We start from the raw sequence: 57,671 nt of genomic DNA, 5'->3' as shown, positions 1-57,671 counted from the left end.
AATTTCTCAGCCATTTGTTGCCAGGTGACATCCATATTTGCCAGACAATCGACTGCCTTTGCCGCCTGCTCCTGATAGTCGAAATTGATCATCGCATCAAAGCCGTGACGGTAATAGTCGCTTTGCATCACGCCGTGACCCCAGGCCTCGCCGGTCATCCAGAAAGGTTTGTCATCAAGCGCTTTATCCGGGTTCGCTTTCTTCCATTCAACCAGCGCCGCGCTGGCCTGTGTTTTTAACTGCTGCCAGGCGGGAAGTTCGACGTGTTTGGCGGTATCGACCCGAAACCCGTCAATCCCGTAATCACGCACCCACTGGCTGAGCCAGTGGGTCAGATAATCGCGGGGCGTATAACCAGCAATAGCTTTAGCGTGCGTATCCGGTTTGTGTTGATAAAAGTTTGGCAGCCCGGAAGGCGTGGTGGATTCGGTTTTCAGATCGGGCAGGAAAGCCAGCGACATGGTCAGGTCGTCAAAACCCGGATTGTCGTAATCGCCAATATCGGTGCGGATCCAGTTTTTCCCCCACCATTTTTCCCAGCCTGCTTTATCGCTGAAGTTGATGTAATCATTAAAGCTGTGCCAGCTTTGCCCGGCGGCTGGCTTCCAGTCCGTCCAGCGTTCACCGAGCGTGTTTTTCAGTTCATCGCCCGACAAGTACAGGGCCCCAAACTGATACTCCTGCATATCCGCCAGCGTGGCGTAGCCGGTATGATTCATGACGACATCAAACAGGATGCGAATGCCGCGCTGGTGCGCGCCGTCAACCAGCGCACGCAGGTCAGCTTCATTACCCATATTCGCATCGAGCGTGGTCCAGTCCTGAGTGTAATAGCCGTGGTAAGCATAATGGGGGAAATCGCCTTTGGTGCCACCGCCGACCCAGCCGTGGATTTGCTCAAACGGCGCGCTGATCCATAACGCATTGACGCCCAGTTGTTGCAGATAGTCGAGTTTGCTGGCAAGACCGCGTAAATCGCCCCCGTGGAAGGTGCCAATTTCCTGCATGCCATCGCTGCGCCGACCGTAGCTGTGGTCGTTGCTCGGGTCACCATTTACAAAGCGGTCTGTCAGGACGAAATACACCGTAGCGTTATGCCAGTCGAAAGCGGCCGGGGCATCGGTTTCCGCCCGTTCCAGCAGCAACAGTCCGTTACTGGCTGCGGCAGGCTGTAGGGTAATTGTCCCATTTTTTACCGTTGCCGTTTTCTGGCTGTAGAAATCGCGCACCACGGCACCTTCCGGAAAGGTCTGGCTCACATCCAGTGTTAACGGCGAACCATCCCATTTCGGGCACTGGCGAATCTGGGTCGTGACAGGGTCTGCGGCGCTTTTTACCGAGAGCATCAACGTTGGCGTTCCGGAGCGGGTATCCACTTCCAGTGTGTAATCGCCGTCTTTGAATAAGCGCCACTGCGGCGGGGCGCCTTCACACGGTTTTAGCGACAGCATCTGGTTGAGTTTTATCGCATCAGCAGGCTGCCAGCACTGTTGGTCAAAATTTAGGATTAAAGGACGCGTACCCTTCGTCAACGCTGCATGGCTGACGAATTTACCCGTACCTTCCGCTTCGAAGGTGGGGAGTCCCTGAGAAGTCCATGATGAGGCGATGGCAATGCCGGGCATGAGCGCCAGCGCAACGGCGGCAAGTTTCATAATGCTGTCCTTGGTGCTGCGATTTTCGCCAGTTTGCCAGTGAAATCAGGCCGGAAACTCCTCCTTTGAGTCGATTCCGCCAGGAGGAGAAGTGAGGGTGAGCGATCGCGCGCAAAAAATGAACTTATTTTGCGATAACCTCCACATTTTCTTCGAATTAATAGCACCCTGAACCGTTAATGCGTGACATGGTTTCAGAATTGGACTATTCCTTTGGGTGCTCTTGACGGCTATTTTTGATATGATTTGAGATTCATCTCTCATTTTTGTGAAAAATATAAGGTGTTGGAATGTATAAATCCGACCAGGAGACCTAATGATATTGACTCCCATTCGACGATATGGGGCAATGATTCTTATGTTACTCACCGTTGCATTTTCGGGTGAGGTGCTGGCAAAGACACACACGGCGACAACGAGTCACAAGCCCCAGGTAATCAAGACAAGTAATACACAGGTAAGCAGTAAACAAGAGTATTCTCGCAATAGTGCAAAGAGTAGTTCACTTCCTGATTTGCGAAAATACCCTTCCGGAACACCAAGGAAAAAAGCGTTTCTCCGGACGGTTATGCCTTATATTACCAGTCAAAATGCTGCCATTACGGCGGACCGTAACTGGCTGATTTCAAAACAGTACCAGAACCGCTGGTCACCGACTGAGCGTACGCGTATGAAAGACATCGCGAAGCGCTACAAGGTGAGCTGGTCTGGCAACACGCGTAAAATCCCATGGAATACGCTGCTTGAGCGCGTAGACATTATCCCGACCAGTATGGTGGCAACCATGGCTGCGGCTGAAAGTGGCTGGGGTACGTCGAAGCTGGCGCGTAGCAACAACAACCTGTTTGGCATGAAATGTGGCAAAGGTCGTTGTAATAATGCCCCGGGTAAGGTGAAAGGCTACTCACAGTTTGAATCGGTGAAAGAGTCGGTGAATGCTTACGTCATCAACCTGAACACGCATCCGGCTTACTCTTCATTCCGTAAGTCACGTGCGCAACTGCGTAAAGCCGATCAGGAAGTCACCGCTACCGCGATGATTCATAAGCTGAAGGGTTATTCCACTAAAGGACAGAGCTACAACAACTATCTGTTCGCAATGTATCAGGATAACCAGCGTTTAATCGCCGCGCATATGTAATTCTGTGTGCCGGATGGCGGCTTCGCCGCATCCGGCAATAATCCTCATATCAACACTTCGCTGTTCACATCGCGATACTCTTTGGGCGTTGTGTCATACTCTTTCTTAAAGACCGAATAAAAGTATTGCAGAGACGGATAGCCGCACATCTGTGAAATTTCGTTGATTGAAAGCGTGGTAGATATCAACAGGCTGCGCGCTTTTTCCAGCTTTTCGGCATGAATCACGGCGTGGATAGTCTCTCCGACCTCTTCTTTAAAACGCTTCTCCAGATTCGAACGAGAAATCCCCACTGAATCCAGCACTTGTTCAACCTTAATACCTTTACAGGCATGGTTGCGGATAAAGTGCATCGCCTGAATCACCGCCGGATCGGTTAATGAACGGTAGTCAGTTGAGCGGCGTTCAATGACGCGCACCGGAGGAACCAGTGTACGTTGCAGCGGCAGCTCTTCATTTGCCAGTAAACGATGTAAGAGCTTAGCGGCCTGATACCCCATCTGCCTGGCTCCCTGGGCCACGGATGACAGCGCCACCCGCGACAGATAGCGGGTCAGTTCTTCGTTGTCGATACCAATCACACACAGCTTTTCCGGTACTGGAATATGCAGGTGCTCGCAGACTTGCAGGACGTGTCGTGCCCGCGCGTCGGTAACGGCGATAATACCGGTTTGCGGCGGTAGTGTTTGTAGCCAGTCCGCCAGACGATTTTGCGCGTGCTGCCAGTTTTCCGGTGCGGTTTCCAGCCCCTGATAGACAACGCCGCGGTACTTCTCTTTGGCAACCAACTGGCAAAACGCATACTCACGTTCCTCGGCCCAGCGTTTTCCGCTTGACGATGGCAGACCATAGAACGCAAAGCGGTTAATCCCTTTTTCTTTCAGGTGCAGGAAAGCGCTTTCTACCAACGCGTGGTTGTCGGTGGCGATGTAATGTACCGGTGGATAATCTTGCTCCAGATGGTAGGAGCCTCCAACGCCGATGATGGGAACTTCAACATCGGCAAGTAATTGCGCAATATCATCATCGTCATAATCAGCAATAACGCCGTCGCCTAACCAGTCTTTAATATTATCGATACGGGCTCGGAAATCTTCCTCAATGAATATATCCCACTCGGATTGCGATGCCTGTAAATATTCACCCACACCTTCTACCACCTGGCGGTCGTAGGCTTTATTGGCATTAAATAGCAGAGTGATGCGGTGACGTTTATCAAACATAAGAACCTGTCCTGGAAAGGTTAACGTGGGCCTGTCGATACTAGCAAAACCGCAGGTACGACTGCTTGATGAAGCGTGACAAAATTCCTGATTGCCTGAGGCTACGCAAAATTTACATACTGGTCGCGGGATGACAATTGTCATTTTTTATCTGCGCATTACGGTTTTTTGTTTAATGACTAACCTTCGATCGCGATCGCTTTTTTATTTCTTTATTTAGCGCGTTTTTTTGGGAGCCAGCGCACGTTTGGGTATTCTCTTAATGGCGGTGTGAAATAACGTAATTGAGCAATAAATCAGGAAATTCCAGTATAGCCATATCGCAGTTTACTTGCCGTATTACCTGATTATGGAGCTTATTATGCCGGCTTATTTTGACCAACTCGATCGTGTTCGTTTCGAAGGCACTCAATCCACCAACCCGCTCGCATTTCGCCATTACAACCCTGACGAAATCGTATTGGGCAAGCGCATGGAAGATCATCTGCGTTTTGCGGCCTGCTACTGGCATACCTTCTGCTGGAACGGGGCGGATATGTTCGGTATGGGCGCTTTCGATCGTCCATGGCAGCAGCCTGGTGAAGCTCTGGCGCTGGCGAAACGCAAAGCGGATGTGGCATTTGAGTTTTTCCACAAGCTGAACGTGCCTTACTACTGCTTCCATGACGTGGATGTTTCGCCGGAAGGCGCGTCTTTGAAAGAGTACAAAAACAACTTTGCGCAGATGGTTGATGTACTGGCGGCAAAACAGGAACAGAGCGGCGTGAAGCTGCTGTGGGGTACAGCAAACTGCTTCACTAACCCACGCTACGGTGCGGGTGCGGCCACAAACCCAGATCCAGAAGTGTTCAGCTGGGCCGCCACGCAGGTGGTTACGGCCATGGATGCCACGCACAAGTTAGGTGGTGAAAACTACGTTCTGTGGGGCGGCCGTGAAGGTTATGAAACACTGCTGAATACCGATCTGCGTCAGGAACGTGAGCAGATTGGTCGTTTCATGCAATTAGTCGTGGAACACAAACACAAAATCGGTTTCCAGGGCACTTTGCTTATCGAGCCGAAACCGCAGGAACCGACCAAGCACCAGTACGACTACGATGCGGCGACCGTGTACGGATTCCTCAAGCAGTTCGGTCTGGAAAAAGAGATCAAACTGAATATCGAAGCCAACCACGCTACGCTTGCAGGCCATTCGTTCCATCACGAAATCGCCACTGCTATCGCGCTGGGTCTGTTTGGCTCTGTCGATGCCAACCGCGGCGACGCACAGCTGGGCTGGGATACAGACCAGTTCCCGAACAGCGTAGAAGAGAATGCGCTGGTGATGTACGAAATCCTGAAAGCGGGCGGCTTCACTACCGGCGGCCTGAACTTTGATGCCAAAGTACGTCGTCAGAGCACCGATAAATACGATCTGTTCTATGGTCATATTGGCGCGATGGATACCATGGCGCTGTCGCTGAAAATTGCGGCCCGTATGATTGAAGACGGTGGCCTGGATCAGCGTGTGGCTAAACGTTATGCCGGTTGGAATGGTGAGCTGGGCCAGCAAATTCTGAAAGGCCAGATGACGCTGACAGAAATTGCGCAGTACGCTGAACAACACAACCTGGCGCCAGTGCACCAGAGCGGTCATCAGGAATTGCTGGAAAATCTGGTAAACCATTATTTGTTCGACAAATAACGGGTCTCTGAGAACGTCCGTAAGCCCGGTCAGCTAGCGCTACCGGGCCTTTCTTTAAGGAACGATGCCTTATGTATATCGGGATAGATCTTGGCACATCAGGCGTAAAGGCCATTCTGCTCAATGAGCAGGGCGATGTGGTGGCTTCAAAAACGGAGAAACTCACCGTCTCGCGCCCGCACCCGTTATGGTCAGAACAAGACCCTGAGCAGTGGTGGCTGGCAACGGATCGCGCGGTAAAAGCACTGGGTCAGCAGCATTCACTCCGCGAGGTGAAAGCGTTGGGGATTGCCGGGCAGATGCACGGCGCGACGCTACTGGATGAACAACAGAAGGTATTGCGTCCGGCTATCTTATGGAACGACGGTCGCTGTGCTGAAGAGTGCGAGATGCTGGAGAATCATGTTCCGCAGTCTCGTGCCATCACTGGCAACCTGATGATGCCTGGCTTTACCGCGCCAAAACTGCTGTGGGTGCAACGCCACGAGCCGGAGATTTTCAACCAGATTGATAAAGTCCTGCTGCCGAAAGATTACCTGCGTTTGCGCATGACCGGTGATTTTGCCAGCGATATGTCTGATGCGGCAGGGACAATGTGGCTGGATGTCGCGAAGCGTGACTGGAGCGATGTCATGCTGGCTGCCTGTAAACTGACTCGCGCGCATATGCCTGCGCTCTATGAAGGCAGCGAGATTACCGGAACCTTATTGCCAGACGTCGCCAAAGCCTGGGGAATGCAGGAGGTTGCGGTTGTTGCCGGAGGCGGTGATAACGCGGCGGGCGCGGTTGGCGTAGGTATGATGAATGCCGGTCAGGCGATGCTTTCGCTGGGGACATCCGGCGTCTATTTTGCGGTGAGTGATGGTTTCCTTAGCAAACCGGAAAGTGCGGTTCACAGTTTTTGCCATGCTTTGCCTGAGCGATGGCATCTGATGTCTGTAATGTTAAGTGCAGCATCGTGTCTGGACTGGGCGGCAAAATTAACTGGACTGGCGAGCGTTCCTGCGTTGATTGACGCTGCGCAACAGGCGGATGAACACGCGGAGCCGGTCTGGTTTTTACCTTATTTGTCCGGCGAGCGTACGCCGCATAACAATCCGCAGGCTAAGGGCGTATTTTTCGGTCTGACGCATCAGCATGGTCCGGCAGAACTGGCGCAGGCGGTGCTGGAAGGTGTGGGGTTTGCGCTGGCTGACGGTATGGACGTGGTACATGCCTGTGGCGTTCAGCCCGCCAGCATTACGCTGATCGGCGGTGGGGCACGCAGTGAATACTGGCGTCAGATGCTATCTGACATCAGCGGATTGCAGTTGGATTACCGTACCGGCGGTGACGTTGGCCCTGCACTCGGCGCGGCGCGCCTGGCGCAAGTTGCCATGAATCCGCAAACGTCGTTATCAGAGTTACTGCCTCAGCTTACGCTGGAGCAGGCGCATTATCCTGACGCGGAGCGTCATGCTCGTTATCAACAGCGTCGAGAAACCTTCCGTCGTATCTATCAGCAATTACAACCGCTGATGTCCTGACCACTTTCCCCTCTGGCTAGCAGAGGGGAATTTGCCGCATACATATATCCACAAAAATAATAAGTTACACGTATGGATGTATTCTGAAAGTCCTGTGTAGTCGCTTTTTTCTGTGTTGTCTTTAGCGGGTTATTCATATTGTATCCATGATGGATAAGGAGATCCCAATGAAGACAACCAGGCTGTTGCCATGGATATTATTCCTCTCAGGCATACTGACTTACAGTATCGGTTTATGGCGCGCATGCCCGTTATTGAGCGGCAAGGGGTATTTTTTGGGGGCGCTGATGACGGGGATGTTCGTAACGTATGCCTATCAGCGCGCAGTAAATCTCAATCAAAACGATGAACGCTTCGCTTCCGTATGTCAGATGGTGGCGCTCATCACGGCAGGGCTGTTGCTGGTGGGGGTGTGGAATGCCCCGTTGGCGCCCTTCGAAATAGGGTTATACCCGGCAGCATTCTTCGTCTGTTTAATGGGGCAATTTTTACTGCAGCGTTCGTGTAATCGGGCGCTGCCTGGAGACACCTAACTCACCAGCCTACGTGTATCAATACGCTGCAACAGAATAGACAACAGTAAACTTCCTGCCAGCGTGGCGCTGAAAATCCACAGCATATCCAGCGGTGGCCAGTTTTTGAGTTCAATTCCGTTGGTACGTAGTGCGTGAATGATCAGCGCATGAAAACCATAAATGCCCAATGAATGGCGAGAAATAAGGCCCAGTAGCGGCAGGGTACGTGTGCTGAGCGTATTTTTGACCAGCGTCAGGAGCGAGGCGGCGCAAATAAATACCGCTGGGCCGCAGTAGAGGTACCAGGTGTCGGCAAAATTGCCTCGCCAGCGCAGTTCATGCAATGTGCCACGAGAAATAATAAATACTGCGGTAATAAATACCGCCGCACAGAGCCAGCTGAGCGCACGCTTTTGCGTATCCATCATGCCAATCGCCCGGCCCAGCATGCCGTACAGGATGTAATAGAAAGTATCGCCACTGATGTACAGGTTGACTGGGAGCCACTCAAAGCCGCCGATTTTTTGCGAGACGGTGTTGGGATTGGCAATCACCCCAATCACAACCATGAGCGCCAGTAGCTTCTTGCCGCTGATATTTTTCACCTGTATCAGCGGAGAAACCAGGTAGATGACGGCGATCGCGAAGAAAAACCACAGGTGATAGAACACCGGCTTTTGCAGCAGGTTCTTCAGCGACAGCTCCGCGTTGATTGAGGTAAACAGCAGGATATAGGCCAGCGCCACGCTGCTGTAGAACAGAATGCAAAGTGCGATGCGCAGGAAATGGCGCGGTTTGGCGCTACGCTCACCAAAGAACAGATAGCCCGAAATCATAAAGAACAGCGGAACGCTGACGCGAGAGGCTGAATTGAGCACGTTAGCCAGATCCCAATTCAACGGGCTGACGCTTTGCGCATTGGTGATGTACCAGGTTGTGGTGTGGATCATCACGACCATTAAACAGGCTATCCCGCGCAGGTTATCAATCCAGAAAATTTTGGGCTGCATCAGTTCCTCTGTGTCCATTAAAAAAAGTCTGACCGATATTTTGCGAACGTAGCTCACTGGAATAATCCGAGTTCTTACGCTAAAGCTTGAGATGGTCTGATGAGATTCTCAAAATAGGATCTGTTTCCAGACACTAATAATAAGACTGACCAGCAAACCAGGCGGTAATAAAATGATGATGAAGTATTTCTTTCCCGCGATCGCTGCCCTTTTGCTGGTAGCGTGCGCTGACACACAATCGTCTGCACCTGCGCAGAAAGCGCAAAAGGTTAAGGTCAGTGCCACACGTTCGCTGGATATGGAGTCATTGTGCAAAAATGAGGCGGCGCAACGCTACAACACTGGCGCGCAGAAAATTGATATCTCTGGACTGGAACAATTCCAGGGCAGCTATGAGATGCGTGGTTCTACCTTCCGTAAAGAGAGTTTTGTCTGTTCTTTTGATGCAGACGGGCAGTTTTTGCACCTTTCCATGCGCTAAGTTCCCCCTTTTTCCCGTTTCGTACTGTATATCTTGCAGCCAGCGGGTATACTGATCGCTTCCTTTAAATCCACACGTATCCAGCACGAAATAATATGCAAAAGTTTGATACCAGGACCTTCCAGGGCTTGATCCTGACCTTACAGGATTACTGGGCTCGCCAGGGCTGCACCATCGTTCAACCATTGGACATGGAAGTCGGCGCGGGAACATCTCACCCAATGACCTGCCTGCGTGCGCTGGGGCCGGAGCCGATGGCGACTGCTTATGTGCAGCCTTCTCGTCGTCCGACCGATGGCCGCTATGGCGAAAACCCGAACCGCTTACAGCACTACTATCAGTTCCAGGTAGTGATTAAGCCGTCTCCGGACAACATTCAGGAGCTGTACCTGGGTTCTCTGAAAGAACTGGGTATGGACCCGACCATTCACGATATCCGTTTCGTGGAAGATAACTGGGAAAACCCGACGCTGGGTGCCTGGGGTCTGGGTTGGGAAGTGTGGCTGAACGGCATGGAAGTGACACAGTTCACCTACTTCCAGCAGGTTGGTGGCCTGGAATGTAAACCAGTAACCGGGGAAATTACTTACGGTCTGGAACGTCTGGCCATGTACATTCAGGGCGTAGACAGCGTTTACGACCTGGTCTGGAGCGACGGCCCGCTGGGTAAAACCACTTACGGCGACGTGTTCCATCAGAACGAAGTGGAGCAATCCACCTACAACTTCGAATACGCCGACGTGGACTTCCTGTTCACCTGCTTCGAGCAGTACGAGAAGGAAGCGCAGCAGCTGCTGGCGCTGGAAAATCCGCTGCCGCTGCCTGCGTATGAACGTATTCTGAAAGCCGCCCATAGCTTCAACCTGCTGGATGCGCGTAAAGCCATCTCCGTCACCGAGCGTCAGCGCTATATCCTGCGCATTCGCACCCTGACCAAAGCAGTGGCAGAAGCTTATTACGCTTCCCGTGAAGCCCTTGGCTTCCCGATGTGCAACAAAGACAAATAAGAGGCGGCCATGTCTGAGAAAACTTTTCTGGTGGAAATCGGCACTGAAGAGCTGCCACCAAAAGCACTGCGCAGCCTGGCTGAGTCCTTTGCTGCAAACTTTACCGCGGAGCTGGATAACGCTGGCATCGCGCACGGCAACGTTGAGTGGTTCGCCGCGCCGCGTCGTCTGGCGCTGAAAGTCGCGAATCTGGCGGAATCTCAACCCGATCGCGAAGTTGAAAAACGCGGTCCGGCCATTGCTCAGGCGTTTGACGCTGAAGGCAAACCGAGCAAAGCGGCAGAAGGTTGGGCACGTGGCTGCGGTATCACGGTTGATCAGGCTGAGCGTCTGACTACCGACAAAGGCGAATGGCTGCTGTACCGTGCGCATGTAAAAGGCGAAAGCGCAGAAACGCTGCTGCCAAACATGATCGCCACGTCACTGGCGAAGCTGCCTATCCCGAAACTGATGCGCTGGGGCGCGTCTGATGTCCACTTCGTGCGTCCGGTTCACACCGTGACCCTGCTGTTGGGCGACAAAGTGATTCAGGCAACGATTCTGGGCATTCAGTCCGATCGCGTGATCCGTGGACACCGCTTTATGGGCGAGCCGGAATTCACCATCGATTCTGCCGATCAGTACCCGGAAATCCTGCGTGAGCGCGGCAAAGTAATTGCGGATTACGCTGAGCGTAAAGCGAAAATCAAAGCCGATGCTGAAGAAGCGGCGCGTAAGATTGGCGGTAACGCTGACCTGAGCGAAAGCCTGCTGGAAGAAGTCACCTCGCTGGTGGAATGGCCGGTAGTGCTGACCGCGAAATTCGAAGAGAAATTCCTCGCAGTTCCGTCTGAAGCGCTGGTTCACACCATGAAAGGTGACCAGAAGTACTTCCCGGTTTACGCGAACGACGGCAAACTGCTGCCGAACTTTATCTTCGTTGCCAACATCGAATCGAAAGATCCGATCCAGATTATCTCCGGTAACGAGAAAGTCGTTCGTCCGCGCCTGGCGGATGCCGAGTTCTTCTTCAATACCGACCGTAAAAAACGTCTGGAAGACCATCTGCCGCGTCTGCAAACCGTGCTGTTCCAACAGCAACTGGGTACGCTGCGCGACAAGACTGACCGTATCCAGGCGCTGGCGGGCTGGATTGCTGGTCAGATTGGCGCTGATGTTAACCACGCAACGCGTGCTGGCCTGCTGTCCAAGTGTGACCTGATGACCAACATGGTCTTCGAGTTCACCGACACCCAGGGTGTGATGGGCATGCACTACGCGCGTCACGATGGCGAAGCGGAAGATGTAGCTGTGGCGCTGAACGAGCAGTATCAGCCGCGTTTTGCTGGTGATGACCTGCCGTCGAACCCGGTAGCTTGTGCCGTGGCGATTGCTGACAAGATGGACACCCTGGCGGGTATCTTCGGTATCGGTCAGCATCCGAAAGGCGACAAAGACCCGTTTGCGCTGCGTCGTGCTGCGCTGGGTGTGCTGCGTATTATCGTTGAGAAGAACCTGAATCTGGATCTGCAAACGCTGACCGAAGAAGCGGTTCGTCTGTATGGTGACAAGCTGACCAACGCCAACGTGGTGGATGACGTTATCGACTTTATGCTCGGTCGCTTCCGCGCCTGGTATCAGGACGAAGGTTATACCGTCGACACTATTCAGGCCGTACTGGCACGTCGTCCGACTCGTCCGGCTGATTTTGACGCACGTATGAAGGCGGTTTCGCACTTCCGTACGCTGGAAGCCGCGTCCGCGCTGGCTGCCGCGAACAAGCGTGTATCGAACATCCTGGCGAAGTCTGAAGAGACGCTGAATGACCGCGTGAATGCGGCAACGCTGAAAGAGCCGGAAGAAATTGCGCTGGCGATGCAGGTGGTTGTGCTGCGCGATAAGCTGGAGCCTGTCTTCGCTGCCGGTCGTTACCAGGAAGCGCTGGTTGAGTTGGCGGAACTGCGTGAACCGGTTGATGCGTTCTTCGAGAAAGTGATGGTCAACGTAGAAGATAAAGATCTGCGTATTAACCGTCTGTCTATGCTCGAAAAACTGCGCGAGCTGTTCCTGCGCGTGGCTGATATTTCTCTGCTGCAGTAACGGCCCTGCGCTGACTTAGAAAATGCCGGATGGTGGCTTCGCCTTATCCGGCATTTTTTTATGTTGTTAGCGCAACTGCAATTTTGTCAGACAGGTCTGGCTGTCTTCCATCGTCTTAGTAGGATACTCCGCCGTTTTACCGTTGTAGCTCACTGCGATGGTGCCTTCCATATTGCGCGGTAGCCATACCCCGACAAAGCCATTACGGCCGCTCTTCATCGCTTTTTGTACCACCACATCACCCTTGTTATCCGTCACTTTGACATTGAATGTCTTCTCCGGCATTTCGCCCTGGCAGCCAGAAAGACTGTGGTTGAAGCAAGGATGTGTTTGCCATTCATACGGGGCAAATGACAGATAGAATTTTTCACCGAGCGGCAGGGTATAAACCTGATCGCCCGAAGAGAGCTTCAACGCGGTGCTGGTGATGGATGCAGAGTACGGCAGCGGGCGACTCTGCGGTGACTGATCAATCGTCTCTACGATTTGTTCGACGGATTTCCCGCTAAGCCCGTGTTCGGCCAGAAAAGTAGCTTCCGGCGTTGCCGCGAACGCAGTACCAGTGGTGAGCAAACCTAAAATCAGCAGCAGTGAGGATTTCGACATAGCTTCAATTCCTTGTGAAAATTGTGGAATATAGACTGGCTCACTATAAAGCTTGCCCTTAGGGAAAGGTCAAAGGGGCGACGGGTAAAGTAATGCAAAGAAGCGTTTAGGTGGGATGTACTGCGAAGTACAGATAAAAAAAATCCCCGCCGTTTGGCAGGGATTCAGAATTTTGAGCTTTTTAAGCTTACAGGCTGGTTACGTTGCCAGCTGCCGGGCCTTTAGCGCCGCTTTCGATGGTGAAGGAAACTTTCTGACCTTCGTCCAGAGATTTGTAGCCATCGTTCTGGATAGCAGAGAAGTGTACGAATACGTCTTTAGAGCCATCGTCAGGAGTGATGAAGCCGAAACCTTTGTCAGCGTTGAACCATTTTACGATACCAGTCATTTTACCGGACATAGTGTATTACCTTTTAAAAAATAAGTGTGCCTTTCGGCGATATGGCGTGCTTTACAGATTTTTTAACAGTAAAGGAAATGCTCACTACGAAGGGTATCAACGATAACTCTTGAAGGGACTTGCCTTACTAACTGCTGTAATGGTCTGTACGTCAAACCGTTGAGGGCATTAACTCATTTTACGCATGTGGATGCAACTACTATTTTCTTTTTTGTGGATAACCTTCGTAAGAGAACGGCCCTGAAACAGGACCGTTCTTAAGCAAAATTGAAAAATAGTTCAATCCATCAGTTGCTTACTTAACCTAGGGTCTGCCTGAATCAGGCGCATTAACTTCAATTCGGTAGTGGAAGGCTTTACGCGTTTAGACTCCCATTCATGAACCATCGCGACCGTCACGCCCATCACTCGGGCAAAATCATCTGTTTTTAAACCTGTCCCTCGTCGTAGCTGTTCAAATTCGGTGAAAGGGTTGGTTTTTTGCGGCAGAGTGACCGTCTGCGATACATCTTTAAAAACAATCTGCTCCAGACTGCTTAGCAGTTCAAACATAGGATCTTTGTATTCCATTGAGAACTCCTACAAATCACACAGCGGGATCGTGAATTTCTTCGAAGCTCATTAAGAGTAGTCGGAAAAAATGAAGCCGGATTTAAGGTTTGCGTGATGGATTCGTTTCAGCGGATCGCAGGTGACAATCTATTGCTGGCTAACGAACTGATAAAGGTCAGGATCTCCGAACGATCGATTCCGATTGTAAAGATGACTAAAATATGACGCCGAGTGGTAAATGCAGCATTGTTTAGCAAAACGAACGGTGGCGGGAACGGTTATTTTCCCCCACAAGATTACGCGGAAAGGGTATCTTGCGGGGCTGACCTGGACTATCCTTGTCAACGTCAGGCACGCGGGTGTCGTTGTGCGCATTTTTGGGTGAAAGGAGTATTAAAATGGCGACAGGTAAGTCCTGCTCTCGCTGGTTTGCGCCTGTTTTGGCGCTCTTAATGGTAGTTGGCCTGAGTGGGTGTTTTGATAAAGAAGGCGATCAACGCAAAGCGTTTATCGATTTTCTGCAGAATACTGCAATGCGTAGCGGAGAGCGTTTACCAACGCTGACCGCCGATCAGAAAAAACAGTTTGGCCCGTTTGTGTCCGATTACGCGATTCTGTATGGCTATTCGCAGCAGGTTAATCAGGCGATGGACTCCGGTCTGCGCCCGGTGGTTGATAGCGTAAATGCGATTCGTGTTCCTCAGGATTATGTGACTCAGCGTGAGCCGCTGCGTCAGGCAAATGGTGCGCTAGGTGTATTAGGGCAACAGTTGCAGAATGCGAAACTACAGGCAGATGCTGCGCATGGCGCGCTGAAGCAGGGCGAAGATCTGAAGCCGGTCTTTGATCAGGTGTACAACAAAGTTGTTACTGCACCAGCAGAGGCCTTACAGCCGCTGATCCCTGCCGCGCAAATTTTCACGCAGCAGTTGGTGCAGGTTGGTGATTTTGTGGCGCAGCAGGATACGCAGGTGAGCTTTGTCGCCAACGGTATCCAGTTCCCAACGTCACAGCAGGCAAGTCAGTACAATACGCTGATTGGCCCGTTGGCTGCTCAGCATCAGGCATTTAATCAGGCCTGGACTGCTGCGGTGAATGCCGCTCAGTAATTAAGATACGGTAATACATGAAAGGCCGGGTGAGCGTAAGCGCTACCCGGCCTTTTGTTTATGATGCGACCTGCGGGTTTACGCAGTTCTTCTCAACGTGTCCTTGCAGCGCATCGATTAAGTTATCCACCGCACAGGCCGCCATGTTGTAGCGCGTTTCGTGCGTGGCTGAACCAATGTGCGGTACGGCCACCACGTTGGGCAGTGACAGCAGCGGTGAGTCTACCGATAATGGCTCTTGCTCAAATACATCCAGGCCAGCGGCATGAATTTCGCCTTTTTGCAGGGCAGCAATCAACGCTTTTTCATCGACCACCGGGCCACGTCCGGCGTTAATGAAAATGGCGGAAGACTTCATTTTGGCAAACTGCTCGGTGCTGAACAGATGATGCGTTTCGTCGGTCAACGGCAGGATCAGGCAGACAAAATCAGACTCCTGCAACAGCGTATCGAGGTCGCAGTAACGTGCATTGAAGCGCTCTTCTGCTTCCTGATGATGACGGCGCGCATTATAGAGAATCGGCATGCTAAAGCCGAAATGCGCACGTTGTGCCAGCGCCAGCCCAATGCGGCCCATACCGACAATCCCCAGCGTTTTGTGGTGTACATCGGTACCAAACCAGTCCGGTCCGATACTTTTGGTCCATTCGCCGACCTTTACCCGTTCGGCAACTTCCACTACCCGGCGAGCGGTGCTTAACACCAGCGCCATTACCGTATCGGCGACGGTTTCCGTCAGCACGGTTGGCGTGTGCATCAACAGCACCTTACGCGCGTTGAGGGCATCGACGTCGAAGTTGTCATAGCCTACGGAAATCGTGGATGTCGCACGCAGCCTGGGCATTTTCTCCAGCAGAGCGGTATTGACGGCTTCACTGGAGCCCAGCAGACCTTCTGCATTGGCAAAAGCGTCGGCGTGCTGTGCGACCGTTTCCGGGCGCAGGTTAGGCACCTGAGTCACAGTAAAATGCTCTTCCAGGCGATGCAATAAATCGTCAGGTAACGCTTTATAGAGAATAATGGACGGCTTCATGCGAATCTCCGTAAGTTAAAATTTAAGCGTGGCGTGCGCCAATAGGTAGCTGTTGATTATTAGCAGGCTTAACAATGAGAGTTAGCCACACTGAGACAAAAAGCGCTACCCCCATAAAAATGTACGAGGCGGACGGGCTGCCGGTAGCGCCATTGAGGTAGCCGACAAACCATGAACCAAAGAATGAACCTAGCGCGCCCATGCTGTTAATCAACGCCATTGCCCCACCGGCGACGTTGCGCGGCAGCATTTCCGGGATGATGGCGAAGAAGGGACCATAGGGGGCATACATTGCCGCGCCTGCAATAACCAGCAGCGTGTAAGAAATCCAGAAGTGGTCTGCGCCTACGGCCCAGGAGCCGATAAACGCGAACGCCGCGATCAGTAACAGTGGCCAGACAAACAGCTTACGGTTTTGCAGCTTATCGGACGCCCAGGAGACGAGGATCATCGCCGCCGTTGCCGCCAGATACGGTACGGATGACAGCCAACCAACTTCCACCATCCCCAGATTTGCGCCGCCGTTGCGGATAATCGACGGCAGCCACAGGACAAAACCATAGACGCCAATACTCCAGGCGAAATACTGCATACACAGCAGGATGACGTTACGTGAGCGGAAAGCCTCGCTATAGTTACGTACGGCTTTGATGCCTTGCTGCTCTTTTTCCAGTTGTGCCTGAAGAGCGGCTTTTTCAGATTCTGACAGCCAACCGACCTGAGACGGTTTGTCTTTTACCAGCACCCACCAGCAGAACGCCCAGATGATGGCCGGGAAGCCCTCAATGATGAACATTTCCCGCCAGCCCAGCGCCTGAATCAGGTAACCGGAAACCACGGACATCCACAGGACGGTGACCGGATTACCGAGGATCAGGAAAGTGTTTGCGCGCGAGCGTTCAGATTTCGTAAACCAGTTGCTGATGTAAATCAGCATTGCCGGCATCACGGCGGCTTCAACGACGCCAAGAATAAAGCGGATGGCGGCAAGCATTGGAATATTGCTGACCATGCCGGTTAACGACGCGCATGCGCCCCAGAGGATCAGACAGACAAAAATCAGTTTTCGTACGCTGCGGCGTTCAGCGTAAATTGCGCCCGGGATCTGAAAGAAGAAATAGCCGAGGAAAAACAGCGCGCCCAGCAGGGAAGAGATCCCCTTGGTAATGCCAAGGTCCTCGTTGATACCGGCGGCGGAGGCGAAGCTGAAGTTCGCGCGGTCAAGGTACGCCAGGCTATACGTGATAAACACGATTGGCATGATGTACCACCAGCGTTTTGCTGCATTAGTTGAGCTATTCATAGACTGCCCTCTGGTTATGCTGATACGCCGCCTCTGTATGTAGGGTACAGAGTTGGCCGGGAGTTTATTCCCCTAATTGTTCACGTGTGGGTAATCCTTCGCTGTCGCCCTGAACCTGAATGGCCAGTGCGCCAATTTTATTGCCGCGTGTCACCGCCTGATGCAACGAGTGGCCTTCCAGCAGGGCGCTAATAACGCCCACGGCAAAGCCATCGCCTGCGCCGACCGTATCGACCACATTGTCGACTTTTACCGGTACCACGCAGCCTTGTTCGCCGCTGGCGGTTTTGTACCAGGCGCCATCAGCCCCGGTTTTGACGATCACGGCCTTAACGCCATGGCGCAGATAAAAGTCGGCGATGGCTTCAGGCGTCTGCTGACCGGTTAAAATCATGCCCTCTTTTAACCCGGGTAAAACCCAGTCAGCCTGGAATGCCAGCCGGTTCAGTTTTTCCACCATCTCGGCTTCGCTTTTCCACAATACCGGGCGCAAATTCGGGTCGAACGAGATGGTCTTCCCCTGGGCCTTCATGGTGCGGGCGGTATGCGCCAGTAGTTCATAAGAGCTGGCAGAAAGCGCTGCCGCTACGCCACTCAGGTGCAGGTGGCGCGCGCTGGCGAAATAGTCCTCGTGATAATCTTCAATGCTGAGGTGGCTGGCAGCGGAACCTTTACGGAAATATTCCACAATGGGATCGGTTCCATTTTCAACCTTAGATTTAAGCTGAAAGCCAGTAGCGTAACGCCCGTCCTGGGTGACTCCCTGCGCATCAATCCCTTCTTTTTCCAGCGACTTAACGATAAAACGGCCAAAGCTGTCGTTGCCAACGCGGCTCACCCAACCGACCTTCAGGCCCAGACGGGCAAGACCGGTCGCTACGTTAAGCTCCGCGCCTGCAACGCGCTTGATAAATTGCTCCACATCCGCCAGTTCGCCGGTTTGCGTGGCGACAAACATCGCCATCGCTTCACCAATAGTGACCACATCCAGTGAATTTTTCATGCGTTACTCCTCGCGTAACAGCTCGACGTAGCGGCGGGTAACCGCCACCAAATCCTGCCCTTCCAGGGGGAACTCAATGCCGCGTGGGACATCGTTGGGCAGCGTTTTTAGCAGCGCCAGCCAGCGCGGATCGGCTTCATCAGGCGGTACGGCGCGGTAGCTGTCGTGATATGCAACTGCGGCTTTGACATGGATATAGCCAACGGTTGACGCCAGGTTCTGCGCCGCCTGTTCCGGGGAGTCGCCCACCCACAGCCAGTTGCCCATATCGAAGGTTAGAGATATCGGCAGGTTTTGCGCCTGACAGGCTTCGTTAAAGCGCTGCATTGGCTGCAGGCGTCCGCAGTCGGTCTGATCGTTCTCGACAACCAGCTCCATTCCGCTGTTGTCCAGCCATTGGCGTAGAACGTCGAACTGTTCGGTATAGGAAAAATGGCCGAGGGAGACTTTTAACCACAGTGCCTGCAAGGCCTGCGCTTCCTCAAGTAGTTCTGGAAGACGGGGGTTGAGGTTACCGTCCTCAAGGAACAACGGTTCAGGCGCTGAGTAACAGGCCAGCAGGCCGAAGATTTCGATAGCAGAGGCCATCGTAGAGAGCGTTTTCAGCTCGGCGTCAGTTAATAGCTCGCGGCGGATTTCGACGCCGTCAGCACCGGCTTCAGCGATGATGGGCAGCATTGCCGTTTGCCCGCCTGCGGCCCGTACCTGGTCGTGGCCGTAAGCGGCGGTGACCACCATAATTTTTCTTTTCATGGAAACTCCAGACTAGCGTTCTTGTTATAACGCTAGATGGAACCGGTTCCAAAGAAAAGCCCATGATGTCGAATTTATGATCACCATCACGAAGGTAATTTAACGGGCGGTAGAGCCGCGCACGATCAGCTCGCCGGAGAAGACCTGTTCCTGAATGGCAGCGGAGCCGCCATCAATCCGGCGCACAACCTGCTCAACGGCGGTGTAACCAATCTGCCAGGTGGGTTGTTTCAACGTGGTAATACCGACGCCCGCCAGCTCAGCCCATTCCAGTTCGTCAAAGCCGAGTAAGCCAATGTCGCTCCCCCAGTTGAGGCCAATGCGTTTCAGGGCGCGGGCTACTTGTAGCGTGAGGGCACCGTTGGCAGAGATAACGGCTTTGCGCATTCCACGATGCTGCTGGTGAAACTGGCGCAGGGTGTCGTCCAGTTGCGTATTGTCCGTGAGCGGGACTTCGGCATTTTGCGCGATAACGCCGGGGTATTGCGCGAGCGTGGCGCGAAAAGCGCTCAGGCGTTCGCGGCGGGTATTCACCATGCCGAGTGGTTCGCTGAGGAACAGGATGGCTTCAAAACCTTGTTCGACCAGATGCTCGGTGGCAACCGTTGCCGCCTGGGTGTTATCCAGCCCGACCATATCACAGGCGAAATCGGGAATCTTACGGTCAATCAGCACCATCGGCAGCGCAGACTGTTGCAGGCGGTTCAGCCCCTCTTCGCGCATCCCGACGGCGTTGACCACTATCCCTTCGACCTGGTAGCTGCGCAGCAGGTCGAGATAATGCAGCTCCTGATCCACTTCGTTGTTGGTGTTACACACCAGCGGGGTAAAGCCTTTATCGCGACAGGCGGCTTCAATACCACTTAACACGTTGACGGAGTAGGGATTAGTAATATCGGCGATGATCAGGCCAATCAGGCGGGTACGACCATGTTTCAGGCCTCTTGCCATCAGGCTGGGACGATAGTCGAGATCGGCAATGGCTTGTTCAATGCGGGCCAGCAGCGCGTCGGAAAGCAGGTGCTTTTCACCGTTGAGATAACGTGAAATGCTGGTCTTGCCGGTTTTTGCAGCTTTCGCCACATCGCTGATGGTTGCCCGTGTTGATTTGCTCATCGCTGATTTCCCTGAATTTGGTGACAACACCTTAACGCGAAAATCAACGATGGCAAGTGCTTCATGCCGGATGGATACGGTCTGCTTCCATCCGGCACAAAACGTTACTGGATCGGGCTTAAGGTAATTTCTACGCGGCGGTTTTGCGCTTTACCTTCCGCTGTGCTGTTGCTGGCGATCGGATTTGCCGGGCCCATACCCTGAGTGCGGATGCGGTTAGCTGCGACCCCTTGAGTGATCAAGGCGCTGGCTACGGAGTCTGCGCGCTGCTGTGACAGACGCATATTCAGATCCTGGCTGCCGGTGCTGTCGGTGAAGCCCAGCACATTGACGGCGGTTTTATTGTACTCTTTCAGTACCATCGCCACGCCGGTCAGGGTGTTAGCACCCGCAGGCTTCAGGTTGGCGCTGCTGCTGTCGAAGGTGACGTTGTTTGGCATGTTCAGAATGATGTTATCGCCACTGCGTGTCACGCTGACGCCCGTTCCCTGCATTTTTTCGCGCAGTTTCGCTTCCTGCACGTCCATGTAATAGCCGATACCACCGCCAACGGCCGCGCCAGCCGCTGCGCCAATCAGTGCGCCTTTGCCGCGATCTTTCTTCGAAGAAGAGAGTGCGCCAATGCCCGCGCCGACCAGAGAGCCAATACCTGCGCCAATGCCGGATTTACCCGCTTCGCGTTCGCCGGTGTAAGGGTTTGTTGTGCAGCCAGAAACCGCCAGGGCGCCACTCACGATGGCAGCAATAACAAATACACGTTTCTTCATCTTAATTCCTTAATGACTTTTTCTTCTTTGCCACAGCGACCGTGGCGGTTGATTATGACGTGTGAACATGAAGAAAATTCCAGGGAAGACTCTGAAATTTGTAAGTAACATTGAACGGCATAATAAATAAGCCGTCACATCGCATTCAGGAGCGCCATCTTGGCTAATTCACCCGCACATTACTCGGTGTTAACCGCCGCCCACTGGGGACCAATCCTCGTCGACACTGATGGGGAGACAGTTTTCTCCTCGCGTGGCGCGCTGCCCACCACTCATCCCAACTCTTTGCAAACCGTGGTGCGCGACCAGGTTCACAGTAAAACGCGGGTACGTTTTCCGATGGTGCGTAAAGGGTTTCTCGCCTCGCCGGAGAACCCACAGGGCATACGTGGGCAGGATGAGTTTATTCGCGTCAGTTGGGACGACGCGCTGAATCTTATCCATACGCAGCATAAACGCATCCGTGACAGCTACGGCCCGGCCTCAATTTTTGCCGGTTCGTACGGCTGGCGTTCCAACGGCGTGTTACACAAAGCGGCGACCCTGTTACAGCGTTATATGGCGTTGGCGGGCGGTTATACCGGGCATCTGGGGGATTACTCGACGGGGGCTGCGCAGGCGATCATGCCGTACGTGGTGGGCGGGAACGAAGTTTACCAGCAGCAAACCAGCTGGCCGGTGGTGCTGGAGAACAGCGAGGTGGTGGTGTTGTGGAGCGCCAATCCGCTGAATACCCTGAAGATTGCCTGGAACGCGTCCGATGAGCAGGGCCTCGCGTACTTTGAGGCATTGCGCGACAGCGGTAAACGGTTGATCTGTATCGATCCGATGCGATCGGAAAGCGTCGATTTCTTTGGCGATAAGATGGAATGGATTGCCCCGCATATGGGGACCGACGTAGCGCTGATGCTGGGCATCGCGCATACGCTGGTGGAAAACGGCTGGCATGACGAGGACTTTCTCGCCCGGTGTACTACCGGATATGACCGTTTTGCCGACTATCTGCTGGGTAAATCTGATGATGTTGCAAAAACGGCAGAATGGGCGGCAGAGATTTGTGGCATTCCGACGGCGAAGATACGCGAACTTGCGGCGATATTTCACCAAAATACCACCATGCTGATGGCCGGATGGGGCATGCAGCGCCAACAGTATGGCGAGCAGAAACACTGGATGATTGTCACCCTGGCCGCCATGCTCGGACAAATCGGGACGCCAGGCGGCGGTTTTGGGCTGTCGTACCATTTTGCCAATGGCGGCAACCCAACGCGCCGGGCTGCGGTGCTGGCTTCAATGCAGGGCAGCGTTAAAGGCGGCACCGACGCGGTAGATAAAATCCCGGTGGCGCGAATTGTCGAAGCGCTGGAAAATCCCGGCGGTTTTTATCAGCACAACGGCATGGACCGCCATTTCCCGGACATCCGTATGCTGTGGTGGGCGGGCGGGGCTAACTTCACCCATCATCAGGACACTAACCGTTTAATTCGCGCCTGGCAAAAACCGGAGCTGGTGGTCATCTCGGAGTGTTTCTGGACCGCCGCAGCAAAGCATGCCGATATCGTGCTGCCAGCAACCACCTCCTTTGAGCGTAATGATTTGACCATGACTGGCGATTACAGCAACCAGCACCTGGTGCCGATGAAGCAGGTCGTACCGCCGCAGGACGAAGCGCGAAATGATTTTGATGTCTTTGCCGAGCTGAGTGAGCGCTGGGAAAAGGGCGGATATGAACGGTTCACCGAAGGTAAAAGCGAACTGGCGTGGTTGGAGACTTTTTACAATATTGCCGGGCAACGTGGGGCCAGTCAGCAGGTGACATTGCCGCCTTTCGCCGAGTTTTGGCAGCGCAACGCCCTGATCGAAATGCCGGAAAACGCCGCCAGCGCACAGTTTATCCGTTTTGCGGATTTTCGCTGCGACCCGCAGGCGCATCCGCTGAAAACGGACAGCGGCAAAATTGAAATCTACTCCGCGAGGATTGCCGGTTACGGCTACGCGGACTGCGGGGGACACCCGATGTGGCTGGAGCCGGATGAGTGGTTCGGTAACGCCGAACCGGACCAGCTACAGCTGCTTTCCGCCCATCCGGCGCACCGTTTGCATAGTCAGCTTAACTACAGTGCGCTACGTGAGCAGTACGCGGTAGCGGATCGTGAGCCGATAACGATTCATCCGCAGGACGCCCACGCGCGCGGCATTGCGGATGGCGATACGGTCAGGGTGTGGAACCAGCGCGGGCAAGTTCTGGCGGGCGCGGTGGTGACGGCGGGTATTAAACCCGGCGTCATCTGTATTCATGAAGGCGCCTGGCCTGATTTGGATCTCGCAGCGAACGGTATTTGTAAAAATGGCGCCGTCAACGTGCTGACCAAAGATCTCCCCAGCTCGAAGCTGGGGAATGGCTGCGCGGGCAATACTGCGCTGGCGTGGCTTGAAAAATATAGCGGACCAACGTTGGCGCTTACGGCGTTTGATCCGCCTGCCAGCCCATAATCCACGTGGGGTGGTGAGTCTCTTCCTGCCATGCGCCGTCTTCAATGCGAAAACCCAGCGCATGGTAGAAGTTCACCGCTGATTGATTCTTCTGGTAGACCTCAAGGCTGAGTATCGAAAAGCGCTGCTGGACATGCTGCACCAGCGCTTTGCCGATCCCGCTTCTGATGGCGGCAGGTGCGACAAATAGCGCGCCGAGAAAGCGGTCGTCAATCACGCTGGCAAAGCCTTTGAGCTCGCCTTCTTCTTCCCAAACCCAGGTTTGCGCGGCTGGCAGATAAACATCCCGCACCACGGATTCACTTTCGCGCCAGTAGCGCTCTTCGATAAATGGATGGGCATGGATTGTGCTTTCCATCCACAGCGCCAAAATTGACGGCAGATCGTCAGCCTTGGATTCACGAATCATGTTGTTCTCCCGGATAACAGATGCAGCTGGTGACATGGTCGTTGACCAGGCCGCACGCCTGCATAAAGGAGTAACAAATGGTGGTGCCGACAAACTTAAATCCGCGTTTTTTTAACGCTTTAGACAGCGCGTCTGACGCAGGCGTGGAGGTGGGAATATCGCTCAGGTTGGCGGCGCGAGTCACTTGCGGTTGGTTATCAACAAATGACCAGACGAATTCGCTAAACGACTCTCCGTTTTGCGCCATCGTCAGAAAAGCACGAGCGTTGCCGATAATGGCCTGAATTTTTCCGCGATGACGAATAATGCCGGCATCCAGTACCAGCCTTTCCACATCCTCTTCGGTCATGGCCGCCACTTTTTCCGGGTCAAAATGGTGGAAGGCGTGGCGATAGTTTTCCCGTTTCTTGAGCACGGTAATCCACGATAACCCGGCCTGCTGGCCCTCAAGGCAGATCATTTCGAACAGCTTTTTACCATCGGTTTCGGGGACGCCCCATTCCTTGTCGTGGTAGGCAATGTAAAGTGGGTCCTGGCTGACCCATCCGCAACGCTGCATATTCTTCCTCGCTGTTTTTACTGGCGTAAAAATTTCATTCGGCCCGCCTTGACGCGCCAGCTAAAAAGACAATATTTAATACAGGGCCTGATGGGCCCAATATCCTTCACACAATGACAATAATATCGCCGAATTCGGCTCTTTTCTGGAGTCGCGTTGATGATTATAAGAAACAGTAGTGGTCGCCAAAGGTTAACTCTGGCGAGCGTCGTAGTTTGTGCGCTGTCCATCAATACAGCATATGGCTGGCAACAAGAATATATCGTTGATGCGATGTCAGGGCATACGGCTGAACGTTATACATGGGACAGCGATCACCAACCACGTTATAACGACATTCTGGAAGAACGTATTCGTTCCACTCAGAACGTGGCGGGTCCCGTGGTGAATCTGGCGGATGAGACGCCTATGGATGCGACCAGCGGCATGAGTATGGGCTGGAACTTCCCGCTTTCAAGGCAGGTGACAACTGGTCCGGTTGCCGCACTGCATTATGACGGTTCAACCACATCTACTTACAACGAATTTGGCGATAGCGCGACTTCGGTAACGCAGAACGATCCGCTGTGGCATGCCAGCGTGAGCTCGTTGGGCTGGCGAGTCAATTCGCAGTTCGGTGATGTGCGACCGTGGGCGCAAATCAGCTATAACCAGCAGTTTGGCGAGAATATCTGGAAGGCGCAGTCGGGTCTCAGCCGCATGTCAGCAGCGGGTCAGGATGGTAACTGGGTGGATGTCACCGTCGGTGCGGATATGCTGTTGAACCCGCACATGGCGGCTTACGCAGCGCTTTCGCAGGCGGAAAACAGTACCAACAACAGCGACTATATGTACACCATGGGGGTGAGCGCCAAATTTTAACGTAAGTAATCAACATATAAACATCTTGATTACATGTTGAGATCAACAATCACACGCACTCCAGCGATAGCGTGTACTAACTCATGCGATAAAATTCAGTAACCCGACTTTTTGTCTCGTCATTCATTCCGCATTCCAGGCATTTCATTCCGTCCTGGCGGCATTTCATGCCGTTTTCTCCTGCTCATAAAAGCGCTTCGGTATGGTTGTTGGCAGAGAATTTCCCATTTTGTTTATGCAGGAAGACTGCCATGAAAACTTCTGATTATCAGCGTACCCGCTGGCTGACACTGATCGGCACCATCATTACCCAATTTGCTTTAGGTTCTGTTTATACCTGGAGCCTGTTTAACGGTGCGCTCTCTTCTAAGCTTGATGCGCCGGTGAGCCAGGTTGCCTTTTCCTTTGGCCTGCTGAGCCTCGGGCTGGCAATTTCTTCTTCCGTCGCCGGGAAACTGCAGGAACGTTTTGGCGTGAAACGCGTCACCATGGCCTCCGGTATTTTACTGGGTGTCGGCTTCTTCTTAACCGCCCACTCTGACAGCCTGATTATGCTGTGGCTGAGCGCCGGTGTATTGGTCGGTCTGGCGGATGGCGCAGGCTACCTGTTAACACTTTCCAACTGTGTAAAATGGTTCCCTGAGCGTAAAGGGCTGATTTCCGCCTTTGCCATCGGTTCTTACGGTCTTGGCAGCCTCGGTTTTAAATTCATCGACAGCCAACTGTTGAGCACTGTGGGTCTGGAAAAAACCTTCATGATTTGGGGCGCGATTGTGCTGGTGATGATCGTCTTTGGCTCCACGCTGATGAAAGACGCGCCGAATCAGGAAGTGAAAACGAAAAATGGCGTGGTTGAGAATGACTACACCCTGGCGCAGTCCATGCGTAAACCGCAGTACTGGATGCTGGCAGTGATGTTCCTGACGGCGTGTATGAGTGGGCTGTATGTGATTGGCGTGGCGAAAGATATTGCACAAAGCCTGGCGCATATGGATGTGGCAACGGCGGCAAATGCGGTTACCGTCATTTCTATCGCTAACCTGTCAGGTCGTCTGGTTCTGGGGATTCTGTCCGACAAAATCTCTCGTATTCGCGTTATCACCATTGGGCAGGTCGTTTCGCTGGTCGGTATGGCGGCACTGCTGTTCGCCCCGCTGAATGATGCGACCTTCTTCGCGGCGATTGCCTGTGTAGCATTTAACTTTGGCGGTACCATCACCGTGTTCCCGTCACTGGTGAGCGAGTTCTTCGGTTTGAATAACCTGGCTAAAAACTACGGCGTCATTTACTTAGGTTTCGGTATCGGCAGCATTTGTGGTTCCATTATCGCCTCGCTGTTCGGCGGTTTCTATGTGACCTTCTGCGTTATCTTTGCGCTGTTAATTATCTCGCTGGCACTCTCCACCACCATCCGCCAGCCACAGCGTAGCGTATATACCGAGGCGCACGCCTAAACCTATTAGTAGTCTGATTAATACCTGGCGCATATATTTACAAAAATATATGCGCCATTTGCATTCTCCATAAGCACTTTTTCACCCTCCTGTGGTCTACTTACCCGCGCCCGTAGACATTTCACCTCTGCTGTTGTCGCATTTTCCCCTGCCTGGTCTGTTTGACTACTGCACAGGGTGTTTTTATCCCGATTCCCAGGGTTTGTTTGCATGAGATACATTAAGTCGATGACGCAGCAGAAACTCAGTTTCTTGCTGGCAATCTATATCGGTTTGTTTATGAACTGTGCTGTATTTTTCCGTCGCTTTAGCGGATATGCGCACGAGTTTACCGTCTGGAAAGGACTCTCCGCGGTTGTTGAATTGGCCGGTACTGTGCTGGTGACCTTCTTTTTACTCCGACTTCTCTCGTTATTTGGCCGACGCGCCTGGCGTGTCCTGACAACCTTAGTGGTGCTGTGTTCTGCCGGTGCCAGCTATTACATGACCTTCCTGAACGTGGTAATTGGTTACGGTATTATTGCCTCCGTAATGACCACGGATATTGATTTATCGAAAGAAGTGGTTGGCTGGCATTTTGTCGTGTGGCTGGTTTCGGTCAGCATTTTACCGTTGGTTCTGATTTGGAGTAATCGCTGCCGCTATACCCTGATGAAACAGATCCGTACGCCTGGTATGAGATGGCGCAGCGTGGCGGTAGTTTTACTGGCTGGTCTGATGGTATGGGTCCCGATTCGCCTGCTGAGCATGCAACAGAGAAGCGTTGAGCGAGCAACGGGAATCGATTTACCCAGCTATGGCGGGGTAGTGGCGAATTCCTATCTGCCGTCAAACTGGCTCTCCGCGCTGGGTCTGTACGCCTGGGCACAGGTGGATGAATCCTCAGACAACAAATCGTTGATGAACCCGGCGAAGAAGTTTACCTATGTTGCCCCCAAAAACCTCGACGACACCTATGTGGTCTTTATTATCGGCGAAACGACCCGCTGGGATCATATGGGAATTTTTGGCTATGAGCGCAATACCACGCCAAGGCTCGCCCAGGAGAAAAATCTGGCCGCCTTCCGTGGATATTCCTGTGATACGGCAACCAAACTTTCGCTGCGTTGCATGTTTGTGCGTGAGGGTGGGGCAGAAGAAAACCCGCAGCGTACTCTGAAAGAACAAAACGTCTTCTCCGTGCTCGGCCAGTTAGGGTTCAAGACCGATCTTTACGCAATGCAAAGCGAGATGTGGTTCTACAGTAACACCATGGCGGAGAACATCGCCTATCGTGAGCAGATTGGCGCAGAGCCGCGCAACCGTGGCAAGAACGTTGACGATATGCTGTTGATTACCGAGATGCAGCAGTCTCTGCAAAATAATGAAGATGGTGGCAAGCATCTAATTATTCTGCATACCAAGGGCTCGCATTTTAACTACACCCAGCGCTATACCCGTGATTATGCGCAGTGGAAGCCGGAATGTGTCAATGTTGATAGCGGTTGCTCGAAAGCTGAGATGATCAACTCATTCGATAACTCGGTAACCTATGTTGATCACTTTATTACCAAAGTGTTTGATCAGCTACGCGATAAGAAAGCGATCGTGTTTTACGCCGCCGATCACGGTGAGTCGATTAACGAGCGCGAGCACCTGCACGGTACGCCGCGTAAAATGGCGCCACCTGAGCAGTTCCGCGTTCCTATGATGGTGTGGATGTCTGACAAATATCTGGAAGACCCCGACCATGCGAAGGCGTTTGCACATCTGAAGCAAGAAGCTGATATGAAGGTGCCGCGTCGTCATGTGGAACTGTACGACACCATTTTGGGTTGCCTCGGTTATACCTCGCCAAATGGCGGTATTAACGAGAATAACAACTGGTGCCGTATCCCGGACGCGAATAAGGCTACAGCCCAGTAACTGAGCTGCTGACTTTCTCGCCGATCAAATGGCATTTTGATACTAAGGGATTGACGGGCGTGCAGCTGAGCAGTAAGATGCGCCCCGCATTCGGTGATTGGCGCAGCCTGGTAGCGCACTTCGTTCGGGACGAAGGGGTCGGAGGTTCGAATCCTCTATCACCGACCAAATTAGAAAAGCCCGCTCTCTGAGCGGGCTTTTTGCATTCCGGAATCCACGAGGATGAGAACCTCCGGGGGCAAGAGGTTCGACTCGAGCGTAGCGAGAGAACGTTGCGTCAGCAACGGCCCGCAGGGCGAGCCACGCAGTGGCGAGTAATCCTCTATCACCGACCAAATTAGAAAAGCCCGCTCTCTGAGCGGGCTTTTTGCATTTGTGGCTTTTGTAGGCCTGATAAGCGAAGCGCCATCAGGCAAAACATCACGCTATAACAGACACTGCCGGATGCGGCGCAGGCGCCTTATCCGGCCTACAGGCGAAGCGCTGGCAGGGCGTATTTTTTGTTTTTCCGACCCCACGTTTGACCTTCATTTTATCTGCAAAAATTGTGCACCACTTCCCACTGACTGTTAACGATTCTGTGACATATTCCATTGCCTTTTTTTATATTTGCTTGAAACTTTTTTTGCGCTACTTATGGCTGAAGCTGGCATTTTCCGCTGTGCGTTTTAACGTTCATGGTATTAATCGCTCAGATATGCAGCATTAATTTAGAAAGTTTGAATAAATTGCATAAATGTTAATCACCAAATGTTGCGAAATATGAAGATGTTTATTCTGGCATAGTGCGCGTAGCACAAATTTCCCTGCTGAAAATGTCCTTCCGCACTTTTTTTAATCTTTGTTTGTGAATTCTCACCGTTGGCGTAAATCACGGTGACCTGTATTGACGTTTTCACATTCTGTTGACAGATTGTAGGGTATGAGGGGCATTTCATGGAGAATCCGCACTGCAACTCAGTCGCTTATGTGAACGGAATCCCCATCCTCTTAACGCCGACCCGGCCGGGTAAAAAACAAAAAAGGCCAGGCGGTGCAAACCCACTGCAAAGGGTAAAACAACAAACATCACATTGGAGCAGAAGAATGAGTATTTCCTTGAAGAAGTCAGGGATGCTGAAGCTTGGTCTGAGCCTGGTGGCTATGACCGTCGCAGCAAGCGTACAGGCTAAAACTCTGGTTTATTGTTCAGAAGGATCTCCTGAAGGCTTTAACCCGCAGCTTTTCACCTCTGGCACCACCTATGATGCCAGCTCCGTACCGATCTATAACCGCCTGGTCGAGTTCAAAACCGGTACGACTGAAGTGATCCCGGGCCTTGCTGAGAAGTGGGAAATCAGCGAAGACGGCAAAACCTACACCTTCCACCTGCGTCAGGGCGTGAAGTGGCAGGACAACAAAGAATTTAAACCGACGCGCGATTTTAACGCCGATGACGTGGTGTTCTCTTTCGATCGTCAGAAGAATGCCCAGAACCCGTACCATAAAGTCTCTGGCGGCAGCTATGAATACTTCGAAGGGATGGGTCTGCCGGATCTGATCTCCGAAGTGAAAAAAGTGGACGATAAAACCGTTCAGTTCGTGCTGACTCGCCCGGAAGCGCCGTTCCTGGCTGACCTGGCGATGGACTTCGCTTCTATTCTTTCCAAAGAATATGCTGACAACATGCTGAAAGCCGGTTCTCCGGAGAAAGTGGATCTGAACCCAATTGGTACCGGTCCGTTCCAGCTGCAGCAGTACCAGAAAGACTCCCGTATTCTGTATAAAGCATTCGAAGGTTACTGGGGCACCAAGCCGCAGATCGACCGTCTGGTCTTCTCCATTACGCCTGACGCTTCCGTGCGTTACGCCAAACTGCAGAAGAACGAGTGCCAGGTGATGCCGTACCCGAACCCGGCAGACATCGCGCGCATGAAGCAGGATAAAAACATCAACCTGATGGAGCAGGCGGGTCTGAACGTGGGCTACCTCTCTTTCAATACCGAGAAGAAACCGTTTGATGACGTGAAAGTCCGTCAGGCGCTGACCTACGCGGTAAACAAAGAAGCGATCATCAAAGCGGTTTATCAGGGCGCTGGCGTTGCCGCGAAAAACCTGATCCCGCCGACCATGTGGGGCTATAACGACGACGTTAAAGACTACACCTACGATCCTGAGAAGGCCAAAGCGCTGCTGAAGGAAGCTGGTCAGGACAAAGGCTTTACCGTTGAGCTGTGGGCTATGCCGGTACAGCGTCCATATAACCCGAACGCACGTCGTATGGCAGAAATGGTTCAGGCTGACTGGGCGAAAATTGGCGTTCAGGCCAAGATTGTGACCTACGAGTGGGGCGAGTATCTGAAACGCGCCAAAGCGGGTGAGCATCAGGCGGTGATGATGGGTTGGACCGGTGACAACGGGGATCCGGACAACTTCTTCGCGACCTTGTTCAGCTGTGCGGCAGCGAAAGACGGTTCTAACTACTCTCGCTGGTGCTACAAGCCGTTTGAAGACCTGATCCAGCCGGCGCGTGCGACCGACGATCACAACAAACGTATTGAACTGTACAAGCAAGCTCAGGTTGTTATGCACGACCAGGCTCCGGCTCTGATTGTTGCTCACTCCACCGTGTACGAACCAGTGCGTAAAGAAGTGAAAGGCTATGTGGTTGATCCATTAGGCAAACACCACTTCGAAAACGTCTCTGTCGAATAATTAAAAGCAATTAAGGAAGCGCTGCGCCCCGGTGTTGTGTAGGCCGGATAAGCGCAGCGCCCTCCGGCGTAATGCTTTACCCGCGATGCAGTTTGCGTGGGATAAGATTTGTGAGCAATACAGACTCACGGTTCCAGGCCGTGCGTCATTAGAGAGAATCCGGGTTATGTTGCAGTTCATTCTCCGACGTTTGGGACTCGTCATCCCCACGTTTATCGGTATCACTCTTCTCACCTTTGCCTTCGTCCATATGATCCCCGGCGATCCGGTTATGATCATGGCGGGTGAACGTGGGATCTCCCCTGAGCGTCATGCTCAACTGTTGGCTGAACTCGGTCTGGATAAGCCGATGTGGCAGCAGTACCTCCACTATATCTGGGGGGTTATGCATGGTGATTTAGGTATCTCACTGAAAAGCCGCTTACCGGTGTGGGAAGAGTTCGTACCTCGCTTCAAAGCAACGCTGGAACTCGGCGTCTGCGCGATGATTTTCGCCGTCGCAGTGGGTATCCCAGTGGGTGTACTTGCTGCCGTTAAGCGCGGCTCCATTTTCGATCACACGGCAGTTGGCCTGGCGCTGACCGGTTACTCTATGCCGATTTTCTGGTGGGGCATGATGCTGATCATGCTGGTTTCCGTGCAGTTGAACCTGACGCCAGTTTCTGGGCGGGTGAGCGACATGGTGTTCCTTGATGATTCCAATCCGCTAACCGGCTTTATGCTGATCGACACCGCCATCTGGGGTGAAGAGGGCAACTTTATTGATGCGTTGGCGCATATGATCTTGCCTGCGATGGTGCTGGGTACCATTCCCCTGGCGGTCATTGTGCGTATGACCCGTTCATCGATGCTGGAAGTGCTGGGTGAAGATTACATCCGTACCGCGCGCGCCAAAGGCCTGACCCGTATGCGCGTCATCATTATTCACGCTCTGCGTAACGCGATGCTGCCCGTGGTGACCGTTATCGGCCTGCAGGTTGGTACGCTGCTGGCCGGGGCGATTCTGACCGAGACCATCTTCTCGTGGCCGGGACTGGGGCGCTGGCTGATCGATGCGCTGCAACGCCGCGATTATCCGGTGGTGCAGGGCGGGGTACTGCTGGTCGCGACGATGATTATCCTCGTCAACCTGCTGGTAGACCTGCTGTACGGCGTGGTGAACCCGCGTATTCGGCATAAGAAGTAAGGGGCCATCATGTCACAGGTTACTGAAAATAAAGTTATTGCTGCACCGGTGCCGATGACTCCGCTGCAGGAGTTCTGGCACTATTTTAAACGCAACAAAGGTGCGGTTGTTGGGCTGGTGTACGTTGTGGTGATGATCCTGATTGCGGTCTTTGCCAACGTCCTCGCACCCTACAACCCGGCAGACCAGTTCCGCGATACGCTGCTGGCTCCTCCCGCGTGGCAGGAAGGCGGAACCATGGCCCATCTGTTTGGTACTGATGATGTGGGCCGCGACGTGTTGTCCCGCCTGATGTACGGTGCGCGTCTGTCGCTGTTGGTCGGCTGTCTGGTGGTAGTACTCTCCCTGCTGATGGGCGTGGTTCTTGGGCTGATCGCCGGTTACTTTGGCGGGATTGTCGATAACGTCATCATGCGTGTGGTCGATATCATGCTGGCATTGCCGAGCCTGTTGCTGGCACTGGTGCTGGTGGCTGTATTTGGCCCCTCGATTGGCAACGCCGCGCTGGCGCTGACGTTCGTGGCATTGCCGCACTATGTGCGTCTGACGCGCGCCGCCGTGCTGGTGGAGGTTAACCGCGACTACGTCACTGCATCTCGCGTGGCGGGAGCCGGCGCGATGCGCCAGATGTTCGTCAACATTCTTCCTAACTGTCTTGCGCCGCTGATTGTTCAGGCGTCGCTTGGCTTCTCTAACGCCATTCTCGATATGGCTGCCCTCGGCTTCCTGGGGATGGGCGCACAGCCGCCTACGCCGGAATGGGGCACCATGCTCTCTGACGTTCTGCAGTTTGCCCAAAGCGCCTGGTGGGTTGTGACCTTCCCGGGGCTGGCGATCCTGTTGACGGTGCTGGCATTTAACCTGATGGGTGACGGTCTGCGTGACGCGCTCGATCCCAAACTGAAGCAGTAAGAGGTTCGAGATGGCGTTATTAAATGTAGATAAATTATCGGTGCATTTCGGCGACGTAGGTTCCGAATTCCGCGCCGTAGACCGCATTAGCTACAGTGTGAATCAGGGTGAAGTGGTTGGCATTGTAGGAGAGTCCGGCTCTGGTAAGTCCGTCAGTTCGCTGGCGATTATGGGACTGATTGACTACCCAGGCCGCGTTATGGCCGAAAATCTGGAGTTTAATGGTCGCGACCTGAAGCGCATCTCTGAGAAAGAGCGTCGCCAGTTAGTGGGTGCGGAAGTGGCGATGATCTTCCAGGACCCGATGACCAGCCTTAACCCCTGCTACACCGTCGGCTACCAGATTATGGAAGCCATTAAAGTGCACCAGGGCGGCAACAAAAAAACGCGTGTTCAGCGGGCAATAGACCTGCTGACGCTGGTGGGGATCCCCGATCCGGCCTCGCGTCTGGATGTATATCCGCACCAGTTGTCCGGTGGGATGAGTCAGCGCGTGATGATCGCGATGGCGATAGCCTGTCGTCCGAAACTGCTGATTGCCGACGAACCGACAACGGCGCTGGATGTGACTATTCAGGCGCAGATCATCGAGCTACTGCTGGAATTGCAGCAAAAAGAGAACATGGCGCTGGTCTTAATCACGCACGATCTGGCGCTGGTGGCTGAAGCGGCACACAAAATCATCGTGATGTACGCCGGCCAGGTGGTAGAAACCGGAGCCGCGCAGGATATTTTCCGCGCGCCGCGTCATCCTTACACCCAGGCGCTGCTGCGTGCGCTGCCTGAGTTTGCTCAGGATAAAGCACGTCTGGCCTCGCTGCCGGGCGTGGTTCCCGGGAAATATGACCGCCCGAGCGGCTGTTTGCTGAACCCACGCTGCCCCTATGCGACCGACAAATGCCGCGCTGAAGAACCTGAACTGAACCTGCTGGAAGGCGGTCGTCAGTCGAAATGCCACTACCCACTTGATGATGCCGGGAGGCCTGGGCTATGAGTACGCAAAAGGCCGCTTTGTCACAGCCGCTGTTGCAGGCTATTGATCTGAAAAAACACTACCCGGTGAAAAAGGGCATGTTCGCCCCGGAGCGCCTGGTGAAAGCGCTGGACGGCGTCTCCTTTACCTTAGAGCGTGGTAAAACGCTGGCGGTAGTAGGCGAGTCGGGCTGTGGGAAATCCACCCTTGGCCGCCTGCTGACGATGATTGAAGTCCCGACCGGCGGTGAGCTGTATTACCAGGGACAGGATCTGCTTAAGCACGACCCGCAGGCGCAAAAGCTGCGTCGGCAGAAAATCCAGATTGTATTCCAGAACCCGTACGGTTCCCTGAACCCGCGTAAGAAAGTGGGGCAGATTCTGGAAGAGCCGCTGCTGATCAACTCCACGCTCAGCAAAGAGGAGCGTCGTGAAAAAGCGCTGGCGATGATGGCGAAAGTGGGGCTGAAAACCGAACACTACGACCGCTATCCGCATATGTTCTCCGGCGGTCAGCGTCAGCGTATTGCCATCGCTCGCGGTCTGATGCTTGACCCGGACGTGGTGATTGCCGATGAACCGGTCTCAGCGCTGGACGTTTCGGTGCGTGCGCAGGTGCTGAACCTGATGATGGATTTGCAGCAGGAACTGGGGCTGTCATACGTCTTTATCTCGCACGACCTGTCGGTGGTTGAGCACATTGCCGATGAAGTGATGGTGATGTATTTAGGCCGCTGCGTGGAGAAAGGGACGAAGGACCAAATCTTCAATAATCCGCGTCATCCGTACACGCAAGCGCTGCTCTCCGCAACGCCGCGTCTGAACCCGGACGATCGCCGTGAGCGTATCAAGCTGACCGGTGAACTGCCAAGCCCGCTGAATCCGCCGCCGGGCTGCGCGTTTAACGCCCGCTGCCGTCGTCGCTTTGGTCCGTGTACCCAGCTTCAGCCGCAGTTGAAAGATTACGGCGGTCAACTGGTGGCTTGTTTTGCCGTTGACCAGGATGAAAACCCACAGCAATAAACCTGGGTTATGACCCGATAACCGGAGCCTTGTGCTCCGGTTTTTTTTATATTTTCTCTTTACGTCCACAATGTGAGTCCTTTGGCAGAACATTATTCCACAGCGTCTAGAATGTAGTCAGATTCCCTCTAGTCACAAAAATATCTATTTCGCAGTTGCTAACTACCAGGAGCAAATGTGGTCACGATACGCTGGGATATTAAAACAATTGATCGTCTGTCGATGGTTGAGGATGTCCTGAAGGAATTTTCCTGCTGTGATATCAATATCATCTCCATGAAAGTCACGCCTGGGCGGATCCTGATTAAATCCTGGTGCCGCCAGCTACAGGATATTTCCTGTGTGCAATCCTGTTTAAGCCAGCGCGCCGATATTATTCATGTCGCTTACCTCTGTGAGGAGATAAGCGAACTGTCAACGCCGGAGCCGGAACGCCCGCGCTATTTCTCTGACATTATTTGCAGCAGCCAGAGCATGCACGCGCTTATCGAAAAGGCGATAAAAATTGCCGACAGCAAATATACCGTTCTGATCCGTGGCGATACGGGGACCGGTAAAGAGCTGCTGGCCCGGGCTATCCATAATTCCGGGCAGCGACGTTTTTATCCGTTTATTCCGGTCAACTGCTCTGCGCTACCTGAGTCGCTAATGGAGAGTGAATTCTTTGGCTATGAGAAAGGGGCTTTCAGCGGCGCGGATTGTAAAGGCAAAAAAGGGCTGTTTGAAATGGCCGATAAAGGCACCCTTTTTCTCGATGAGTTTGGCGAAATGTCGCTGAGCTTACAGGCTAAACTCCTGCGCGTGCTTCAGGATGGCGGGATTCGGCGCGTTGGCGGAGCGCATATTATTCCGGTCAATGTGCGCATTATTGTGGCAACCAATGCCAATCTGGAAGAGATGGTAGAACAACGTCTGCTGCGCGCCGATCTCTATTACCGCATCAACGTGCTTTCACTGACCATTCCACCTTTGCGCGAGCGTCCACAGGATATCAGCCTGCTGATTCGCCACTTTGTGCAGAAATACGCAAAGGAATTCCAGCGGCGGATCATTCTGGATAAAGCCTGTTTTGATGCCCTGCACCATCACACCTGGCCGGGAAACGTGCGCGAACTGGAAAATACCATTATTCGCCTGATGCTGATGGCTGAATCCGATGTTATTACGCGGGAAGAATTAGGGATGGTGAATTTGCCTGCCGTTGAGCGGGGCCCGACAGAACGTCCTTTTAAAGAGCAGGTTCTGTGTGCTGAACGCCAGCTCATTGAACAGATGGTGGAAGATAATGTGTCGTCACGGCATATCGCCAAAGCGCTGGGCGTGTCGCACACCACGGTGCTGAATAAAATTCGCGGTTATCAGCTGGAGAGTGTGGGTTAAGCGCCGCCAGCGTCTGACGGCGCGATATACATGGGTTATTCAATCAGCTTCAATAAGGGCGACAGGCACAGCAGAATTCCGTACAGCAGGATCAACCAGGTTTTCAGTCCGCGCAGTTTTTCCAGTTGCGTTACTTTATAGATCAGGAAGAACGGAATAATACACGACACAATCCCGTAAAGCGGACTACCTAGCTGGAAGAACACCAGTACCGATACGCGAAATGACACCCAAATGACCAGGGTGATAACAATAAAGGTGCAAATACCCAGCGTAAGCACCAACGGATTAATTTTCTCAATGTCAATGACGCGGCTCAGAACGTTGAGAATAATACCTTTGATCGCTTCGTGGAATCCCAGATAAATACCAAAGAACGCGGTTAATACGGCGAAGATATTTAATACCGTTGAGGTGATATGAATAATCTGCCCAGGAATGACCTGAGCCGCCAGCGCCAGTGCTGAAATATTTTGTTCGAAAGCCGAAACGGCCTCTTCATGGCTAATGGAAAAGGTAAAAGAGAAGGAGAAAAACAGAATGACAGCAATCAGAGTAATGTAACTGATGCGATGCGTACGGATTGCCATACGCGTAGCCAGCACCCGGTCCGCCACCCGTTTGCGGTAGGCGATGTTCATTGGGTTCAACACCTGAATAAACACCGCTGAGAAGAAGCAGAACGGGATAGTTAGCAGTACATCACGAAAGAAGACCGATGCTTCAGGGAAGGCGCTGATATTAGCGAAGTTCCAGTGCGGAACCATCGCAAAACCAAATACGATGATGATACCCACTTTGACCACCACCATCGGGCCGGAGATTTTGAACAGCAGTTTTTCTCCCCCGGAAGCAATGGCGACCAGCACGGCAAAAATGGCCACTTTATAGATTATCGATTGTGAAAGATCGGCCTCGGTCAAGCCGAAGGTTTTAATATATGAGGCGCTGTCAAAAACCACGGATAAGGAATAAATAAATATGCCGTGAATAATCATCAGAAAATAGATGACGCCAAGAAATACGCCCCAGTTTTTTCCCAGGTAATGACTTATAATATCAGTGTAGTCATTGCAGGTTTCGCTTTCTGATAATGTTTTTAAATAAATATCCTGCACAATATAAGTTGCCGGATAAGCAATAATAAAGGCAACGATAAATACCCAAATGCCTGTTAAGCCAATTTGTACCGGCATCAGTACCGTTCCGGCACCAATGGCCATGCCGATGCACAGTAATACCCAGCCAAAATCGTATTTCGTAAACGGTATTTTTTTTGAGAATGGTACGGCGGTTGCTGTATTGTTGCTTAATTGTAATGTGTTGTCCTGCATAGAACCCCCTGCCCAAAATACACGTTCTCCCCGAAAGAGGATCGCGTGTATTGCCAGACTGTTGTGCCTTGATTCTCAACAACCTGAACCGAACGGCGTCGGTTCAGGCCATATTGGTCAGAATGTTGCCTTTCTGATGGCGTGTTCAAGGTCGTTAATAATATCTTCTGGATCTTCAAGACCCACAGAAAGACGGATAAGCCCGTCGGTAATACCTGCTTTGAGCCGTTCCTCAGGTGCAACGGGCGAATGTGTCATAGACGCTGGGTGCTGAATGAGGGTTTCGGTATCACCGAGACTGACCGCGAGGAGGCACAATTCTACAGAATTGATCATCCGCCTACCAGCCTCGAGGCCGCCGGCGATTTCGAAGCTGATAATTCCACCTGGCAGGCTCATTTGCCGCTGGCCCAGCTCATACTGCGGATGCGAAGTCAGGCCAGGATAATACACCCGAGTAATAGATGGATGCCCTTCGAGGAAGCGGGCGATTTTCAGCGCATTTTCACAGTGGCGTTCCATACGAATGCCCAGCGTTTTAACGCCGCGCAGTGTTAACCACGCATTGAAAGGACTCATGCAGCCGCCGGTGATATCTTTCAGGCCTACAAACCGCGCCTGGTCGATAAACTCCTGCTTACCAACAATGATGCCGCCAATCACATCCCCGTGACCGTTGATATATTTGGTGACGCTGTGAACCACAATATCCGCGCCCAGTTGCAAAGGCTGCTGACAGTACGGCGACATAAAGGTGTTATCCACCACCAGCAATGCGCCCTGTTGATGGGCGATACCGGCAACCGTCTCAATGTCGACCAGCGACAGCGTTGGGTTGGCGGGCGTTTCGATATACACAACTTTGGTTTCTGGTCGCATGGCGGCGCGGATTTCTTCAGGCTTTGCCGCGTCGACAAAGCTGACGTTAATCCCAAACTTCGGCATGCTGTGCGACAAAAACGCATGGGTGCAGCCGTAAATCGCGCTGGCGGAAACGATATGGTCACCCTGCTGGCAAAGCGTCAACAGCGTTGTGGTGATAGCAGAAATACCGGACGCGGTTGCCAACCCGGCTTCACCTCTTTCCAGTACAGCCAGCTTTTTCTCCAGCGCATCTGTGGTGGGGTTACCCAAGCGGGTGTAAATGTACCCGGACTCTTCGAGCGCAAAGCGGGCGGCACCTTGTTCGGCGCTGTCAAAAACAAACGTTGAGGTCTGGAAAATAGGCGTACTAAGCGCGCCAGTTGAAGGGTCGGGTTGTTGCCCCGCGTGAACGATCTGGGTGTTGAATCCGTAAGTACGACAGTCAGACATGATATCTCCTTTAATTCGGAACAGAACAGCTCACAGTCAAATAGCAATCGCTGTGCCAGAAAATGAACTGATAGATATCAATGTGTTATGTTTTTGTCTGAACTAATGGTCGGCAGGAATGTTGCCAACTGGAAAGAATCTTTCCAGCGTGCTGGTAAGAAAATGGGTGAATTGCGAGGTGCTACGCAGAGCGCAATATTGCGCAGTGATATGGCAAGTGGGCTGCCGTAGAATCAGCGGCAAGCCGGGAATTCCCGGTGAGGCGCAATGTTGCGGGGGCTTGATCCCCGGCGGCATCGGTTGCTGGAAAGAGAAAACCCCCGCACGTTGTTCGGTATAAACCTGGCAACAAAACGGGGGCTGACTTGAACCTGAACAACTCAAGGATAGCCGTGAACAGTTGCCATTGCAACACAGGCGGCTATATGACGCTCGCACAGTTAGGCGTGGCCTTCTGGCACGATTTAGCGGCTCCAATCATCGCTGGCACCATTGCCAGCCTGATTGTGAGCTGGCTGCGTAACAGAAAGTAATGCGCTTTGTAGGCGTCTGCCTGCCGTGATGGCAACATGCGCCCGAACCAGGCCGCAGGGGGCGACCTTGCGGCCTTTTTCGGCTTAAATGCAGATAAATCTCGTCGCCAGGTGCCTATCCTGTCGCGATAATGCACGCTGGGAAGTTTTCAGATACCGCCTCTCTTAATACCGCTACGATCGGGTATACTCTGACGGCAGTTTCGTCTATCCGTGGAGAGTCAGTTTGCGTGTCAGTCGCTCGTTAACAATTAAGCAGATGGCAATGGTTGCGGCCGTTGTTATGGTGTTCGTTTTTATTTTTTGCACCGTTTTGTTGTTCCATCTGGTCCAGCAAAACCGCTATAACACGGCTACGCAACTGGAAAGTATCGCTCGCTCCGTCCGTGAGCCTCTGTCGGACACTATCCTGAAAGGGGATATTCCCGAAGCGGAAGCCATTTTAAAAAGTATTCGGCCAGCGGGTGTAGTCAGTCGCGCCGATGTGGTGCTGCCCAATCAGTTTCAGGCGTTGCGGATGAGCTTTATCCCTGAACGCCCCGTTCCTGTTACGGTGACTCGCCTGTTTGAGCTTCCGGTACAAATTTCGCTGCCGATCTATTCTCTTGAGCGTTCAGCTAACCCGCAACCGCTGGCGTATCTGGTACTGCAGGCGGATTCGTACCGCATGTACAAATTCGTGATGAGTACGCTCTCGACGTTAGTGACCATTTACTTACTTTTGTCGTTAATACTGACCGTCGCCATCTCCTGGTGCATTAACCGCTTGATTGTGCACCCCTTACGTAAAATTGCCCGTGAGCTGAACGACATCCAACAGCAGGATCTGATTGGCTATCAACTGGCATTGCCGCGTCTACATCAGGATGATGAGATTGGTATGCTGGTGCGTAGCTACAATCTTAATCAGCAGTTGATTCAGCGACATAGCGAAGAGCAAAGCGACTTTGCAATGCGTTTCCCGGTTTCCGAACTGCCCAATAAGTCGTTTTTAATGGGGCTGCTGGAGCAGGTTGTTACCCGCCAGCAGACGACGGCGCTGATGATTGTCACCTGCGAAACCTTACGTGATACCGCGGGTGTGTTAACTGAAACTCAGCGGGAAATCCTGCTGCTTACGCTGGTCGAAAAACTCAAGTCGGTATTAGCCCCCAGGATGGTGCTTTCCCAGGTGAGTGGCTATGACTTCGCCATCATCGCCCATGGTGTAAAAGAACCCTGGCACGCTATTACTTTAGGTCAGCAAGTACTCACTATCGTTAACGAGCGATTACCTATTCAGGGTATTCAACTGCGTCCTACCTGCAACATTGGGGTAGCAATGTTCTATGGTGATTTGACCGCAGAACAGCTTTACCGCCGCGCCCTGTCGGCCGTGTTAACCTCGCGCCATAAGGGTAAAAATCAAATTCAGTTCTTTGATCCGTTACAGATGGAAGAGGCGCAGCAGCGTTTGACGGAAGAGAACGATATTCTTACCGCGCTGGATAATCGTCAGTTCGCGCTTTGGATGCAGCCGCAGGTGGAAATGTCCAGCGGTAAGGTATTGAGCGCAGAAGCATTATTGCGGATGCAGCAGCCGGACGGAAGCTGGGAGTTGCCCGAAGGGTTAATCGACAGGATTGAGTCCTGTGGTCTGATGGTGACGGTTGGTTACTGGGTGCTGGAAGAGACGTGCCGCCAGCTGTCAGCGTGGCAGGAACGGGGTCTGATGCTGCCGCTGTCGGTGAATTTGTCCGCACTACAGCTGATGCACCCGAGTATGGTCTCGGACCTGCTGGAGTTGTTAAACCGCTATCGCATCAAGCCTGGTACGTTGATTCTGGAAGTGACTGAAAGCCGACATATCGATGATCCCCACGCCGCGGTGGCCATTTTGCGCCCATTGCGTAATGCGGGAGTACGTATCGCACTGGATGACTTTGGCATGGGGTATGCGGGCCTGCGACAGCTGCAGCACATGAAGTCGCTACCGGTGGATGTCCTCAAAATCGATAAGATGTTTGTCGACGGAGTACCTGAGGATTGCAGCATGATCTCCGCCATCATTCAGTTGGCTCACAGCCTTAATTTGCAGATGATCGCCGAAGGTGTCGAAACCGAAGCGCAGCGTGAATGGCTATCACAAGCCGGGGTGGAAGTGGCACAAGGGTTCCTGTTTGCCCGACCGGTTCCGGCAAATATCTTCGAAGAACGTTATCTGGCGCCGGAAAGCGCTGATTACAAAAGTTAAAAAAGGTCTCGCTTGTGCGAGCCAGCTCAAAATTTTTAACATTTTTGTATCAATTATGATCCAGGTACATTTCTGTCAAGTTGTGTGGGTGTTACTTTAAGGCCGCAGGTTAAACAAAACCTTACAAGACCTGTGGTTTTTACTTTAAGGACACCCTATGAAAACCTCTATATTCAAAAGCCTTTACTTTCAGGTCCTGACAGCGATTGCCATTGGTATTCTCCTTGGCCATTACTACCCTGAATTAGGCGCCCAAATGAAACCGCTTGGTGATGCCTTCGTTAAGCTCATCAAGATGGTCATCGCACCTGTCATCTTCTGTACTGTCGTTACCGGCATTGCAGGCATGGAAAGTATGAAAGCCGTAGGCCGCACCGGTGCGGTTGCACTGCTTTATTTTGAAGTGGTCAGTACGATTGCGCTGATCATCGGTCTTATCATTGTTAACGTGGTGCAACCCGGTGCCGGGATGAACGTCGATCCGGCGACGCTGGATGCCAAAGCGGTTGCGATTTACGCCGAACAGGCAAAAGACCAGGGGATCGTAGGTTTCCTGATGGATATTATCCCGGCGAGCGTCATTGGCGCGTTTGCCAGCGGTAACATCCTGCAGGTATTGCTGTTTGCAGTAATGTTTGGTTTTGCGCTGCATCGTCTGGGCAGCAAGGGCCAGATGATTTTCAACGTGATTGAAAGTTTCTCGCAGGTTATTTTCGGCATCATCAATATGATCATGCGCCTGGCGCCGATCGGTGCTTTCGGTGCCATGGCCTTTACCATCGGTAAATATGGCGTCGGGACGCTGGTCCAACTGGGTCAGTTGATCATCTGCTTCTACATCACCTGTATTTTGTTCGTGGTGCTGGTGCTGGGCTCAATTGCGCGCGCAACCGGCTTCAGTATCTTTAAATTCATCCGCTATATCCGTGAAGAACTGCTGATCGTTCTGGGGACTTCCTCTTCCGAGTCCGCGCTACCGCGCATGCTCGATAAGATGGAAAAACTGGGCTGTCGGAAGTCGGTTGTCGGATTGGTTATACCCACGGGCTACTCGTTTAACCTTGATGGGACATCAATCTATCTGACTATGGCGGCGGTGTTTATCGCTCAGGCGACCAACAGCCACATGGATATCTTCCATCAGATAACCCTGTTGGTGGTGGCTCCTGCTCTCCTCAAAAGGTGCAGCGGGTGTAACCGGGAGTGGCTTCATTGTTCTGGCCGCGACTATCTCTGCGGTGGGTCATTTACCGGTTGCTGGCCTGGCACTGATTCTTGGTATTGACCGCTTCATGTCTGAAGCCCGTGCGCTGACCAACCTGATTGGTAACGGTGTTGCAACTGTCGTTGTGGCTAAATGGGTGAAAGAATTGGATACCAAAAAGCTGGATGACACGCTGAATAATCGTGCGCCGGATGGCAAAACGCACGATTTATCCTCTTAATCTCGTCACTTATGCCCGTAGTCCCTTCCAGGACTGCGGGCGTTTGCGCATAATTACCCCCTGTGCCTGAAACCGTCGATTCGGCGGCTCGGGATTTTTTCACTTCTTCCGTGACATTTTTATGTTCTCGCGGTCTAACACGAAGTGTTTTTAACGTCATATTCAGAGAGTCCTTTTGAGGGCTGTCTTTTTATTTCCAGGATAGTTGATCAGGGGTTCACATGCAGGGCACAAAAATTCGACTTTTAGCGGGCGGCTTGCTGATGATGGCCACTGCCGGCTATGTGCAGGCAGATGCGCTCCAGCCTGATCCAGCGTGGCAACAGGGCACGCTGGCAAATGGTTTACAGTGGCAAGTGTTAGCCACTCCCCAGCGTCCGAGCGACCGTATTGAGGTTCGCCTGCTGGTCAATACCGGTTCACTCACCGAAAGTGCGCAACAGAGTGGTTTCAGCCATGCGATCCCGCGTATCGCGCTGACGCAAAGCGGTGGCCTCGATGCCACGCAAGCCCGTTCACTGTGGCAGCAGGGGTTCGATCCCAAACGTCCCATGCCGCCGGTTATCGTTTCCTATGATTCAACGCTGTATAACCTCAGTCTGCCTAACAGCCGTAACGACCTACTGAAAGAGTCACTTTCTTATCTGGCAAATATCTCCGGTAAACTGAGCATCACCTCTGAAACGGTCAATCATGCGCTGAATAGCGAAGACATGGTTGCAACCTGGCCGTCAGATACCAAAGAAGGGTGGTGGCGTTACCGTCTGAAGGGATCGACCCTGTTGGGGCACGATCCCGCCGATCCGCTGAAAACGCCGGTAGACGCGTCGAAAATTCAGTCTTTCTACCAGAAATGGTATACCCCGGACGCGATGACGCTGATCATCGTCGGTAACGTTGATGCACGCAGCGTAGCTGAGCAAATCAATAAAACCTTTGGCGAGTTAAAAGGAAAACGCGAAACGCCTGCACCGGTTCCCACGCTCTCTCCTCTGCGAGCTGAAGCCGTGAGTATTATGACCGATGCGGTACGCCAGGATCGCCTGTCTATTATGTGGGATACGCCGTGGCAGCCGATCCGTGAATCTGCCGCGCTGTTACGTTACTGGCGCGCTGATTTAGCTCGTGAGGCGCTGTTCTGGCACATTCAGCAAGAGCTAACCAAAAACAATGCCAAAGACATTGGCCTCGGATTTGACTGCCGGGTGCTGTTCCTGCGCGCGCAGTGCGCGATTAACGTTGAGTCGCCGAACGATAAGCTGAACGCCAATCTGGGTACGGTTGCGCGTGAGCTGGCGAAAGTGCGTGATAAGGGACTGCCGGAAGAAGAGTTCAATGCGTTGGTAGCGCAAAAGAATCTTGAACTGCAGAAGCTGTTTGCCACCTATGGTCGTACCGATACCGATATTTTGATCAGCCAGCGTTTGCGCTCGCTGCAAAATCAGGTGGTGGATATTGCGCCTGAACAGTACCAGCGTTTACGCCAGAGCTTCCTCAACAGCCTGAGCGTTGAGATGCTGAATCAGGACCTGCGTCAGCAGCTGTCGCAAGATATGGCGTTAATTCTGCTGCAGCCGAAGGGTGAACCTGAATTCAATATGAAGGATCTGCAGGCGACGTGGGATAGCATTATGGCGCCCGTTACCGCAGCGGCAACGTCTGTTGAAACGGATGAATCACACCCTGAAGTGACGGATATCCCGCCTGTACAGTAAAGGGTATCGTAACCTGTAAGCCGGGAAAGTGAAGCGCTCCCGGCTTACCCAGTGCCGGATGCGGCGTTAACGCCTTATCCGGCCTACAGGAACAATAAATTATTGCGGCATGGCGTCGCGGGGGATAATCGCCCCACGATGCTGAATGACGGTGCTTGCCGTCAGGTGGCCGCGTTTTGCGGCTTCGGCGGCATCGCCACCGGTCAGACGGACCGCCAGATACCCGGCGCTGAAGGAGTCTCCGGCCGCAGTGGTATCGATCACTTTCTCTTTCGGCAATTTAACGGCCGGAACGTCGATCAGTTCTTCGCCTGCAATGGAAACCAGGCAAGAGTCTGCGCCGCGCTTCACTACCACTTCCTGAACGCCAGCTGCGTGAGTACGGGCAATCACCTCGGCAACGGGTTTTTCACCCCACAGTGCATCTTCATCGTCCAGCGTCAGGAATGCGATATTGGTGCATTCCAACATCTGCTGATACACCTGCTGGGTTTCTTCTTTGCTGCTCCACAGACGTGGGCGGTAGTTATTGTCAAAAATGACCTTTCCGCCGTTGGCACGGCATTCACGCAGCAATGACAGCAGCTTGTCACGGCTTGCCGGGCTTAAAATCGCCAGGCTGATTCCGCTCAGATACAAGTAGTCAAATGTCGCCAGCTCTTCGCAAATCGCGGCAGACTGCTCGCTCTCCAGCCAGAATTTTGCGGCGGCTTCATTACGCCAGTAATAGAAGGTGCGCTCGCCAGTGCTGTCGGTCTCAATGTAGTAGAGACCTGGCAGGCGGTTTTCCATGCGCTGGGTTAATGAAGTGTCTACGTTTTCACCCTGCCAGGACTCCAGCATTTGTTGGCTAAAACTGTCGGTACCCAGTGCAGTCACATAGTGTACGGAAAGTGCCGCCGCATCGACCTGACGGGCGATATAAACGGATGTATTCAACGTGTCGCCACCGAATCCGCGCTGAACGTCAGCGCCTTTCTGTGACAGCTCAATCATGCATTCGCCAATCACGGCAATCTTTCTGGACATAGTCGTAACCTGCTCTGAAAAAAATTAGCGTTAGTGTGCGCTGTGGGTGTTAAGTGGTCAACTATATTAAAACATCGTTCCATTATTTTTTTGAGCCAGCACGTGTTCTGCGTTGTTTTTGCCGCTTAGTTTTTATTTTTGCGCACAGCTGAACGTAAAGTTCTTCGTCTGAGCGCCGATAACCTTTGACGAGTCCGGTCAGTCACACTCTTATTTACAGGACATCTCAGATGATAAAGCAGGTTACCCAGCAGCTCATTACGCCCGATGCGAGTATTGAAAGCTTGCTGGAAAGACGCTATTGGCTGCAGTGCGAGCGTGCTTACACCTACCAGCCAATTTACCAGACCAACGGACGGCTGATGGCCGTTGAACTGCTGACCGTCGTGAGCCATCCTGATAACCCTTCCCAACGTATTGCACCAGACCGCTATTTTGCTGAAGTGGCTGTACGGCATCGTGTTGATGTTGTGAAAGAGCAACTTCTGCAGCTTGAGCTGAAAGGGGGCTTTTTCAGAGCCAACAACCTGCTGGCTTCAGTGAATGTCGATGGACCAACACTCATTGCGATGCGTCAGGATCCCGAAATCCTGAAAATCATTGAAGGCCTGCCGTGGCTGCGTTTTGAGCTGGTGGAACATATCCGCTTGCCGAAGGGGTCGTCGTTCGCCTCAATGTGCGAGTTCGGCCCGCTCTGGCTGGATGACTTTGGTACCGGAATGGCGAACTTCTCGGCGCTTAGTGAAGTGAGTTATGACTATATCAAAGTGGCGCGGGATCTGTTCGTCATGCTGCGCAAGACGCCGGAGGGACGTAATCTCTTCACACTACTATTACAGCTCATGAACCGCTATTGCCGCGGTGTCATTGTCGAAGGTGTTGAAACGCTGGAAGAGTGGCGCGATGTGCAAAACTCACCGGCTTTCGCTGCGCAAGGCTATTTTCTCTCTCGTCCAGTGCCTCTGGATACGCTTGAAGAGGTGATCCTGTCGCTTTGATGAGGGCGTAGTGCACCTCCTTTTCATCCTGCTGGACTATCTTTAGGACAGGCAAGGAAGGAAGTAAGGAGGTTAGACATGACGAGAACAGGTAAAATAACCACTTCAGTAATAGGGGTTTTCTTGTTGTTGATCGTCGTACTCATCATTGTGATTGCGACATTTGACTGGAACCGGCTCAAACCGACCATCAACCAGAAAGTCTCTACAGAACTCAACCGGCCCTTTGCTATACGGGGTGACCTGGGCGTGGTTTGGGAACGCCAGAAGCAGGAAACTGGCTGGCGTAGCTGGGTTCCTTGGCCGCATGTTCATGCTGAAGATATTATCCTCGGCAACCCGCCGGACATTCCTGACGTCACCATGGTGCATCTGCCGCGTGTTGAAGCTACGCTCGCCCCGCTGGCACTGCTGACAAAAACCGTCTGGCTCCCGTGGGTCAAGCTGGTCAAACCCGATGCGCGGCTGATCCGCCTGTCGGAGAAAAACAATAACTGGACCTTTAACTTAGCTGGGGACGAAAACCGCGATCCTGATGCGCCGCCATCAGCATGGTCTTTCCGGCTGGATAACATTCTGTTCGACCAGGGACGTATCGCCATTAACGATAAGGTGACGAAGTCGGAGATTGAGATCCTGGTCGATCCGCTGGGTAAACCGTTACCCTTTAGCGAAGTGACCGGCGCAAAAGGTAAAGAGAGCAACGCCCGCGTCGAGGACTACGTGTTTGGGCTGAAAGCGCAAGGACGATATAACGGCGAACCGCTAAGCGGTAGCGGAAAAATAGGCGGAATGCTGGCGCTGCGTGGCGAAGATACGCCTTTCCCGATTCAGGCTGATTTCCGTTCGGGCAATACGCGCGTAGCGTTTATCGGCACGATAAACGATCCGATGAATATGGGCGGGGCGGATCTGCGGCTTAAATTCTCGGGAGATTCGCTAGGGGATTTGTACGATTTGACCGGCGTACTGCTCCCGGATACGCCGCCGTTTGAAACCGACGGACGTCTGGTGGCGAAAATTGACCCGGAAAAATCCTCTGTTTTTGATTATCGCGATTTCAATGGTCGTATTGGCGACAGCGATATTCACGGAACGCTGGCCTACACCACCGGTAAGCCGCGACCCATGCTGAAGGGTGATGTGGAATCACGCCAGTTGAGGTTGGCCGATTTGGGGCCGCTGATCGGGGTGGATTCAGGCAAAGGGGTGGAACGGGCAAAACAATCTGAACAACGCAAAGGTGAGAAGAGCGTTCAGCCTGCGGACAAGGTCTTGCCGTATGACCGTTTTGAAACCGATAAATGGAACGTGATGGACGCTGACGTGCGTTTCAAAGGACGGCGTATTGAGCATGGCAGTAGCCTGCCGATCAGCGATCTCTCCACTCATATCATCCTGAAAAATGCCGACCTGCGCCTGCAACCGCTGAAATTTGGTCTTGCGGGAGGCAGCATTGTCTCCAGCATCCATCTGGAAGGGGATAAAAAGCCGATGCGGGGACAGGCGGATATTCAGGCGCGGCGGCTGAAGCTAAAAGCGCTGATGCCCGATGTGGAACTGATGCAGAAAACGCTCGGTGAAATGAACGGGGACGCCCGGTTTAGCGGAAGTGGAAACTCGGTAGCGGCGCTGCTGGGTAACAGCAATGGCAACCTGAAACTGCTGATGAATGACGGCTTGATCAGCCGGAATCTGATGGAAATTGTGGGCTTGAATCTGGGGAACTATCTTGTCGGGCAGATATTTGGTGATGACGAAGTGCGGGTGAACTGCGCGGCGGCGAATCTGGATATTGTTAACGGCGTGGCGCGTCCGCAGATTTTTGCTTTCGACACGGAAAACGCAGTCATCAATGTCACTGGTACGGCAAGCTTTGCGTCGGAGCAACTGGATTTAACCATCGATCCGGAGAGCAAAGGGATTCGTATTATTACTCTGCGTTCGCCGCTGTATGTTCGCGGCACATTTAAGAATCCGCAGGCTGGCGTGAAGGCCGGACCGCTGATTGCGCGCGGTGCGGTTGCTGCCGCATTAGCCACGTTAGTTACTCCCGCGGCAGCCTTGTTGGCGCTGATTTCGCCGTCAGAGGGTGACGCGAATCAGTGCCGGACGATCCTGTCGCAGATGAAGAAGTGATGTCTGGCCGGATGTTTATCCGGCCTGGATTTCATGCTCAACCCAGGCCGGAAAAGGTGGTTACACCGCATCCGGCAAAAGAATTACAACGACTGATGGCGGGTTTCGTGGGTCAACAGCAGTGCAATCAGCGTCAATGCCGCCATCGATGCCAGATACGTACCAACAGCCGCCAGACCATAATTCGCCTGCAACCATGCAGCGATGTATGGGGCAACCGATGCGCCGAGAATCGACGAAACGTTGTATGAGAACGACGCCCCCGTGTAGCGCACTTCGGTCGGGAACAGCTCCGGCAGCAGTGCGCCCATCGGGCCAAATGTCAGACCCATCAGGCTTAAGCCCAGCAACAGGAAGGCGAACACCAGCACCGGATTGCCAGAGCCGAGCAGCGGTTTAAAGGCAAACAGCGCAAACAGAATGATCAGCGTGGTGATGATAAGCATGCTCTTGCGGCGACCAAACGCATCGGCCAGCAGGCCCGCCACCGGTACCATGACGCCAAAACCAATAACCGCCATCATCAGCATCCACAACACTTCATTACGCGGCAGGCCAAGCCCTACGGGCGCTGCGGCGGTACTGAACGTCATCGAATAGACGGTCATGATATAGAACAACGTATAGGTCGCCAGCATGATGAACGTGCCGAGGATCGTCACGCGAACATGTTTTGTCAGTAGAGTACCTAGCGGGATTTTCACCTGTTTTTTCGCCGCGGCTACTTTGGCGAAAACCGGGGATTCATGCAATGAAACGCGGACGTACAGACCGATAATCACCAGCACCGCGGAGAAGATGAACGGTACGCGCCAGCCCCAGCTCATGAACTGTTCGTCGGTCAGCAGCCAGGAGAGCAGCAGAAAGGTACCGTTGGCGAAGAAGAAACCGATAGGCGCGCCCAACTGCGGAAATGATCCGTACAGCGCGCGTTTGCGCGGTGGTGCGTTTTCCGTCGCCAGCAACGCTGCGCCGCCCCATTCACCGCCCAGACCTAAACCCTGACCAAAACGCGCCAGCGCCAGCAGCAGTGGGGCGAAAATGCCGATAGTTTCATAGCCCGGCAGCAGGCCAATGACGACTGTCGAGATCCCCATGGTAAGCAGTGAAGCAACCAGCGTGACTTTACGGCCGACGCGATCGCCGAAATGTCCGAACACCGCGGAACCGATTGGTCGGGCCACAAAGGCGATAGCAAAAGTGGCGAGGGATTGTAGCGTAGCCGCGGTCGGATCCCCCTGCGGGAAGAAGATATGGGGAAACACGATTACCGCGGCGGTGGCGTAAATATAGAAGTCGAAGAACTCAATGGCGGTGCCAATGAGCGAGGCGACGACAACTTTATTGCGCGAGTTGACCGGGGTGTGTTCCTGTTCGTTGTCGAGTGTTGTGGCTGTTGCTTGCATAATATTTTCTTATTTTTGGCCGAACGAAAGGTCATATTACGCACAGCAAAAGAGACATTTCAATCTGTAACAAACTTTGAGATCGGTCAAAAATGGAGCAAAAAGGGGATAATTTTTAGGCTTGAGATTTCACTTCCATGAAATGCTTCACACAATTTAAAACTTGGATGATAAAACTGGTTTTTGGTTAAATAAAAGTTACGGGTTGGATTTATTCACTAAATCAGTGAGAACAGGCGGCATTATAATTGCCGGATGGCGCTGCGCTTATCCGGCCTACAAAACTCTCCCGTAGGCCAGATAAGCGCAGCGCCATCCGGCCAGTTAACAAAGATTAGCGGTGTGTTTTCCCCGGCATACGCGGGTCGTCTTTGTATTCCGCTGTGGCAATCCAGGCTGCGCAAAATAGGGTCAGACGAGCGAAGAAGTAGAAGAACGCCATCAGTCCAAGCACGGAACCAAATGCCGCGCCCGACGGCGACTGCACCAGTGATGGCAGCGTATACGTCATGATCATTTTGATGACTTCAAACCCCAGCGCCGCGATAAAGGTACCGCGTATGAGCGCTTTCTTACGCGGTCGGTGACGCGGTAGCCGCCAGAAAATCCAGAAGAACAGCAGGTAGTTGGCGAAAATAGAGATGGTCAGGCCGATCAGCCGCCAGGCGGGCTTCAGCCATTCGATACCGTCGAGATACAGCGCAGAGATAATCATCTGCTGGGCGGAACCGGCGATAGAGGTAATGGACAGAGTAACAATCAGTGCAACCAGTAAGCCAATCAAGGAAACAAAATCACGCAGATATTTGACCCAAATTTTTTCCTGATCCTGCGGCGTACGTTCCCAAACATCCCGCGACTGGGCACGAATCGCTTCGCGCAGGTTCCCCATCCAGTTAATGCCGGAATAGAGTGCGATACCCAGCCCAACCAAACCTACGGTCGTACGCTGCTGAACGGCGGTATTGATGGTATTTTTCAGCGTAGAGGCGAGCGTCGGATCGCTGACGTTCAGCAGAATCTTGCTGAAGATATCCTGCAACAGCGTAGGGTGCGAAGCGAGAATAAAACCCGCGGCGGCAAACGACACCATCAGGATTGGGATCATCGACAGAAACGAGAAGTAGGTAATGGCGGCACCAAACTGATTTCCCATACGATCGTTAAACCGCTCTGCGGCACGAATAAGATGGGCGATGATGGGCTGGCGTTGAATTTTATCGGCGAAGGTCAGCGCGGTTTTCAGCGCCTGGTTCGCTTTAGCGTTTTTCTCCGGCGCGGCGGAGGCTGATTTATGTTCTGGCGTAGGGTGTTTTGCGTCTTGTTCCTGCGTCATCCGATCGGTTGTCCTTATTTTGTTCACTCATGACATTATAGCCTGCTCAGGGGCGCATCCTGAAAAATGGACTAATCCACATAGTCTTTCATCACGCCAGTCAGCCATTCCATAAACAGATGTACCCGGCGGGAGAGGTTGCGCCGATGCGGATAAAGCAAAGAGACTGGCATTGGCTCGGCGCGATATTGCGGCAACACTTCAACCAGCGTACCGGCGCGCAGGGCATCACGCACGCCAACGCGCGGCACCTGAATAATGCCCAGACCGGCAAGGCATGCCGCGTGATAGGTTTCGGTACTGTTTACCGTTAGCATGCCGCCGGTTTTAACCCATTGCGTGCCGTTTTCTGTCGCCACTTCGAAACCTTGCGCACGCGTTCCCAAATTGACCGAGTAATGCACCACTGCATGCGAGGCAAGATCCTCCAGATTTTCCGGATAACCAAAGCGGGCGAGGTATTGCGGGCTGGCGCAGTTAATCTGCGTGAGTTTCCCCAGTGGGCGCGCAATCAGCCCTGAATCTTTCAGCGTACCCACGCGTACCACACAGTCGAAACCTTCGCGGATCAAATCCACCAGACGGTCGCTGCTGCTGAGTTCGAGTTCCAGGCCTGGATACTGATGCAAAAAGCTCGGTAAGCGGGGCATCACCAGGTTTCTTGCTACACCGACCGGCATATCAACGCGCAGCTTGCCGCTGATGCTGGACGGATCGTGATGGAACAACCCATCCAGCTCATCCAGATTACTCAACAGATCTTTCGCGCGTTCGTAATAGATCATGCCGTCTTGCGTGAGCTGAACGCGGCGTGTGGTGCGGTGCAACAACTGCGTGCCCAGATGATTTTCCAGAGCCTGGATCTGGCGCGATACGCTACCTTTAGGAAGTCCGAGGGTGTCTGCGGCACGCGAAAAGCTCTCCAGTTCTGCGACGCGGATGAACAACTGCATTGCGTGAATTTTATCCATTCTCATGCCCTATTGTTGTTCTAAATGAAACAGTAATGCGCAGTTAGCAGTATTTATTGTTCTTCTATCACCTAATAAGCTTTGTCTCAATCTTCACAACACCTGAAATGAGGTTTCTTATGACGCAACGTATCGCATTGGTGACTGGCGGCGGCCGTGGACTCGGTAAAAACGCGGCGCTGAAGCTAGCGAGTAAAGGAATCGGTATTATCCTGACGTGGAACAGCAATGAAAAAGAAGCGCAGCAGGTTGTGGATGAAATACGCCAATCTGGCGGTAAAGCGGCGGCATTACCGTTGAATGTCGGTGATATTTCTACATTCCCTCAGTTTGTTCAACAGGTGCAGGGAACGTTACAAGCGCAGTGGCAAAGTAACGTGTTTGATTATTTATTGAACAATGCCGGAATCGGCATTAACGCACCGTATCCGGCATTTACTGAAGCGCAATTTGACCAACTTTTGAACATCCATTTTAAGGGCCCCTTTTTCCTGACGCAGAGCCTGCTACCGCTGATGAATAAAGGTGGTCGCATCCTCAATGTCTCGACCGGACTTGCCCGCTTTGCGCTACCGGGTTACAGCGCATACGCAGCCATGAAAGGTGCGATGGAAGTGTTAACCCGTTATCAGGCAAAAGAGCTGGGAGAGCGCGGTATAACGGCGAATATTATTGCGCCAGGCGCAATAGAAACGGATTTTAGCGGTGGAAATGTGCGGGATAATGCGCAATTGAATGCGTACATTGCATCGCAAACGGCGCTGGGACGCGTTGGTTTGCCGGATGATATCGGCGATGCCATTGCTGCGCTGCTCAGCGATGAACTGGCCTGGATGACGGCACAGCGTATCGAGGTATCCGGCGGAATGTTCCTGTAAACCCATAAGGTGCTTATTCAACAGGTCACGGCATGCGTTGAATAAGCACTTAATGCTAGATTGTATTTTGTAACAGATTTATCCATTGTCGTAGATATCTTATTTTTAGCTAAAAATATAAAATCATATTAATTAATATTCATTGTCTTATCATGAGCGTCGAATATTAAGACTTTCCCTAATTTTCGAACCTGTTTTTGTTCCTTTGTATGATCCTTCGGGTTGAGCTGTAACTATTCATAACTTCTGCTTCTTTCTTCCCCATCTATCGGTAAAATGGCCCCCCGCCAAATGGTGACTTCTTATTTTACCCTATGGGTAATACCCTTCCGCATGTTAAGGCTAATATCCTATTCGGATGGAGATAAATAATGCAGGTAGTAATGTTTGACAGGCAGTCAATATTTATTCATGGAATGAATGTAAGTTTGCAGCAACGTATTCCAGGAGTGGATGTTCAGGGTGTCAGTCAGGCAGATGAACTTTGGCTGACGCTGGAAGATAAACCCGAGGCATTAGTTATATTGGATGGCGACCTTGATGCTGAGTTCTGCTGTAGCTTGCTGCAACAGATAGCAGAGCGCTTTGCGATGGTGAAGGTGCTGGTGACCGCAACGGACTGCCGTAAAAAATGGCTGCAAGAGGTCACTAAACTGAACGTGCTGGCCATTGTTCCGCGCGATTCTGACGCGGAAACCTTTACGCTGGCCCTCAATAGCGTCGCGATGGGTATGATGTTTATCCCCAGAGACTGCATAACCGCTACCGAAAGCGGTGGGCAAAATATCAGATTGCTCAGCGCGCGTCAGCGGGAGATTTTGACCATGCTGGCCGCCGGAGAATCTAATAAACAAATTGGTCGACTGTTAAATATCAGTACCGGAACGGTAAAAGCCCATCTTGAATCGTTGTACCAGCGCCTGGAGGTAAAAAACCGTACGCAGGCGGCAATGATGTTAAACAACACCATTTACTAGGAACATATTTCACAGTCAGAATATTTCTGGCTGTGAAATAAACACCGGCCAGATATTTTTAGCGCAAAATTGGGTAATTCCCACACTGAATATCCACGTAATTAATGCTTCCAGCTGAAACCTGTCTTTTATTTGCGTCATTTCCTTATGGATGAATGCCTCGCAGATCCTCATATCTGCGAGCAGCAATGTTTCTGCCTGCATCACCGTAATTGGGGTATCAAAGGATTCATTGGCGGTGATTTCGTGTCCGTAGCCAATGACCCAGATGCCTTTTTTGTCCTGATACTTTTCCAGCGACAGGCCCTGCCATTGCTTAATAAATGCAATACAAGCGGGCGTGAAATGCGTCGAACGCAGCGGCATAATAGTCTCTGTGCAAAGAGACCTATTCTAAAAAAAACACGCCGTTACGCTAGTTGCCTGACAGCCAGTATTTACCGCAAAACGACCTATGCCGTGGGCGGCTGATATTCTTGTTTTAACAGACCAAAAATCCAGTCATCGTGCCAGGTTTGATGTAGCCAGTAGCTTGCGCGTAGCGTGCCTTCATGAATGAACCCGACCTTTTCCAACAGACGCCGTGAGGCTTCGTTTCCTGCGGTGACACAGGCGGTCAGTCGCCGCAGACCGCCGCTGGCAAATGCGTATTCACACACGGCATGCAGAGATTCAGCGCCATACCCTTTACCCTGCGCCTGTGGGGCGAGCAGAAAGCCAACCTCGGCACACTCATTGCTCTCCTGAATGTATCCGGTCACGCCAAGCGGTGCTCCCGATGTCTTATCGCACAGGAGCAGACATAGCCAGTGTGGGCTGCCGGGATACCATTCAGGCAGGCGGGAGTCGAAGGCTGTCCGTATTTCCTCTTCAGTACGTGCGTCAGCGACAAAACGCATCACATCTGGGTTCTGCTGTAGCGTTAAGAAGAACGTCCAGTCATTTTCTGTCAGTGGGCGGCAGAGCAGACGTGATGTTTGCAGTACAGGCACAGGCTTATCTCCAGAATAATTTTCAATGATTGTGCGGAAGTCACTGTAAAACTTATTTATTTGCTATATGAATGTGTTCTAGTCTACATCGGCACAACGTTGCGTTTAAAAAAGATAATTACATACCATGGTGAGGCCGCACGTTTTGGGTCCTTTTAGGGAAGATGATGACCAATAGCGCGTTACAAGCGACATGTACACCCTTTGAACATTGTCTGGGGATTATCCGCCAGGCGTCGGTAGAAATATTACTGCTGCTAGGCGTACATGCCGCAGAAGGCAAAGACCCACGGTGGTTTCTCGAACAACTGGATCAGGCACGACTGAATCTGGGCGGCTGGGGGGCTGTCGCCAGACGGTTGCAGATGAATGATGCGCAATTGAGCCAGTTCACTCTGCGGCTACGTCATCTTCAACAGAGTGTACCCCAATATGAAAATGGCCAGGACGTCAGTGAAAACCAGCTGATTTCAGCGCTGCGCTTTGTGGCTTCTCTGGAACAATTACGCCAGCAACAGCCCATCCTGAAGTATCAAACCGAAATTGCACCTGTGGAGCCGGATGCTCAGATGCGGGCGCAGCGTCAACTTCGCGCAATAGAATTAACCCTCAAATCTCTGATTGCACGGGTATGGCCGGATCAACATCCTCTCAACAGCTTTCTGAAACAGCACTTTGGTGGTGAACGTCTGCGTCGCTGGCTAAAGTTGGGCGAAGGACGAGATGCGCTGGACGGTATGATGTTTAGCGAGCTGGCGCTGATGGTCGTCGATAAGAAATTATTCGTTCGCCACTTTACGCAGATTTTTAACGATACTTCGGTGCTCATGTCATTTGTTGAGCCGCGTATCACGCTACGCATGTTTTTGGATGATTGTCGCCAGGCTCGTAACTGCGTTATCGCGCAGCAGCCGCTGACGTCGGTACAACTGATGTTGCTGGACTACCAGTACCGACAGATAACTCATCCTGTGCAACGGGCATTTGAAGAACGGCGTACGCGCATTAATCCTGCGTCGTATCTGGAATCTGATGAGGCCATGGTCCGCCAGTTTTGGGAAACAGCAAAGCAAAAAGACGAGCAAGCGGGAGGCGATAAGCATGAAATCGCAGACAGTATTGATCCGCCGGAAAAGCGGGCCAAGCGCACGGCGGAAGAACGTGAACAGCTGATTTCCGGCATGTTGTGGGTAGCGGTCGGCGTGATGGTGCTGGCGATTTCGCTGGGTGCGTTCTGGTTATTTACTTCGCCAGCGCCACAGGCGTCTTCCGGACAATCCGTTGAAATTGTGCAGGAGGAACCGCGACGCGATGCCCCCAGCGCACGGGAGGCGGTGACCCGAATGGGCATCACCTGGGATGCCTTTAACATGCGGGCGGCTATCGATCGCAATGACACCCGCGTGACGTCACTGTTCCTTCAGGGCGGGATGGACTGGAAGCTGGCGTGGACGGAGCAGGCGTTTTCGGCGGGCAATACTGAGGTGTTGAGACTGCTGCTGCGTTACCCTTCGCAGATGGATGAAAGCAAACCATGCCGACAGTTTATGACTACGCTCA

General features: G+C 52.7%; 48 protein-coding genes, 1 tRNA gene, 1 other RNA gene and 1 pseudogene (2 of these 51 running past the window's edge). 29 read left to right on the top strand and 22 right to left on the bottom strand.

The window, feature by feature from the left end:
- Nucleotides 1–1,655, bottom strand: the 5' portion of a protein-coding gene (malS, locus tag OGX90_RS17265) for an alpha-amylase (RefSeq protein WP_286624367.1). The gene continues 376 nt to the left of window position 1, outside the view; only the first 1,655 of its 2,031 coding nucleotides appear in the window; its start codon is at nt 1,653–1,655; the stop codon falls past the left edge of the window.
- A 316-nt stretch (nt 1,656–1,971) separates the two neighbouring features.
- Here malS and OGX90_RS17260 point away from each other — a divergent pair, with 316 nt between their 5' ends.
- Nucleotides 1,972–2,796 (top strand): protein bax, encoded by an 825-nt coding sequence (locus OGX90_RS17260; protein ID WP_008786441.1) that lies wholly within the window; start codon nt 1,972–1,974, stop codon nt 2,794–2,796.
- Nucleotides 2,797–2,840: 44 nt separating this feature from the next.
- Here OGX90_RS17260 and xylR read toward each other — a convergent pair whose 3' ends face one another.
- Nucleotides 2,841–4,019: a D-xylose utilization transcriptional activator XylR gene (gene xylR / locus OGX90_RS17255; RefSeq protein ID WP_286589048.1), complete on the bottom strand. Its 1,179-nt coding sequence runs from the start codon at nt 4,017–4,019 to the stop codon at nt 2,841–2,843.
- 361 nt (nt 4,020–4,380) lie between these two features.
- Here xylR and xylA point away from each other — a divergent pair, with 361 nt between their 5' ends.
- The 3 genes from xylA to yiaB all read left to right on the top strand — a co-directional run bounded on the left by xylA (nt 4,381) and on the right by yiaB (nt 7,762).
- Nucleotides 4,381–5,703: a xylose isomerase gene (gene xylA / locus OGX90_RS17250; protein WP_048236992.1), complete on the top strand. Its 1,323-nt coding sequence runs from the start codon at nt 4,381–4,383 to the stop codon at nt 5,701–5,703.
- A gap of 71 nt (nt 5,704–5,774) precedes the next feature.
- Complete coding sequence (gene xylB / locus OGX90_RS17245) at nt 5,775–7,229, top strand: xylulokinase (protein WP_198803051.1); 1,455 nt, start codon at nt 5,775–5,777, stop codon at nt 7,227–7,229.
- Nucleotides 7,230–7,396: 167 nt separating this feature from the next.
- A complete protein-coding gene (gene yiaB, locus OGX90_RS17240) occupies nt 7,397–7,762 on the top strand; it encodes an inner membrane protein YiaB (protein ID WP_079934333.1) in 366 nt (121 codons plus the stop codon).
- Here the strand turns inward: yiaB and OGX90_RS17235 are convergent.
- Nucleotides 7,759–8,754, bottom strand: a complete 996-nt coding sequence (locus tag OGX90_RS17235; protein ID WP_286624364.1) for an acyltransferase — start codon at nt 8,752–8,754, stop codon at nt 7,759–7,761. The genes yiaB and OGX90_RS17235 overlap by 4 nt on opposite strands.
- 172 nt (nt 8,755–8,926) lie before the next feature.
- On the opposite strand from OGX90_RS17235, the gene OGX90_RS17230 reads away from it, so the two are divergent.
- From OGX90_RS17230 to glyS, 3 genes are all read left to right on the top strand, one after another.
- Nucleotides 8,927–9,235, top strand: a complete 309-nt coding sequence (locus tag OGX90_RS17230) for a YsaB family lipoprotein (protein ID WP_020996059.1) — start codon at nt 8,927–8,929, stop codon at nt 9,233–9,235.
- Between the two features lie 95 nt (nt 9,236–9,330).
- On the top strand, nt 9,331–10,242 hold the full coding sequence (glyQ, locus tag OGX90_RS17225) for a glycine--tRNA ligase subunit alpha (RefSeq protein WP_001168551.1): 912 nt from the start codon (nt 9,331–9,333) through the stop codon (nt 10,240–10,242).
- 9 nt (nt 10,243–10,251) lie between these two features.
- Nucleotides 10,252–12,321: a glycine--tRNA ligase subunit beta gene (gene glyS, locus OGX90_RS17220; protein ID WP_286624362.1), complete on the top strand. Its 2,070-nt coding sequence runs from the start codon at nt 10,252–10,254 to the stop codon at nt 12,319–12,321.
- Nucleotides 12,322–12,387: 66 nt separating this feature from the next.
- Here the strand turns inward: glyS and cueP are convergent, their stop codons facing one another.
- The 3 genes from cueP to OGX90_RS17205 all read right to left on the bottom strand — a co-directional run bounded on the left by cueP (nt 12,388) and on the right by OGX90_RS17205 (nt 13,897).
- Nucleotides 12,388–12,927 (bottom strand): copper-binding periplasmic metallochaperone CueP, encoded by a 540-nt coding sequence (gene cueP / locus OGX90_RS17215; protein ID WP_286624360.1) that lies wholly within the window; start codon nt 12,925–12,927, stop codon nt 12,388–12,390.
- Between the two features lie 187 nt (nt 12,928–13,114).
- Nucleotides 13,115–13,327 carry a transcription antiterminator/RNA stability regulator CspE gene (gene cspE, locus OGX90_RS17210; RefSeq protein WP_000014594.1) on the bottom strand — a complete coding sequence of 71 codons (213 nt, stop codon included), beginning with the start codon at nt 13,325–13,327 and terminating at the stop codon, nt 13,115–13,117.
- A 279-nt stretch (nt 13,328–13,606) separates the two neighbouring features.
- On the bottom strand, nt 13,607–13,897 hold the full coding sequence (locus OGX90_RS17205) for an HTH-type transcriptional regulator (RefSeq protein ID WP_003827383.1): 291 nt from the start codon (nt 13,895–13,897) through the stop codon (nt 13,607–13,609).
- 380 nt (nt 13,898–14,277) lie between these two features.
- On the opposite strand from OGX90_RS17205, the gene OGX90_RS17200 reads away from it, so the two are divergent.
- Entirely contained in the window at nt 14,278–14,988 is a 711-nt protein-coding gene (locus OGX90_RS17200) for a DUF3053 domain-containing protein (RefSeq protein WP_003827386.1), read from the top strand.
- Between the two features lie 58 nt (nt 14,989–15,046).
- Here OGX90_RS17200 and ghrB read toward each other — a convergent pair whose 3' ends face one another.
- From ghrB to OGX90_RS17170, 6 genes are all read right to left on the bottom strand, one after another.
- Nucleotides 15,047–16,021 carry a glyoxylate/hydroxypyruvate reductase GhrB gene (gene ghrB / locus OGX90_RS17195; RefSeq protein ID WP_003827388.1) on the bottom strand — a complete coding sequence of 325 codons (975 nt, stop codon included), beginning with the start codon at nt 16,019–16,021 and terminating at the stop codon, nt 15,047–15,049.
- A gap of 22 nt (nt 16,022–16,043) precedes the next feature.
- Nucleotides 16,044–17,324, bottom strand: a complete 1,281-nt coding sequence (locus OGX90_RS17190; protein ID WP_003827389.1) for an MFS transporter — start codon at nt 17,322–17,324, stop codon at nt 16,044–16,046.
- A gap of 64 nt (nt 17,325–17,388) precedes the next feature.
- Nucleotides 17,389–18,327: a sugar kinase gene (locus OGX90_RS17185; protein ID WP_286624358.1), complete on the bottom strand. Its 939-nt coding sequence runs from the start codon at nt 18,325–18,327 to the stop codon at nt 17,389–17,391.
- A 3-nt stretch (nt 18,328–18,330) separates the two neighbouring features.
- Complete coding sequence (locus tag OGX90_RS17180) at nt 18,331–19,080, bottom strand: sugar phosphate isomerase/epimerase family protein (protein WP_286624356.1); 750 nt, start codon at nt 19,078–19,080, stop codon at nt 18,331–18,333.
- A 99-nt stretch (nt 19,081–19,179) separates the two neighbouring features.
- The gene (locus OGX90_RS17175; protein ID WP_005133828.1) at nt 19,180–20,196 is read right to left on the bottom strand and encodes a LacI family DNA-binding transcriptional regulator; all 1,017 of its coding nucleotides are present in this window, start codon (nt 20,194–20,196) and stop codon (nt 19,180–19,182) included.
- Nucleotides 20,197–20,300: 104 nt separating this feature from the next.
- Entirely contained in the window at nt 20,301–20,963 is a 663-nt protein-coding gene (locus OGX90_RS17170; RefSeq protein ID WP_003827397.1) for an OmpA family lipoprotein, read from the bottom strand.
- Between the two features lie 159 nt (nt 20,964–21,122).
- Between OGX90_RS17170 and OGX90_RS17165 the strand changes: the two genes are divergently transcribed.
- A complete protein-coding gene (locus OGX90_RS17165) occupies nt 21,123–23,456 on the top strand; it encodes a molybdopterin guanine dinucleotide-containing S/N-oxide reductase (RefSeq protein ID WP_234691912.1) in 2,334 nt (777 codons plus the stop codon).
- Here the strand turns inward: OGX90_RS17165 and OGX90_RS17160 are convergent.
- Together OGX90_RS17160 and tag are read right to left on the bottom strand one after the other, a co-directional pair.
- Nucleotides 23,425–23,865, bottom strand: a complete 441-nt coding sequence (locus tag OGX90_RS17160) for an N-acetyltransferase (protein WP_008786424.1) — start codon at nt 23,863–23,865, stop codon at nt 23,425–23,427. The two genes, OGX90_RS17165 and OGX90_RS17160, sit on opposite strands and share 32 nt — an antisense overlap.
- Nucleotides 23,855–24,424, bottom strand: a complete 570-nt coding sequence (gene tag, locus OGX90_RS17155; protein ID WP_003846107.1) for a DNA-3-methyladenine glycosylase I — start codon at nt 24,422–24,424, stop codon at nt 23,855–23,857. Before tag ends, OGX90_RS17160 begins: the two co-directional genes overlap by 11 nt.
- 159 nt (nt 24,425–24,583) lie before the next feature.
- Here tag and OGX90_RS17150 point away from each other — a divergent pair, with 159 nt between their 5' ends.
- The 11 genes from OGX90_RS17150 to OGX90_RS17100 all read left to right on the top strand — a co-directional run bounded on the left by OGX90_RS17150 (nt 24,584) and on the right by OGX90_RS17100 (nt 36,811).
- The gene (locus OGX90_RS17150) at nt 24,584–25,285 is read left to right on the top strand and encodes an autotransporter outer membrane beta-barrel domain-containing protein (RefSeq protein WP_003827405.1); all 702 of its coding nucleotides are present in this window, start codon (nt 24,584–24,586) and stop codon (nt 25,283–25,285) included.
- 251 nt (nt 25,286–25,536) lie between these two features.
- Nucleotides 25,537–26,739, top strand: coding sequence for an L-lactate MFS transporter (locus tag OGX90_RS17145; RefSeq protein WP_020996062.1), 1,203 nt, complete (start codon nt 25,537–25,539; stop codon nt 26,737–26,739).
- Nucleotides 26,740–26,949: 210 nt separating this feature from the next.
- Nucleotides 26,950–28,644, top strand: coding sequence for a kdo(2)-lipid A phosphoethanolamine 7''-transferase (eptB, locus tag OGX90_RS17140; protein WP_032945323.1), 1,695 nt, complete (start codon nt 26,950–26,952; stop codon nt 28,642–28,644).
- A 91-nt stretch (nt 28,645–28,735) separates the two neighbouring features.
- Nucleotides 28,736–28,812: transfer RNA gene (locus OGX90_RS17135), tRNA-Pro, on the top strand.
- Nucleotides 28,813–28,846: 34 nt separating this feature from the next.
- Nucleotides 28,847–28,979, top strand: a non-coding RNA gene (locus tag OGX90_RS17130) — RtT sRNA.
- A 751-nt stretch (nt 28,980–29,730) separates the two neighbouring features.
- Nucleotides 29,731–31,338: a dipeptide ABC transporter periplasmic-binding protein DppA gene (dppA, locus tag OGX90_RS17125; RefSeq protein ID WP_003827414.1), complete on the top strand. Its 1,608-nt coding sequence runs from the start codon at nt 29,731–29,733 to the stop codon at nt 31,336–31,338.
- Nucleotides 31,339–31,504: 166 nt separating this feature from the next.
- Nucleotides 31,505–32,524: a dipeptide ABC transporter permease DppB gene (dppB, locus tag OGX90_RS17120; RefSeq protein WP_032945322.1), complete on the top strand. Its 1,020-nt coding sequence runs from the start codon at nt 31,505–31,507 to the stop codon at nt 32,522–32,524.
- Between the two features lie 9 nt (nt 32,525–32,533).
- Nucleotides 32,534–33,436, top strand: a complete 903-nt coding sequence (dppC, locus tag OGX90_RS17115; RefSeq protein WP_003024315.1) for a dipeptide ABC transporter permease DppC — start codon at nt 32,534–32,536, stop codon at nt 33,434–33,436.
- Nucleotides 33,437–33,446: 10 nt separating this feature from the next.
- Nucleotides 33,447–34,430: a dipeptide ABC transporter ATP-binding protein gene (gene dppD / locus OGX90_RS17110; RefSeq protein WP_048236981.1), complete on the top strand. Its 984-nt coding sequence runs from the start codon at nt 33,447–33,449 to the stop codon at nt 34,428–34,430.
- A complete protein-coding gene (gene dppF, locus OGX90_RS17105; protein WP_071446715.1) occupies nt 34,427–35,431 on the top strand; it encodes a dipeptide ABC transporter ATP-binding subunit DppF in 1,005 nt (334 codons plus the stop codon). The genes dppD and dppF overlap by 4 nt, the downstream gene beginning before the upstream one ends.
- Before the next feature lie 177 nt (nt 35,432–35,608).
- Nucleotides 35,609–36,811 (top strand): sigma-54 interaction domain-containing protein, encoded by a 1,203-nt coding sequence (locus tag OGX90_RS17100; RefSeq protein WP_153752051.1) that lies wholly within the window; start codon nt 35,609–35,611, stop codon nt 36,809–36,811.
- A gap of 35 nt (nt 36,812–36,846) precedes the next feature.
- On the opposite strand, the gene OGX90_RS17095 is transcribed toward OGX90_RS17100, so the two are convergent.
- The gene (locus OGX90_RS17095; RefSeq protein WP_008786415.1) at nt 36,847–38,145 is read right to left on the bottom strand and encodes an SLC5/6 family protein; all 1,299 of its coding nucleotides are present in this window, start codon (nt 38,143–38,145) and stop codon (nt 36,847–36,849) included.
- A gap of 117 nt (nt 38,146–38,262) precedes the next feature.
- Entirely contained in the window at nt 38,263–39,459 is a 1,197-nt protein-coding gene (megL, locus tag OGX90_RS17090) for a methionine gamma-lyase (protein ID WP_008786414.1), read from the bottom strand.
- Nucleotides 39,460–39,884: 425 nt separating this feature from the next.
- Here megL and OGX90_RS17085 point away from each other — a divergent pair, with 425 nt between their 5' ends.
- From OGX90_RS17085 to OGX90_RS17070, 4 genes and pseudogenes are all read left to right on the top strand, one after another.
- Nucleotides 39,885–39,992 (top strand): type I toxin-antitoxin system toxin Ldr family protein, encoded by a 108-nt coding sequence (locus OGX90_RS17085; protein ID WP_003827426.1) that lies wholly within the window; start codon nt 39,885–39,887, stop codon nt 39,990–39,992.
- Between the two features lie 226 nt (nt 39,993–40,218).
- Nucleotides 40,219–42,225, top strand: coding sequence for a biofilm formation regulator HmsP (gene hmsP, locus OGX90_RS17080; RefSeq protein ID WP_075553079.1), 2,007 nt, complete (start codon nt 40,219–40,221; stop codon nt 42,223–42,225).
- A gap of 157 nt (nt 42,226–42,382) precedes the next feature.
- Nucleotides 42,383–43,670, top strand: a pseudogene (gene dctA / locus OGX90_RS17075) (C4-dicarboxylate transporter DctC).
- A gap of 221 nt (nt 43,671–43,891) precedes the next feature.
- On the top strand, nt 43,892–45,385 hold the full coding sequence (locus tag OGX90_RS17070) for a M16 family metallopeptidase (protein ID WP_032945317.1): 1,494 nt from the start codon (nt 43,892–43,894) through the stop codon (nt 45,383–45,385).
- Between the two features lie 99 nt (nt 45,386–45,484).
- On the opposite strand, the gene kdgK is transcribed toward OGX90_RS17070, so the two are convergent.
- Nucleotides 45,485–46,414 carry a 2-dehydro-3-deoxygluconokinase gene (gene kdgK, locus OGX90_RS17065; RefSeq protein WP_008786409.1) on the bottom strand — a complete coding sequence of 310 codons (930 nt, stop codon included), beginning with the start codon at nt 46,412–46,414 and terminating at the stop codon, nt 45,485–45,487.
- A 230-nt stretch (nt 46,415–46,644) separates the two neighbouring features.
- Here kdgK and pdeH point away from each other — a divergent pair, with 230 nt between their 5' ends.
- A complete protein-coding gene (gene pdeH / locus OGX90_RS17060; protein WP_008786408.1) occupies nt 46,645–47,412 on the top strand; it encodes a cyclic-guanylate-specific phosphodiesterase in 768 nt (255 codons plus the stop codon).
- Between the two features lie 78 nt (nt 47,413–47,490).
- On the top strand, nt 47,491–49,551 hold the full coding sequence (locus OGX90_RS17055; RefSeq protein WP_286624353.1) for an AsmA family protein: 2,061 nt from the start codon (nt 47,491–47,493) through the stop codon (nt 49,549–49,551).
- 83 nt (nt 49,552–49,634) lie between these two features.
- On the opposite strand, the gene OGX90_RS17050 is transcribed toward OGX90_RS17055, so the two are convergent.
- The 3 genes from OGX90_RS17050 to OGX90_RS17040 all read right to left on the bottom strand — a co-directional run bounded on the left by OGX90_RS17050 (nt 49,635) and on the right by OGX90_RS17040 (nt 53,264).
- On the bottom strand, nt 49,635–50,957 hold the full coding sequence (locus tag OGX90_RS17050) for an MFS transporter (RefSeq protein WP_003023312.1): 1,323 nt from the start codon (nt 50,955–50,957) through the stop codon (nt 49,635–49,637).
- 334 nt (nt 50,958–51,291) lie between these two features.
- Nucleotides 51,292–52,293: an inner membrane protein YhjD gene (gene yhjD / locus OGX90_RS17045; RefSeq protein WP_048215344.1), complete on the bottom strand. Its 1,002-nt coding sequence runs from the start codon at nt 52,291–52,293 to the stop codon at nt 51,292–51,294.
- A gap of 71 nt (nt 52,294–52,364) precedes the next feature.
- Nucleotides 52,365–53,264: a LysR family transcriptional regulator gene (locus tag OGX90_RS17040; RefSeq protein WP_008786405.1), complete on the bottom strand. Its 900-nt coding sequence runs from the start codon at nt 53,262–53,264 to the stop codon at nt 52,365–52,367.
- 119 nt (nt 53,265–53,383) lie between these two features.
- On the opposite strand from OGX90_RS17040, the gene OGX90_RS17035 reads away from it, so the two are divergent.
- Nucleotides 53,384–54,142 carry an SDR family NAD(P)-dependent oxidoreductase gene (locus OGX90_RS17035; RefSeq protein ID WP_286624350.1) on the top strand — a complete coding sequence of 253 codons (759 nt, stop codon included), beginning with the start codon at nt 53,384–53,386 and terminating at the stop codon, nt 54,140–54,142.
- A gap of 371 nt (nt 54,143–54,513) precedes the next feature.
- Nucleotides 54,514–55,119, top strand: a complete 606-nt coding sequence (locus tag OGX90_RS17030) for a helix-turn-helix transcriptional regulator (protein ID WP_003827446.1) — start codon at nt 54,514–54,516, stop codon at nt 55,117–55,119.
- Nucleotides 55,120–55,134: 15 nt separating this feature from the next.
- Here the strand turns inward: OGX90_RS17030 and OGX90_RS17025 are convergent, their stop codons facing one another.
- Nucleotides 55,135–55,485, bottom strand: coding sequence for a glycoside hydrolase family protein (locus OGX90_RS17025; protein WP_048215347.1), 351 nt, complete (start codon nt 55,483–55,485; stop codon nt 55,135–55,137).
- Nucleotides 55,486–55,571: 86 nt separating this feature from the next.
- Nucleotides 55,572–56,111 carry a GNAT family N-acetyltransferase gene (locus OGX90_RS17020; RefSeq protein WP_286624349.1) on the bottom strand — a complete coding sequence of 180 codons (540 nt, stop codon included), beginning with the start codon at nt 56,109–56,111 and terminating at the stop codon, nt 55,572–55,574.
- A 167-nt stretch (nt 56,112–56,278) separates the two neighbouring features.
- Between OGX90_RS17020 and OGX90_RS17015 the strand changes: the two genes are divergently transcribed.
- Nucleotides 56,279–57,671 carry the 5' portion of an STY4199 family HEPN domain-containing protein gene (locus tag OGX90_RS17015; RefSeq protein ID WP_286624348.1) on the top strand. The gene runs 197 nt beyond the window's last position, so 1,393 of the gene's 1,590 nt are visible here — the first part of the coding sequence; the start codon lies at nt 56,279–56,281; its stop codon lies off the right edge, out of view.

It is taken from the genome of Citrobacter sp. Cpo012 (genome assembly GCF_030333015.1).
Lineage (GTDB): Bacteria > Pseudomonadota > Gammaproteobacteria > Enterobacterales > Enterobacteriaceae > Citrobacter > Citrobacter portucalensis.
Note: the sequence above shows the minus strand (reverse complement) of the source record. Positions and strands in the feature narration are given on the sequence as shown.

Excerpts from the sequence above, each read along its gene's own strand:
- OGX90_RS17260 (WP_008786441.1), top strand. The coding sequence starts at position 1,972 with ATGATATTGACTCCCATTCGACGATATGGGGCAATGATTCTTATGTTA.
- xylR (WP_286589048.1), bottom strand. The coding sequence starts at position 4,019 with ATGTTTGATAAACGTCACCGCATCACTCTGCTATTTAATGCCAATAAA.
- xylA (WP_048236992.1), top strand. The coding sequence starts at position 4,381 with ATGCCGGCTTATTTTGACCAACTCGATCGTGTTCGTTTCGAAGGCACT.
- xylB (WP_198803051.1), top strand. The coding sequence starts at position 5,775 with ATGTATATCGGGATAGATCTTGGCACATCAGGCGTAAAGGCCATTCTG.
- yiaB (WP_079934333.1), top strand. The coding sequence starts at position 7,397 with ATGAAGACAACCAGGCTGTTGCCATGGATATTATTCCTCTCAGGCATA.
- OGX90_RS17235 (WP_286624364.1), bottom strand. The coding sequence starts at position 8,754 with ATGCAGCCCAAAATTTTCTGGATTGATAACCTGCGCGGGATAGCCTGT.
- OGX90_RS17230 (WP_020996059.1), top strand. The coding sequence starts at position 8,927 with ATGATGATGAAGTATTTCTTTCCCGCGATCGCTGCCCTTTTGCTGGTA.
- glyQ (WP_001168551.1), top strand. The coding sequence starts at position 9,331 with ATGCAAAAGTTTGATACCAGGACCTTCCAGGGCTTGATCCTGACCTTA.
- glyS (WP_286624362.1), top strand. The coding sequence starts at position 10,252 with ATGTCTGAGAAAACTTTTCTGGTGGAAATCGGCACTGAAGAGCTGCCA.
- cueP (WP_286624360.1), bottom strand. The coding sequence starts at position 12,927 with ATGTCGAAATCCTCACTGCTGCTGATTTTAGGTTTGCTCACCACTGGT.
- cspE (WP_000014594.1), bottom strand. The coding sequence starts at position 13,327 with ATGTCCGGTAAAATGACTGGTATCGTAAAATGGTTCAACGCTGACAAA.
- OGX90_RS17205 (WP_003827383.1), bottom strand. The coding sequence starts at position 13,897 with ATGGAATACAAAGATCCTATGTTTGAACTGCTAAGCAGTCTGGAGCAG.
- OGX90_RS17200 (WP_003827386.1), top strand. The coding sequence starts at position 14,278 with ATGGCGACAGGTAAGTCCTGCTCTCGCTGGTTTGCGCCTGTTTTGGCG.
- ghrB (WP_003827388.1), bottom strand. The coding sequence starts at position 16,021 with ATGAAGCCGTCCATTATTCTCTATAAAGCGTTACCTGACGATTTATTG.
- OGX90_RS17190 (WP_003827389.1), bottom strand. The coding sequence starts at position 17,324 with ATGAATAGCTCAACTAATGCAGCAAAACGCTGGTGGTACATCATGCCA.
- OGX90_RS17185 (WP_286624358.1), bottom strand. The coding sequence starts at position 18,327 with ATGAAAAATTCACTGGATGTGGTCACTATTGGTGAAGCGATGGCGATG.
- OGX90_RS17180 (WP_286624356.1), bottom strand. The coding sequence starts at position 19,080 with ATGAAAAGAAAAATTATGGTGGTCACCGCCGCTTACGGCCACGACCAG.
- OGX90_RS17175 (WP_005133828.1), bottom strand. The coding sequence starts at position 20,196 with ATGAGCAAATCAACACGGGCAACCATCAGCGATGTGGCGAAAGCTGCA.
- OGX90_RS17170 (WP_003827397.1), bottom strand. The coding sequence starts at position 20,963 with ATGAAGAAACGTGTATTTGTTATTGCTGCCATCGTGAGTGGCGCCCTG.
- OGX90_RS17160 (WP_008786424.1), bottom strand. The coding sequence starts at position 23,865 with ATGATTCGTGAATCCAAGGCTGACGATCTGCCGTCAATTTTGGCGCTG.
- tag (WP_003846107.1), bottom strand. The coding sequence starts at position 24,424 with ATGCAGCGTTGCGGATGGGTCAGCCAGGACCCACTTTACATTGCCTAC.
- OGX90_RS17150 (WP_003827405.1), top strand. The coding sequence starts at position 24,584 with ATGATTATAAGAAACAGTAGTGGTCGCCAAAGGTTAACTCTGGCGAGC.
- OGX90_RS17145 (WP_020996062.1), top strand. The coding sequence starts at position 25,537 with ATGAAAACTTCTGATTATCAGCGTACCCGCTGGCTGACACTGATCGGC.
- eptB (WP_032945323.1), top strand. The coding sequence starts at position 26,950 with ATGAGATACATTAAGTCGATGACGCAGCAGAAACTCAGTTTCTTGCTG.
- dppA (WP_003827414.1), top strand. The coding sequence starts at position 29,731 with ATGAGTATTTCCTTGAAGAAGTCAGGGATGCTGAAGCTTGGTCTGAGC.
- dppB (WP_032945322.1), top strand. The coding sequence starts at position 31,505 with ATGTTGCAGTTCATTCTCCGACGTTTGGGACTCGTCATCCCCACGTTT.
- dppC (WP_003024315.1), top strand. The coding sequence starts at position 32,534 with ATGTCACAGGTTACTGAAAATAAAGTTATTGCTGCACCGGTGCCGATG.
- dppD (WP_048236981.1), top strand. The coding sequence starts at position 33,447 with ATGGCGTTATTAAATGTAGATAAATTATCGGTGCATTTCGGCGACGTA.
- dppF (WP_071446715.1), top strand. The coding sequence starts at position 34,427 with ATGAGTACGCAAAAGGCCGCTTTGTCACAGCCGCTGTTGCAGGCTATT.
- OGX90_RS17095 (WP_008786415.1), bottom strand. The coding sequence starts at position 38,145 with ATGCAGGACAACACATTACAATTAAGCAACAATACAGCAACCGCCGTA.
- megL (WP_008786414.1), bottom strand. The coding sequence starts at position 39,459 with ATGTCTGACTGTCGTACTTACGGATTCAACACCCAGATCGTTCACGCG.
- OGX90_RS17085 (WP_003827426.1), top strand. The coding sequence starts at position 39,885 with ATGACGCTCGCACAGTTAGGCGTGGCCTTCTGGCACGATTTAGCGGCT.
- OGX90_RS17070 (WP_032945317.1), top strand. The coding sequence starts at position 43,892 with ATGCAGGGCACAAAAATTCGACTTTTAGCGGGCGGCTTGCTGATGATG.
- kdgK (WP_008786409.1), bottom strand. The coding sequence starts at position 46,414 with ATGTCCAGAAAGATTGCCGTGATTGGCGAATGCATGATTGAGCTGTCA.
- pdeH (WP_008786408.1), top strand. The coding sequence starts at position 46,645 with ATGATAAAGCAGGTTACCCAGCAGCTCATTACGCCCGATGCGAGTATT.
- OGX90_RS17055 (WP_286624353.1), top strand. The coding sequence starts at position 47,491 with ATGACGAGAACAGGTAAAATAACCACTTCAGTAATAGGGGTTTTCTTG.
- OGX90_RS17050 (WP_003023312.1), bottom strand. The coding sequence starts at position 50,957 with ATGCAAGCAACAGCCACAACACTCGACAACGAACAGGAACACACCCCG.
- yhjD (WP_048215344.1), bottom strand. The coding sequence starts at position 52,293 with ATGACGCAGGAACAAGACGCAAAACACCCTACGCCAGAACATAAATCA.
- OGX90_RS17040 (WP_008786405.1), bottom strand. The coding sequence starts at position 53,264 with ATGGATAAAATTCACGCAATGCAGTTGTTCATCCGCGTCGCAGAACTG.
- OGX90_RS17035 (WP_286624350.1), top strand. The coding sequence starts at position 53,384 with ATGACGCAACGTATCGCATTGGTGACTGGCGGCGGCCGTGGACTCGGT.
- OGX90_RS17030 (WP_003827446.1), top strand. The coding sequence starts at position 54,514 with ATGCAGGTAGTAATGTTTGACAGGCAGTCAATATTTATTCATGGAATG.
- OGX90_RS17025 (WP_048215347.1), bottom strand. The coding sequence starts at position 55,485 with ATGCCGCTGCGTTCGACGCATTTCACGCCCGCTTGTATTGCATTTATT.